Origin of the sequence: Streptomyces sp. A012304, assembly GCF_026008495.1 — a bacterium.
GTDB lineage: Bacteria > Actinomycetota > Actinomycetes > Streptomycetales > Streptomycetaceae > Streptomyces.
Genome location: NZ_BQUN01000012.1, coordinates 57,672 through 115,342 on the forward strand (window position 1 = coordinate 57,672; position 57,671 = coordinate 115,342).

46 protein-coding genes, 1 other RNA gene, 1 pseudogene and 1 riboswitch (2 of these 49 cut by a window edge) are annotated in these 57,671 nt (G+C 72.4%); of the genes and pseudogenes, 28 read left to right on the plus strand and 20 right to left on the minus strand.

All coding sequences use genetic code 11. From position 1 onward, the window contains the following. The 5 genes from ALMP_RS03370 to ALMP_RS03390 all read left to right on the plus strand — a co-directional run. Positions 1 to 477 carry the 3' end of a DUF3696 domain-containing protein gene (locus ALMP_RS03370; protein ID WP_264924522.1) on the plus strand. It extends 651 nt beyond the left edge of the window, so only the last 477 of its 1,128 coding nucleotides appear in the window; its start codon lies off the left edge, out of view; it ends in the stop codon at positions 475 to 477. A 144-nt stretch (positions 478 to 621) separates the two neighbouring features. Continuing rightward, positions 622 to 1,476, plus strand: coding sequence for a hypothetical protein (locus ALMP_RS03375; protein WP_264924524.1), 855 nt, complete (start codon positions 622 to 624; stop codon positions 1,474 to 1,476). A gap of 45 nt (positions 1,477 to 1,521) precedes the next feature. Further along, positions 1,522 to 2,934, plus strand: coding sequence for a CBS domain-containing protein (locus tag ALMP_RS03380; protein ID WP_264924525.1), 1,413 nt, complete (start codon positions 1,522 to 1,524; stop codon positions 2,932 to 2,934). 115 nt (positions 2,935 to 3,049) lie between these two features. Continuing rightward, positions 3,050 to 3,562 carry an ATP-binding protein gene (locus ALMP_RS03385; protein ID WP_375803421.1) on the plus strand — a complete coding sequence of 171 codons (513 nt, stop codon included), beginning with the start codon at positions 3,050 to 3,052 and terminating at the stop codon, positions 3,560 to 3,562. An 18-nt stretch (positions 3,563 to 3,580) separates the two neighbouring features. After that, complete coding sequence (locus ALMP_RS03390; protein WP_264924527.1) at positions 3,581 to 5,035, plus strand: hypothetical protein; 1,455 nt, start codon at positions 3,581 to 3,583, stop codon at positions 5,033 to 5,035. A gap of 67 nt (positions 5,036 to 5,102) precedes the next feature. On the opposite strand, the gene ALMP_RS03395 is transcribed toward ALMP_RS03390, so the two are convergent. Further along, complete coding sequence (locus ALMP_RS03395; protein WP_264924529.1) at positions 5,103 to 6,143, minus strand: beta family protein; 1,041 nt, start codon at positions 6,141 to 6,143, stop codon at positions 5,103 to 5,105. A 270-nt stretch (positions 6,144 to 6,413) separates the two neighbouring features. Between ALMP_RS03395 and ALMP_RS03400 the strand changes: the two genes are divergently transcribed. Both ALMP_RS03400 and ALMP_RS03405 read left to right on the plus strand, forming a co-directional pair. Next, entirely contained in the window at positions 6,414 to 13,466 is a 7,053-nt protein-coding gene (locus ALMP_RS03400; RefSeq protein ID WP_264924530.1) for a DEAD/DEAH box helicase, read from the plus strand. Then, positions 13,463 to 15,724 (plus strand): UvrD-helicase domain-containing protein, encoded by a 2,262-nt coding sequence (locus tag ALMP_RS03405; protein WP_264924531.1) that lies wholly within the window; start codon positions 13,463 to 13,465, stop codon positions 15,722 to 15,724. The genes ALMP_RS03400 and ALMP_RS03405 overlap by 4 nt, the downstream gene beginning before the upstream one ends. 234 nt (positions 15,725 to 15,958) lie before the next feature. Here the strand turns inward: ALMP_RS03405 and rnpB are convergent. Beyond that, positions 15,959 to 16,360: RNase P RNA component class A (gene rnpB, locus ALMP_RS03410), an RNA gene on the minus strand. 299 nt (positions 16,361 to 16,659) lie between these two features. On the opposite strand from rnpB, the gene ALMP_RS03415 reads away from it, so the two are divergent. The 4 genes and pseudogenes from ALMP_RS03415 (at position 16,660) to eda (ending at position 19,573) form a co-directional block, all read left to right on the plus strand. Then, positions 16,660 to 17,415, plus strand: a complete 756-nt coding sequence (locus ALMP_RS03415) for a MerR family transcriptional regulator (protein ID WP_264924532.1) — start codon at positions 16,660 to 16,662, stop codon at positions 17,413 to 17,415. Then, positions 17,412 to 18,035 carry a hypothetical protein gene (locus tag ALMP_RS03420; RefSeq protein WP_264924533.1) on the plus strand — a complete coding sequence of 208 codons (624 nt, stop codon included), beginning with the start codon at positions 17,412 to 17,414 and terminating at the stop codon, positions 18,033 to 18,035. Before ALMP_RS03415 ends, ALMP_RS03420 begins: the two co-directional genes overlap by 4 nt. Positions 18,036 to 18,048: 13 nt before the next feature. Beyond that, on the plus strand, positions 18,049 to 18,831 hold the full coding sequence (gene yaaA / locus ALMP_RS03425) for a peroxide stress protein YaaA (protein ID WP_264924534.1): 783 nt from the start codon (positions 18,049 to 18,051) through the stop codon (positions 18,829 to 18,831). A 95-nt stretch (positions 18,832 to 18,926) separates the two neighbouring features. After that, a pseudogene (eda, locus tag ALMP_RS03430) lies at positions 18,927 to 19,573 on the plus strand (bifunctional 4-hydroxy-2-oxoglutarate aldolase/2-dehydro-3-deoxy-phosphogluconate aldolase). On the opposite strand, the gene ALMP_RS03435 reads toward eda, so the two are convergent. Genes ALMP_RS03435 through ALMP_RS03445 form a run of 3 tightly spaced genes read right to left on the minus strand, consistent with a single transcriptional unit; the run spans position 19,545 to position 22,538 of the window. Next, the gene (locus ALMP_RS03435; protein ID WP_264924535.1) at positions 19,545 to 20,945 is read right to left on the minus strand and encodes a bifunctional RNase H/acid phosphatase; all 1,401 of its coding nucleotides are present in this window, start codon (positions 20,943 to 20,945) and stop codon (positions 19,545 to 19,547) included. The pseudogene eda and the gene ALMP_RS03435 overlap by 29 nt on opposite strands. A 13-nt stretch (positions 20,946 to 20,958) precedes the next feature. Continuing rightward, positions 20,959 to 21,702 carry a zinc ribbon domain-containing protein gene (locus ALMP_RS03440; RefSeq protein ID WP_264924671.1) on the minus strand — a complete coding sequence of 248 codons (744 nt, stop codon included), beginning with the start codon at positions 21,700 to 21,702 and terminating at the stop codon, positions 20,959 to 20,961. After that, positions 21,699 to 22,538, minus strand: coding sequence for a Nif3-like dinuclear metal center hexameric protein (locus tag ALMP_RS03445; protein WP_264924536.1), 840 nt, complete (start codon positions 22,536 to 22,538; stop codon positions 21,699 to 21,701). Before ALMP_RS03445 ends, ALMP_RS03440 begins: the two co-directional genes overlap by 4 nt. Positions 22,539 to 22,762: 224 nt before the next feature. Here ALMP_RS03445 and ALMP_RS03450 point away from each other — a divergent pair, with 224 nt between their 5' ends. The 3 genes from ALMP_RS03450 to ALMP_RS03460 all read left to right on the plus strand — a co-directional run bounded on the left by ALMP_RS03450 (position 22,763) and on the right by ALMP_RS03460 (position 24,830). Continuing rightward, the gene (locus tag ALMP_RS03450; RefSeq protein WP_264924537.1) at positions 22,763 to 23,965 is read left to right on the plus strand and encodes a hypothetical protein; all 1,203 of its coding nucleotides are present in this window, start codon (positions 22,763 to 22,765) and stop codon (positions 23,963 to 23,965) included. Positions 23,966 to 24,061: 96 nt separating this feature from the next. Continuing rightward, positions 24,062 to 24,220, plus strand: coding sequence for a hypothetical protein (locus ALMP_RS03455; RefSeq protein WP_264924538.1), 159 nt, complete (start codon positions 24,062 to 24,064; stop codon positions 24,218 to 24,220). A gap of 109 nt (positions 24,221 to 24,329) precedes the next feature. Then, positions 24,330 to 24,830 carry a GNAT family N-acetyltransferase gene (locus ALMP_RS03460; protein ID WP_264924539.1) on the plus strand — a complete coding sequence of 167 codons (501 nt, stop codon included), beginning with the start codon at positions 24,330 to 24,332 and terminating at the stop codon, positions 24,828 to 24,830. A gap of 238 nt (positions 24,831 to 25,068) precedes the next feature. Here the strand turns inward: ALMP_RS03460 and ALMP_RS03465 are convergent, their stop codons facing one another. From ALMP_RS03465 to ALMP_RS03475, 3 genes are read right to left on the minus strand one after another with little or no spacing between them, the layout of a single operon-like run. Then, the gene (locus tag ALMP_RS03465) at positions 25,069 to 26,007 is read right to left on the minus strand and encodes a 3-oxoacyl-ACP reductase (protein WP_264924540.1); all 939 of its coding nucleotides are present in this window, start codon (positions 26,005 to 26,007) and stop codon (positions 25,069 to 25,071) included. Positions 26,008 to 26,016: 9 nt separating this feature from the next. Continuing rightward, positions 26,017 to 27,093 carry a Zn-dependent alcohol dehydrogenase gene (locus tag ALMP_RS03470; RefSeq protein WP_264924541.1) on the minus strand — a complete coding sequence of 359 codons (1,077 nt, stop codon included), beginning with the start codon at positions 27,091 to 27,093 and terminating at the stop codon, positions 26,017 to 26,019. Positions 27,094 to 27,126: 33 nt separating this feature from the next. Next, complete coding sequence (locus tag ALMP_RS03475; RefSeq protein WP_264924542.1) at positions 27,127 to 27,984, minus strand: MaoC/PaaZ C-terminal domain-containing protein; 858 nt, start codon at positions 27,982 to 27,984, stop codon at positions 27,127 to 27,129. 321 nt (positions 27,985 to 28,305) lie between these two features. On the opposite strand from ALMP_RS03475, the gene ALMP_RS03480 reads away from it, so the two are divergent. After that, positions 28,306 to 29,922, plus strand: a complete 1,617-nt coding sequence (locus tag ALMP_RS03480) for a sensor histidine kinase (RefSeq protein WP_264924543.1) — start codon at positions 28,306 to 28,308, stop codon at positions 29,920 to 29,922. Between the two features lie 5 nt (positions 29,923 to 29,927). Continuing rightward, positions 29,928 to 30,560, plus strand: coding sequence for a response regulator transcription factor (locus ALMP_RS03485; protein ID WP_264924672.1), 633 nt, complete (start codon positions 29,928 to 29,930; stop codon positions 30,558 to 30,560). 230 nt (positions 30,561 to 30,790) lie between these two features. Here the strand turns inward: ALMP_RS03485 and ALMP_RS03490 are convergent, their stop codons facing one another. Together ALMP_RS03490 and ALMP_RS03495 are read right to left on the minus strand one after the other, a co-directional pair. After that, positions 30,791 to 31,441: a class I SAM-dependent methyltransferase gene (locus ALMP_RS03490; RefSeq protein ID WP_264924544.1), complete on the minus strand. Its 651-nt coding sequence runs from the start codon at positions 31,439 to 31,441 to the stop codon at positions 30,791 to 30,793. A 93-nt stretch (positions 31,442 to 31,534) separates the two neighbouring features. Further along, a complete protein-coding gene (locus tag ALMP_RS03495; RefSeq protein ID WP_264924545.1) occupies positions 31,535 to 33,274 on the minus strand; it encodes an MFS transporter in 1,740 nt (579 codons plus the stop codon). 185 nt (positions 33,275 to 33,459) lie between these two features. On the opposite strand from ALMP_RS03495, the gene ALMP_RS03500 reads away from it, so the two are divergent. The 4 genes from ALMP_RS03500 to ALMP_RS03515 all read left to right on the plus strand — a co-directional run bounded on the left by ALMP_RS03500 (position 33,460) and on the right by ALMP_RS03515 (position 38,106). Continuing rightward, a complete protein-coding gene (locus ALMP_RS03500) occupies positions 33,460 to 34,944 on the plus strand; it encodes an MFS transporter (protein WP_264924546.1) in 1,485 nt (494 codons plus the stop codon). Positions 34,945 to 35,055: 111 nt separating this feature from the next. Next, the gene (locus ALMP_RS03505; protein ID WP_264924547.1) at positions 35,056 to 36,006 is read left to right on the plus strand and encodes an N-acetylmuramoyl-L-alanine amidase; all 951 of its coding nucleotides are present in this window, start codon (positions 35,056 to 35,058) and stop codon (positions 36,004 to 36,006) included. 167 nt (positions 36,007 to 36,173) lie between these two features. Then, positions 36,174 to 36,992 carry a DUF5336 domain-containing protein gene (locus tag ALMP_RS03510; protein ID WP_264924549.1) on the plus strand — a complete coding sequence of 273 codons (819 nt, stop codon included), beginning with the start codon at positions 36,174 to 36,176 and terminating at the stop codon, positions 36,990 to 36,992. 103 nt (positions 36,993 to 37,095) lie between these two features. Continuing rightward, positions 37,096 to 38,106, plus strand: a complete 1,011-nt coding sequence (locus ALMP_RS03515; protein ID WP_264924550.1) for an LLM class F420-dependent oxidoreductase — start codon at positions 37,096 to 37,098, stop codon at positions 38,104 to 38,106. A gap of 4 nt (positions 38,107 to 38,110) precedes the next feature. Here the strand turns inward: ALMP_RS03515 and ALMP_RS03520 are convergent, their stop codons facing one another. The 6 genes from ALMP_RS03520 to ALMP_RS03545 all read right to left on the minus strand — a co-directional run bounded on the left by ALMP_RS03520 (position 38,111) and on the right by ALMP_RS03545 (position 45,068). After that, on the minus strand, positions 38,111 to 38,881 hold the full coding sequence (locus tag ALMP_RS03520; protein WP_264924551.1) for a hypothetical protein: 771 nt from the start codon (positions 38,879 to 38,881) through the stop codon (positions 38,111 to 38,113). Further along, complete coding sequence (locus ALMP_RS03525) at positions 38,868 to 40,442, minus strand: VWA domain-containing protein (protein ID WP_264924553.1); 1,575 nt, start codon at positions 40,440 to 40,442, stop codon at positions 38,868 to 38,870. Before ALMP_RS03525 ends, ALMP_RS03520 begins: the two co-directional genes overlap by 14 nt. Next, positions 40,439 to 41,725 carry a hypothetical protein gene (locus tag ALMP_RS03530; protein ID WP_264924555.1) on the minus strand — a complete coding sequence of 429 codons (1,287 nt, stop codon included), beginning with the start codon at positions 41,723 to 41,725 and terminating at the stop codon, positions 40,439 to 40,441. The genes ALMP_RS03525 and ALMP_RS03530 overlap by 4 nt, the downstream gene beginning before the upstream one ends. A 114-nt stretch (positions 41,726 to 41,839) precedes the next feature. Further along, positions 41,840 to 42,910 carry a prenyltransferase/squalene oxidase repeat-containing protein gene (locus tag ALMP_RS03535; RefSeq protein ID WP_264924556.1) on the minus strand — a complete coding sequence of 357 codons (1,071 nt, stop codon included), beginning with the start codon at positions 42,908 to 42,910 and terminating at the stop codon, positions 41,840 to 41,842. Next, positions 42,907 to 43,659 (minus strand): class I SAM-dependent methyltransferase, encoded by a 753-nt coding sequence (locus ALMP_RS03540; RefSeq protein WP_264924557.1) that lies wholly within the window; start codon positions 43,657 to 43,659, stop codon positions 42,907 to 42,909. Before ALMP_RS03540 ends, ALMP_RS03535 begins: the two co-directional genes overlap by 4 nt. Beyond that, positions 43,653 to 45,068, minus strand: coding sequence for a glycosyltransferase family 4 protein (locus tag ALMP_RS03545; RefSeq protein ID WP_264924558.1), 1,416 nt, complete (start codon positions 45,066 to 45,068; stop codon positions 43,653 to 43,655). Before ALMP_RS03545 ends, ALMP_RS03540 begins: the two co-directional genes overlap by 7 nt. Positions 45,069 to 45,277: 209 nt before the next feature. On the opposite strand from ALMP_RS03545, the gene ALMP_RS03550 reads away from it, so the two are divergent. After that, a complete protein-coding gene (locus ALMP_RS03550; RefSeq protein WP_264924560.1) occupies positions 45,278 to 45,910 on the plus strand; it encodes a TetR family transcriptional regulator in 633 nt (210 codons plus the stop codon). 319 nt (positions 45,911 to 46,229) lie between these two features. Here the strand turns inward: ALMP_RS03550 and ALMP_RS03555 are convergent, their stop codons facing one another. Both ALMP_RS03555 and ALMP_RS03560 read right to left on the minus strand, forming a co-directional pair. Then, positions 46,230 to 46,463 (minus strand): ferredoxin, encoded by a 234-nt coding sequence (locus ALMP_RS03555; RefSeq protein WP_264924561.1) that lies wholly within the window; start codon positions 46,461 to 46,463, stop codon positions 46,230 to 46,232. A gap of 8 nt (positions 46,464 to 46,471) precedes the next feature. Beyond that, positions 46,472 to 47,929, minus strand: a complete 1,458-nt coding sequence (locus ALMP_RS03560) for an aldehyde dehydrogenase (RefSeq protein ID WP_264924562.1) — start codon at positions 47,927 to 47,929, stop codon at positions 46,472 to 46,474. A 131-nt stretch (positions 47,930 to 48,060) separates the two neighbouring features. On the opposite strand from ALMP_RS03560, the gene ALMP_RS03565 reads away from it, so the two are divergent. Further along, on the plus strand, positions 48,061 to 49,107 hold the full coding sequence (locus tag ALMP_RS03565; protein ID WP_264924563.1) for an MBL fold metallo-hydrolase: 1,047 nt from the start codon (positions 48,061 to 48,063) through the stop codon (positions 49,105 to 49,107). Positions 49,108 to 49,192: 85 nt separating this feature from the next. Here the strand turns inward: ALMP_RS03565 and ALMP_RS03575 are convergent, their stop codons facing one another. Next, positions 49,193 to 49,942, minus strand: coding sequence for a phosphotransferase (locus ALMP_RS03575; RefSeq protein WP_264924564.1), 750 nt, complete (start codon positions 49,940 to 49,942; stop codon positions 49,193 to 49,195). 87 nt (positions 49,943 to 50,029) lie between these two features. Next, positions 50,030 to 50,097: riboswitch (cobalamin riboswitch) on the plus strand. Positions 50,098 to 50,228: 131 nt separating this feature from the next. Between ALMP_RS03575 and ALMP_RS03580 the strand changes: the two genes are divergently transcribed. The 6 genes from ALMP_RS03580 to ALMP_RS03605 all read left to right on the plus strand — a co-directional run bounded on the left by ALMP_RS03580 (position 50,229) and on the right by ALMP_RS03605 (position 56,532). Continuing rightward, positions 50,229 to 51,467, plus strand: coding sequence for a prenyltransferase/squalene oxidase repeat-containing protein (locus ALMP_RS03580; RefSeq protein ID WP_264924565.1), 1,239 nt, complete (start codon positions 50,229 to 50,231; stop codon positions 51,465 to 51,467). Further along, positions 51,464 to 52,102, plus strand: coding sequence for an SCO2322 family protein (locus tag ALMP_RS03585; protein WP_264924566.1), 639 nt, complete (start codon positions 51,464 to 51,466; stop codon positions 52,100 to 52,102). Before ALMP_RS03580 ends, ALMP_RS03585 begins: the two co-directional genes overlap by 4 nt. A 106-nt stretch (positions 52,103 to 52,208) precedes the next feature. Beyond that, positions 52,209 to 53,303 carry an energy-coupling factor transporter transmembrane protein EcfT gene (locus ALMP_RS03590; RefSeq protein WP_264924567.1) on the plus strand — a complete coding sequence of 365 codons (1,095 nt, stop codon included), beginning with the start codon at positions 52,209 to 52,211 and terminating at the stop codon, positions 53,301 to 53,303. Further along, positions 53,300 to 54,985: an ABC transporter ATP-binding protein gene (locus ALMP_RS03595; protein WP_264924568.1), complete on the plus strand. Its 1,686-nt coding sequence runs from the start codon at positions 53,300 to 53,302 to the stop codon at positions 54,983 to 54,985. The genes ALMP_RS03590 and ALMP_RS03595 overlap by 4 nt, the downstream gene beginning before the upstream one ends. Continuing rightward, positions 54,982 to 55,797 carry an ECF transporter S component gene (locus tag ALMP_RS03600; protein ID WP_264924569.1) on the plus strand — a complete coding sequence of 272 codons (816 nt, stop codon included), beginning with the start codon at positions 54,982 to 54,984 and terminating at the stop codon, positions 55,795 to 55,797. The genes ALMP_RS03595 and ALMP_RS03600 overlap by 4 nt, the downstream gene beginning before the upstream one ends. A 312-nt stretch (positions 55,798 to 56,109) precedes the next feature. Then, a complete protein-coding gene (locus tag ALMP_RS03605) occupies positions 56,110 to 56,532 on the plus strand; it encodes a transglycosylase SLT domain-containing protein (protein WP_264924571.1) in 423 nt (140 codons plus the stop codon). A 219-nt stretch (positions 56,533 to 56,751) separates the two neighbouring features. Here ALMP_RS03605 and ALMP_RS03610 read toward each other — a convergent pair whose 3' ends face one another. Continuing rightward, positions 56,752 to 57,671: the 3' portion of a cytochrome P450 gene (locus tag ALMP_RS03610; RefSeq protein WP_264924572.1), read on the minus strand. Its footprint extends 316 nt past the window's final position; only the last 920 of its 1,236 coding nucleotides appear in the window; its start codon lies beyond the right edge, outside the window; its stop codon occupies positions 56,752 to 56,754.

A 57,671-nucleotide genomic window follows, 5' to 3' on the forward strand; every position in this document is an offset into this window, starting at 1 on the left:
GAGGCGGCCGGCATCGACGGCACGGACACAGTGAGGCTCAGCTACCGCTTCGGCTCGGGCGTCTCCCAGTCCAACCGCTATCGCCCCACGAATGTCGGCTTCGGACTCACGTACGTCCTGCCGATCGTCGTGGCCTGCCTGTCGGCCAAGCCTGGGACGCTGATCCTGCTGGAGAACCCGGAGGCGCACCTGCATCCGCAGGGCCAGACCTGGATGGCGTACCTGGCGAGCGCGGCGGCGGCGAGCGGGGCGCAGATCGTGATGGAGACGCACAGCGACCACGTACTCAACGGCCTGCGGCTACGGGTCAAGCAGGAGCTGCTGAGCGCCGACGCGACCGCCGTGCACTACTTCCGTCGCAAGGATCAGACCTCGGAGGTCGTCAGCCCGGTCATCGGGCCGGACGGGCGGCTCTCCGAGTGGCCCGAGGGCTTCTTCGACGAGTGGGAGAACTCCCTCGACCAACTGCTCGACTGAGCTGCAGCACGAAGTCATTGAAGCGCCCCGGGGGGTCGGGGTGATCGGTGCAGAGCGAGAATGGGGTGGGGCGTGCCGCTGCACGTGTTTCTCAACGAACAGTCCTGTGCGTCCGATTGCGGAGCGGACGAAGTCTCGGAGGGCATGCGCACCTTCGTGGGCGTGCTGAGGCGGTTACAGCGTCTGCGCGGCATCAGCCTCGCTACGCAGAATCCGTTCGACGAGACGGAACTCGCACGAGGTTATTACTACGCGCAGTGGCGCAATGACGTCCGCAACAAGGAAGAAGCTCTCTACTTCCAGCGAATGCGCGACCGCTGTGTCACCTTCACAGCGGCTCTGCACGCGGCGGCAATGGAGGAGCGAGACGACATATGGCACCGCTTCAAGGGAGTCGACGTCCATGGACTTCGCGCGGCCTTGATGGCGGACGGACTCGCCCTCAGCCTCCCGCTGGCCCCGGAGTGGGACACCGCCTGGCTGGATCTGGACATCGAAGAGCTGTCTGAGGGCCCCGAGCCCGGAGACGTCGTCGCCGACGAGTACACGGACCAGGTCCGGCACACCTCCCGGAAGGCACACCTCGCCGAACACGAGGAGTGGATCCTGAGGCAAGGACTGGACCGCGTCTCCAGTGGAGCCGAACTCTGGGCGGGACGAGCGGACTTCTTCCCCCACCTCCAATTCCTCGACCGGGTGAAGGACGATCTGGAGAACCTCGACCCACGGTGGTTCAAGGGAGCCCGCCAGTTGCTGCGACAGCTTGAGGCCACCGCGGCCCAGTGGGACCCGACTTCTCCCACCGGGCCGCACTGGGAGGCCCCGAACATCAGAGGCGAGCACGAGAACGCCCGCAAGGACCGGATGTGGGAGGACAACGGCAAGGACGAGTGTTTCCAGTTGCACGGAAACCTCAACCGAGGCGCTGGCCGCATCTACTTCCGGCTCGTTCACGACGAGAAGGCCATCCGCATCGCCCACATCGGGCGCCACCTCTGAAACAGACACTCCCGCCTCTCCCAAACCGACAAAGGCGCAGGTGCCATGACTGATTCCACCGCCGGCCCCGCAGAGACGCAGTCCCGCGCCCGCTATCTCCTGGACGGACGACGGGTGACACTCACCGACCTCCTCAGCGCCGGGCTGCTCACAGAAGGCGAGCACCTGAAGTTCGTACGGCCCCGGATGGGCGAGTCGCACGACGCCACGGTCACGCCCCGTGGATGGATCCGGCTGGCGGACGGGGAGGAGTTCCGCTCGCCCTCCAAGGCCGCCACGGTCGCTGTCGGGTACGGGACGTTCGACGGATGGGAGGCATGGCAGGTGGACGACGGCAGATTCCTGACGCAGTTGCGCCAGGAGCTGCTGGACCGGGCCGCCGAGGAAACCGAGCCCACGGAACCGGAGGAGGAGCGACAGACGTCGCTGTCGCCCAGCGAACGCCATGCCCGACTGAAGAAGGCACGTGAGTCGGCCGAGGCAGGCAGCCCGTTCACCCTCACCGTGCAGGAGCTGCTGGGCTGGTGGGGTGCGACCGGCCGGGGACTGGTCAATGAACAGATCGAGGCCGACCTCGCCAACCACAGCCTCATCACCTCGCCCGAGTTCGACAAGGTCCCCCTGACCGCCACGGTCCAGCTGGTCAAGGCTGCGGAAGAGGACGTCGAGGACATTCCTCTCGCCGGGTCTTCACCGCCCCTCACAGCGCCGGCCGGCACGTCCGAAGAACAGGAGTCACGCGAGACCGGGCTCACCGTAGGCACCCTGCCCTCCGCCCTCGGCGGTGTCGTCAGCGTCAAGCCGACCGCCACCTTCGAGGAGGTCATCACGCTGATGGTGCTCCACGACTTCTCGCAGCTGCCCGTCCTCGCCGGTCCGCACAACCTGCGGGGATCCGTCTCGTGGAAGTCGATAGCGCGTGCCCGGCACGCCGACCCCGGCGCCCATCTCTCCCAGGCCATCGTGGACGCCCGGGACGTGCGCTACGACCACGACCTGATCGATGTCCTTCCCACCCTGGCCGAACACGACTTCGTCCTCGTCCGTGACCAGCGGAACGCCATCGCCGGCATCGTCACCGCCGCCGACGTGGCCCAGGCCTACGGCGAACTGGCCGGACACTTCCTCCTGATCGGGGAGATGGACCGCAGGCTGCGGCAGGTCATCGCGGGCGCCTTCACCCTGCCCGAGGTCACAAAACTCTGCGACCCGAAGGAAGAACGCATCACCGCCTTCGGCGACATGAGCGTCGGCGACTACAAACGCGTACTGGAGAACCCCGACCTGTGGCAGCAACTGGGATGGCCACTCGACCGCAAGGTGTTCATCGACCGGCTTGAGGAGATCCGCAGGATCCGCAACAACGTCATGCACTTCAACAGCAGCGATCCCCTACCGAAGGACGACGTGGACAAGATCCGCAACCTCAACAAGCTGCTGCGGGAGTACGGGGAGTAGATCCAGGGACCTGCCGCACACCGCCGCCTACACGCCACACACCGTCGCCTACGGCGGCTCTCTGTGTGCGCGTCGGCCCTGGGCACATCCGTGTGCGCCCGGCAGCGTAGGCGCCATGAACAGTAAGCACTCACCCACCTCCATGACGGCGGCCGCAACACGTGACGCGGCAGAAGTGGGCGCCACGACCGCCGAGTTCACGATGCGCTTCAGTTCCACTCCGCGCGGCGCCCGCCTCGCCCGCCGCCTGGTCGCGGACCGGCTCGACGCATGGGGCCACCCCTACACGTCCACAGTGAACGAGACGCTGACCCTCATCACAGCCGAGCTGACCGCCAACGCCGTACGCCACGGGCACGTACAGGGACGCGACTTCGAGGTGCGACTCGTCGCTACCGGCGAGACGCTGAGCGTGGAGGTCTCCGACACGCGTGCGGAGCGCGTGCCGCCGCTCTCCCCGCGGGAGGCTCCCGGTGACGCCGAGGCCGGTCGTGGGCTGATGCTCGTAGCCGCTCTGGCCGACCGGTGGGGCATCGAGCCCCGGGCGATGGGCCCCGGGAAGACCGTGTGGGCGGAGACGGGCTGTCCCCTCACCGGCCGCTCGCCCGCCCTCGGGATGCCGCGATGACTCGCGTACTCTCCGTGCATGGTTTACGTCATAGCGCTCAGTGAGAAGGAACTTGACCGTATTGACATGGACTTACGGCTGAAGCAGTCCTTCACCAAGACTGTCGCCGCCGAGTCCTTGCCGAGTGGTTCCGAGCCGCAGATCACTCTGCTCGTCAAACGGTCGTCCGCGGCCGGGCAGGCCCCGCTGGTTTGGCTGGGGGTCGTACGACAGCCACGCGGAGAGAAGGTGGCCGCAGTCGACTCCCGGGTCAACGTGGAACTGCTACGAGAGTGCCCCGTCTCTGTCTCGTTACAGGCCATCGAAAAGAAATTGCCCCCTGATGTCCGCAACGTGATCGTTGCCGCTTCGGACAGGGAATTCACCATCCTCGACGCCGTTGCGTCCGAAGCTCTCCTTTCGGCCCTCGCCCAGCACCATGAGAAGCTGCGCCAACTGCTCGACTTTCTGGGTGAGGCCGCCGAGCCAGAACGCCTCGATCCGCTGAGTCGGGCCGAGGACGCCTCTTGGCAGGAGCAACTCGAAGCTGCCCGGCTGGCTATGGCAACCGTGGGGATTCCGCCTGCTCGGCTTGCCGCGTGGCGCCGTCCGGCCGATCGCCACGCGCCGGCTCTGGCTGGTCTAATCGCCGAACCCTATGAACCGTCGCTACTCGACTACGACATGCATCACTTCTTCGACGGAGACGACGTCTTCCAGTCCATGGGGCCTCCGTATGTCGGCGGCTCTCTCGGCTCCGCCTTTCGATGCGACATCCAAGTCTTCGAACACCTCGGCCGCCGAATCGAAATCGCGAACGTCAACGCATCACCGGTCGAAACTCGCCTCGGCACCGACCTGATTTTCTACCACGAGCCGACGCAAAGCTTCGTGCTGGTGCAGTACAAGCGCCTGCCGCACGAAGCCGGAAACCGCTGGATTCGCGTTGACAAGAAACTGCTGAGTCAGCTGGACCGACTGGAGCGCGTGGCCGCCCTCAGCCGCCCAGCGGGCCTTCCCCACGAATGGCGGCTCGGCCCTGATCCATGCTTTGTGAAGCTCTCCTACTGGCCCCTGACGGAAACCATCGACCCAGGCCCCTCGCCCGGCATGTATCTGCCCGTACCGTACGTGCGGCTACTGCTGGAAGACGACGTCACACGGGGCCCCAATGGCGGACGGCTGCTCGGGTACCCCCAGATCGACCGGTATCTGACGAACACCGAGTTCACCACGCTCATCAAGAACGGATTGGTGGGCACCGTCGGCACAACGATCGAGGAACTCGCGGCAATCGGTGCGCAACGGGCCGAGGAGGACAGGATGTCCGTAGTCGTCGCCGTCGAGAGGGCCACGGGTCCACTGCGCGAGACGGTCAAGGAGCGGCACAAGCGCAACCACGCTCAGGGATACGACAAGGCGCTCGCCAACCGCTTGCGCAGGCAGCGTCGTCACGCACCCATGCCCGGTCAGCAGACGTTCCCTGAGGCTTAGGGCTTGGCAGTCTCGGGCCGGTCCGGCTCGGCTCGACTCGGCTCGGCTCGGCTCGGCTCGGGAACGCTCACAGGCCAAGGCTCCGCACCACGAACTTCATGTGCTGGATGTTGCCCACCTTGTTCCACGTCGAGTGGTTACCGGTGCTGACTGAGCCTTCGGTCCGGTCGCGCAACCACCTCTCTCCTGTTCCCGCCTCCGCGCCCCGGAAGTCCGCGAGCCTGGTGAGACAGCGCGCGGCCTCCCGGTTGGCGTCGTCGTACTGCCTGCCGTGCGGCACCTTGGACAGGTGGTAGGAGCGGGCGGTGGTGTAGCGGAGGATGCCCCACGGCGGGCCTCCGCCGCGCGCGGGCGGGGTCTGGGTGACGTACGTGGCGGGGTGGATTCCGTAGTCGCCATAGCGGAGTCGGGGGAGGTACGGGCGTTCACCGTGCTGGATCTCGTGCCAGGTTTCCCAGTCCGTGCGCGGGGCCTCGTACGGGACGCCTTCCCGGAAGTCGGCCGGCGGTTCGGGGAAGCCGCCCGCCACCACGGTCACGGTGTGCCACGAGGTGAGCGGGATCAGGGAGTCCAGGGCGCGCAGCGCCTCCTTGGCGGCTTCGGGGCGGTCGGGCAGGACCGTGCAGAGGTCGAGGAAGAGGGCGGCCGGGTGGTTCGCGGGAAGCCGGTCCAGCAACGCGCGGACGTCCCAGGCCGTGCCGTCGTTCCACTCGCCGGGGAGACGCACGCGGATACCGAGTACGTCCTCGCGTCGCCGAGCCACGGCGAGGGCGAGTGACTGCTGCGCGACGGGGCGTCCGGGTCCGGTTACGGGCCGCAGGTTGCGGTGGTCCCACCAGTCGAGGGTGAGAGCCTCGGTCAGGACCGCGGCTTCGTTGGCGTCGGCGAACGGCGCGTCCAGCCAAGCGGATCCGTGGCGCTGTGCGGCGGTGACGCCGTCGGCGTCCTTGCCGATCCGTTCGGCCAGCGGCTTCGGCAGCGTGCCGGGGCGGGGAGGCAGTGTCCACAGGGGAGCGATCCGGCACTGTACGTCCGGCGTCAGCTCACGGTAGGCGGCCGTGGCGTGCGGCCGGGTCGGCAGGACGGGAACGTACAGCGGTACGGACATGACGTCCCCCTCGGCGCTGCCCGTGCACGGTGTTTTCCTTGTTTTCCTTCAGGGTGAAACCATTGGCCGGGGCCGGAAAGGGCGCCAATCAGCCATCGGTTCGCGGCTGGGACGTCCGATGCGGCAGCGGGCCGGCGCCGGATCACCCGGACCGCGGGTGTACCCGTCCCCTCACACACTGTCCGACCTGCGCTATACGGTTGATCCGCACCACACGAGGCGACCGTTGCCACGCGCACGTCTCGGGATCCACGGACGAAGGGGAGCGTCGTGAAGCCCACTCTGGCCGCCGCGCAGCTGCGGGGCAGTCTGACGCAATACCTCACGACGACCTACGCGCTGGCCGACGACGACACCCGGCGGGCCCTGGAGCGGTTTCTGGGGGACCCGGAGTCGGGGATCTTCCGGGGGCCGTATCTGCGGATCAGGACGCCGTTCCACAAGGCGGACGACGGGTGGGAACGGCATCTGGAGTGGCGGCCCGGATTCACACCGTGGCGGCACCAGGCCAAGGCATGGCAGCGGCTCAGCACGCTGGGCGGCAGGGAGGCCGAGCCGACGCTCGTGACGACCGGCACGGGTTCCGGCAAGACGGAGTCGTTCCTGGTGCCGGTGCTCGACCATTGCCGACGGCAGAAGGCTCTCGGGCGGCGCGGTGTGAAGGCCGTACTCCTGTATCCGATGAACGCGCTGGCCACCGACCAGGCGGGCCGCATCAGCGACTACCTGACCGCGCCCGACCTCGCCCAGGTGACCGCGGGTCTGTACATCGGCGACCGGCCGGACACCGGCTTCCGGCGGGTCCTGACCCGGCGCGAGGAGATGCGTGTCTCCGCGCCGGACGTGCTGATCACCAACTACAAGATGCTGGACCTGCTCCTGCAGCGCGGTGAGGACCGGGCCCTGTGGGAAGGCGCGGAGGTCGCGTACGTGGTGCTGGACGAGTTCCACACCTACGACGGCGCGCAGGGCACCGACGTGGCCATGCTGCTGCGTCGGCTGGCGACGGCGGTCGGCGCGACGCGGCCGGACCGTCCGCTGGGGCGGATCTGCCCCGTGGCGACCTCCGCGACGCTCGGCGCGGGGCGAGCGGGCACGTCGGCCGGGGGCATCCTGGACGTGGCGGCGCAGGTGTTCGGCATGCCGTTCACGGCGGACGCGGTCATCGGCGAGGAGCGGATGACCGCCGAGGAGTTCACCGGCGAGGTCGACTACGCGCTTCCCGAGCCGCCCACTCCGCAGGAGGTCATCGCGGTGTCGGGCGGCGTCGGCGTGGAGGCGAAGCCGGACCTGCTGGACCTGGACGGGCTCGCCGCCCGCATGCTGGGGCGGCAGGGCCTCGACGCGTTCCGTATCGGCCGTCTGCTGAAGCGGCACGACTTCACGCAGGGCGTGCTCGCGCTGCTCGACGGCGAACCGCTGGACGAGTGGGGTCTGCGGGACCGTCTCGCGCGCTTCGGATACGCCTGGGGGCGCACCGCCCGGGAGAATCCGCAGCTGGTGCTGCAAGCCCTGTCCCGTTTCGTGGCCCTGCTGTCCGCCGCCCGGGACCCCGACTCCGACGAACGGCGTCCGCGTCCGCTGCTGCACGTGGAGGCCCATCTCTGGGTGCGGCCGGTGACGCGTGTGCTGCGCGGGGTAGGCCGGACACCGGAGTTCCGCTGGTACGAGGACGACCGCGCGCAGGCGCGGCGCGCTGCCCTGGCTGCGGCTCCCCCCTCGGACGAGGAAGACGGAGCCTCCTCGGGCAACGGGTTCTCGGGCGGGGCGAACCGGCCGCAGCCCCTGGCAGGCACGGATACGGCGGTGCGGCCCGCGCAGGTGCATCTGCCCGCCGTCTACTGTCGCGCGTGCGGGCGATCCGGCTGGGCCGTGCTGTCCCCGGAGTCCGATCCGCAGCAGCTCGTCATGGCGCAGGACCGGATCTGGCGGGCCGGCGTAGGCCGTGACAAGCGCCGCATCCGCTACTTCATCTCAGCGACCGAGCCGGAGCGGCGCCAGGCACTCGACGCGCTGGCCGGGCGACTGCCCGCGGGCAGCGGCGTCGATCCGCTTTCCGTGGTGGTACTCGACGGGGCGCAGGGCACCTACCGGCTACCGACGGCCGGAGACGACGGGGACCTGATGGACGCCTGGTTCGCGCTCGCGCTGCTCGACAAGAAGACCGCCGACAAGGCGGCAAGGGACGACCGCTGTCCGGCGTGCAACACCGACAACAGCATCCGGTTCCTCGGTACGGCGCAGGCGGCGCTCGCCTCGGCCACGGTCACCCAGCTCTTCACGGGCGGGGACATCGCGCTGGTACCGGAGGAACGCAAGACGCTGCTGTTCAACGACTCGACGCAGGACGCCGCGCACCGCGCCGGGTACGTCGCCAACGCCTCGTACAAGTTCTCGCTGAGGTCGCTGCTCGCGCACAACCTCGACGACTCGGGCGCGGCGACCGCGCTCAACGACCTGATCGGCAACGTACTCGACTCGGTGGACGACCCCGAGGCGCTGGCCGCCGTCGTACCGCCGGATCTGCACGACGAGCCGGGTGTCGACCGGGTGTTGTCGGGGCGCGGTACCGGAGACGCCCGTACCTGGCGGCTGATCGGTGAACGGCTGGCGTTCGCCACGGTCATGGAGTTCGGGCTGCGGTCACGGCTCGGTCGCACCCTGGAGCTCACGCGGACGGCGGCCGCCGAGGTCGTCGTCGAGAACCCTGAGCGGGTCACCGACCTCGCCCGTGATCTGCACCTCGCGCTGCCGGGCCAGATGGTGATGACGGGCGGACTCCCGACACCTGAGCGGTATCTCGCCTATGTGCGTGGCCTTCTGGAACGGCTGCGTCTGCGCGGCGCGGTCCGGCACCGGTGGCTGGAGCAGTGGATGCGGGAGGCCGGTGCCGACCGGTTCCTCATCAGTGGGCGGCGACCGGACGGCATGCCCGCGTTCCCGGAAGGGGTCGCCCCGCCGAGATTTCTGCTGGACGGCCAGAGGGACAGGACAGAGTTCGACGTGGTCACCGGTCGGCAGGCCTGGTTCCAGGACTGGACCCGCCGCTGTCTGGGGCTGGACGCCGTCGGGGCCACCGAGTACCTCCGCCGACTGCTGCCCGCCCTGGCCGACGAGCACGTGCTCAGCGTGCGGACGGCGAAGGACCGCACCACACGCGTCTACGGTCTCCAGCCCGGCCACATCCAGGTACGGCTGCTGGACGACTCGATCGTCAACAAGGCGTTCGTGGCGTGCGAGGACTGCGGCTGGCAGCAGGTCGTGCCCCCGGAGCGGCGTACTCGCTGGTACGGCCATCCGTGCCCGCGCTACCGGTGCAAGGGGTACCTGACGCCGCCGCAACCGGGGATGCACCTCTCGGCACCGTCCGAACCACCCGTCGGCAGCGGGGGCGTGACCAGTACGGGCTTCGGTGTTCTCCAGGAACGCGACTACACGAACGACTACTACCGGCGGCTGTACCTGACCGGTGGCACCTTCCGTGTCGTGACGGCCGAGCACACCGGCATGCTGACCCGTGCTCAGCGCGAGCAGGTCGAGCGGACCTTCCGCGCCGGCACGCACTACACCGACCCGAACGTTCTGTCCTGCACGCCCACGCTGGAACTCGGCATCGACATCGGCGACCTGTCGGCCGTCCTGATCGGCTCGCTGCCGAAGGGGCCCGCGAACTATGTGCAGCAGTCGGGCCGCGCGGGACGTAAGACGGGCAACGCGCTGGTCGTCGCCTTCGGCGGACGCCGGGCCCGGGACCTGTACTACCTGGACCAGCCGCGAGAGATGATCGCGGGCGACATCGTGCCGCCGGGCTGCTATCTGTCGGCGGTGGAGATCCTGCGCCGCCAGTACACGGCGTGGCTCCTGGACCTCGCCGCGCGGGGCGGGCTGAGGACCGCGGACGGCGAGCAGTTGCAGCCGGTACCCCGGCTGGCGTCCGCTCTCTTCGGAACGACGGGTTGGTGCCAGGACCTCGCGGATGCCGCACAGACGTATGGGGGGACACTCGTCGAGCAGTTCCTGGCCCTGTTCCCCGAGGGTGGGTCCCCCGTGCAAGGCCCAGGTGACTCTCCGGCGCGGGACGGTGACGACGCCGGGGTGTCCGCGCACGCCGCCGACGCACTCCGGGAGTACGCGAACGGCGGCATCGTGCGCGCGCTCCAGGAGGCGGAGGAGGACTGGACGGGACGGCGAGAGGAGCTGCGGCGCAGGATCGCCGCGATCGACGAGGCGGTCGACGCGCTTGCCCGCACGGACGAGGTCCAGGAGCGCGAACGGCGGGAGCTGCTCGCCGAGCGCCGCAGCACCGGCGATCTGTTGCGGGACCTGAGCCGGACCAGCGCGCACGGCACGCTCGTCGAGCTGGGCCTCCTGCCGAACTACAGCCTGGCCGACACCACGACCCAGCTGGAGGCCACGCTGTACTGGTCCGAGGTCCCCTCGGACACCGACGAAACCGCCCAGACGCCCGGCGGGACCGACGCGCCGAAGGAACACCGCACCCCCGCCGGTACACCTCGCGTCTACCGCAGCGAGACCCGCGACTACGAGCGCTCCCGCAAGATCGCCCTCACCGAACTCGCCCCGGGCAACAGCTTCTACGTCAACGGCTACAAGCACGTGGTACGCGCCCTCGACATCGGCAGCCCGGAACGCCGGGCCTGGTCGGTGTGGCGGCTGTGCCCGGCCTGCGGGTACGTGCGCACACGCGACGCCCAGACCGACACCTCGCCCTGTCCGCGCTGTGACGGACGTGAGATCGCGGACGCGGGGTGTGTCCAGTACGTGCTCCAGCCGCGTCGGGTCGTGGCGCGCGACAAGCGGGACGACGCACGGGTGCGCGACGACCGCGACGAGCGCGCCCGCCGGCAGTACGCGGTCCTCACCACCGTGGACATCGACCCCGCGCACCTGGCAACCGGTTCCTGGCGGCACGACACGGCGACCTTCGGCGTGGACTTCTCCCGCCGAGCCGTCATCAGAACGCTGAACCTGGGACTCGACCGGCAGGACGGCAGCTCCACGGTTCCGCTGGCGGGTGAGGACGTCCGGATCAACCCGTTCTACGTCTGCACGAGTTGCGGCGGCGCGACGGCAGACGGCCAGCCGGTCGTCGACCAGTCGCAGCACGCACTGACCGAATCGGGGGCCGCCGCCACGAAGGGGAGCGCCCACCATCTGCTGTGGTGCCCCCGGCGACGCACTCAGGGCTCCGGGTACGGCGAGAGGCGAGGGACGGGTCAGGACGTACCGCTGCTGCTGGCCCACGAGTTGACCACGGAAGCCGTACGCATTCTGCTGCCCGCCTCCGTGACACGGGCACGGGAGCGACTCGCCTCGTTCACCGCGGCGCTGTTCGCCGGGATCGCGGCGCGCTACGGCGGTGACCCCGACCACATCGAGATCGCCGCGGCCTCGATGCCGGACAGTCCGGAACAGCTCGGCTCCGACTTCCCGCGGCGCTTCCTGGTCGTCTACGACCGGCTGCCCGGCGGCACCGGCTATCTGCACCGGCTGGCATCCGCGGCCGGGTTCCGCGAGGTGCTGCTGAAGGCGCGCGAGGTCATCGAGAACTGCCCGTGCCAGCAGAAGGAGTTGGACGGCTGCCACCAGTGCCTCCTGCGCAGGGTGCCCCCGTCGGACTACGACCGGGTCTCCCGCCGCGAAGTGCAGTCCATGCTGGACGAACTGCTGGGAGCCGATGGCGAACGCTGGCGGACCTCACCGGTCTCGACGACCCGCCAGATCCCGCTGGAACAGCAGGCGGAGAGCGACCTGGAGGTCATGTTCGTCGACACGCTGGAGGAGTGGGCCAAGCAGCCGGAGTCCCGTGCGGCGGCGGACACGTACACCACCCCGGCGGGCACCCGGGCGCTGGATCTGCGGCTGACGACCGGCGACGGAGCCACCGTGAGCTGGCGAGTCTCGCAGCAGCGCGTCCTGGACGGCACCCGACCCGACGTGCTCTTCGAGCGGCTCGACGCTCCCGGACCACGGCTCGCCGTCTATCTGGACGGATACCGGTATCACGCGAGCCCTGAGCACAACCGTCTCACGGACGACGCGACGAAACGGGCCCGGCTGCGGGCCGACGGGCTGAGGGTGTTCCAACTGACGTACTACGACGTCAAGGAGTGGCGACTCCGCGTCCGCGACACCGGCTATGCCGGAGTCGCCCCCGTCGATCCGGTGTGGATGCCGTACGACCGGACGGCGCAGGACCGGGCGCGCTCCTACTACGCCCAGACCCGGGGTGGGCTGCCCGGAGAGCTGTCGGAAACCGTCTGGGTCAACCCGGCCGAACTGCTGCTCGCCTACCTTCGTGACCCTGACGCGCGACGGTGGCACCATCGCGCCGAAGCCACCGTGGCCGGCCTCATCGGTGCACCCGGCCTGCGGGACGCACCGGTCGGGGCGGAAGCGGTCGGCCGAGCCGTCGAGGCAGCATTGCGCGACGAGGTCGTGGACGAGCCGAAGGGGCCTGTGCGTGTCCTCGCGGCGACGGACAGGTCCGGATGCCGCCTCGTCCTGGTCGCAGACGTGCGGCACCGGCCCCCGACCTGGACGGGGCTGACACTCCTGGACGACAGCGCCCAAGCCGTCACGGAGGAAAGGACCCACAAAAGGCGTTGGCAGGCCTGGCTGTACTGGAGCAACGTGCTGCAGTTCCTGGAGCACGGCGGGGGCGACAGCGCCCAGCTCACCACCACGCTGCTCGACGGCTTCACCGCCGACGTGCTGACCGTGACCGGCGGCCAGGGATGGCTGTCCTCGACGCGAGTCACGCCAGTCGTCAACGGCGAGCCTCAGCGGGCATCGGACAGCCTGCCACCGGTTGCCGTGACCGCCGGACTTCCCGCGGTACCGGCGAGAACGACCGAGGAACCGCCGTCCGACACCCGGCCCCGGCGGGACGGCGCCTGGGACGCGGTACTGGAGTACGTGGACCCCGACGAAGTCGGCCTGGCCGAACTGGCTCAGGCGCTCGCCGAACTGGGCGTTCCCGCGCCTGAAGACGGCTTCGAACTCGACGAACACGGATGGCAGGCCGAACTGGCCTGGCCGGACGCCCGGCTCGGCGTGGTGCTGGCGCCGCAAGGGACGCCCGAGGAGCCGGATCACGAGGCACAGGACCGTGACCGTGCCTTCGCCGCCGCCCATTGGGACGTACGTCCGGCGGGCGAATGGACCGCGGAGGAGATCGCCGGACGCCTCGGCGACGCTGCCGCGCGGACAAGCGACGGCAGTCCTACGGGAGCGGGGCGGCCGGAAGCCGGCACGACCAGGAACGACAAGAACGAGAACGAACACGGGGAGTTGGCATGACGAGGACCGGGGGCGTGACGCTGCGCCTGCTCGACAAGGCGGACAAGGAGATCCTCCGGCTCCCGCGCACGGTCAAGGGCGCGCTGTTCGACTTCCAGCACAAGTTCAAGGAGAACCCGCGGACCCCGGGGCTCAAGCTGAAGCAGCTCAAGGGCGACAGCCGCATCTGGTCCGCTCGGATCAACGACGAGTACCGCGCCCTCCTGCTCAGACTGGCCGAGGACGACTGGCTCATCGTCTCGGTCAAGCACCGCAAGGAGGTCTACGATCGGCTGGCGTACGGAATCAACACCGTCACCGGTGGTATCGAGTACGTCGACCTCCAGGTGGTGGAGGACAGCGTGCTGCGGCGCATCCCTCCGCAGGAGCCACCGACCACCGCCCCGGCCGTTCCAGCCCCATCCGCCGAAGCCCAACCCCTCACTCCCGAGCCACTGTTCGCCGCCTGGACCGACGGGCAGCTGATCGAACTGGGCGTGGCCGAGCCCCTGGTTCCGGTCATCCGCTCACTCACCACCGATGAACAGCTTCTCGGTCTGATCGAGTACGCGCCGCAGCTCACCGGCGAAGTCCTGCTCGCGCTCTACGACGGAAAGCCCTTCGAAGAGGTACGGGACGAGGTCACCGCCCCCGTCGCCGCTCCGGAGCCTGTCGACACCGAGGACTTCCAGACGGCAGCCGAACGGCCGGCCACCGTTGTCACCACGTCCGACGACGCACTGCGCGAGGCACTGGAGGCAGGGGACTTCGGCCGTTGGAAGGTCTTCCTCCACCCTGCTCAGTCCAAGCTGGTCGAGCGCCGCTACTCCGGTCCCGCACGGGTCGGTGGCGGCCCAGGCACCGGGAAGACCATCGTCGCCCTGCACCGCGTCCGCCACCTCGTGTCCCAGCTGCCGTCCGGTCACAGCAAGCCGGTGCTGCTGACCACCTACAACAAGAATCTCGCCGCCGACCTGCGCTCCCGCCTCCTGGAACTGGGCGGTGAGCAGTTGCTGTCGCGGGTGGAGGTGAGCCACGTCGACCAGCTCGCGCTACGCGTCGTGAGGGAAGCCGAGCCCGGCAGCCGCAAGCAGACCATCGACGACAGCCAGGCCGTACGGGAATGGCGTGCGATGCTCGACGAACTCGGCGAGAGCGGCTGGGACGCGGAGTTCCTGCACGACGAGTGGACGCAGGTGATCCTCGGACAGGCCGTCGGTACCCGCACCGACTACTTCCGGGCCCGCCGGGCAGGACGCGGTAAGAACATCGGCCGGGCGGAAAGGGCCGCCATCTGGCAGCTCGCCGAACGCTTCACCCAGCGTCTGGACCGGCTCGGGCGTCAGACGTGGGACCAGGTCGCCGAACGGGCCGCCCGTCTGGAGATAGGGCGCGAGCAGCGCATCCGCGCCATCGAACGGCAGCGGGAGGAAGCGGGCGGCCTGGACAACATCCACCTCCAGGACGGCTCGGGCGGATGGCTCCGCTACCGGTACCGGCACATCGTGGTCGACGAGGCCCAGGACCTGCGCCCCGCTCACTGGAAGATGCTGCGCGCCATGACAGCCCGCGACTCGGATGACCTGTTTCTGGTGGGTGACACCCACCAGCGCATCTACAAGAACCAGGTGACGCTGGGCAGCCTCGGTATCAATATCCGGGGCCGGTCCGCGAAGCTCAGCCTCAGCTATCGCACAACACGGCAGATCCTGCGCTCCGCGCTGGAGGTGCTGGGCGAGGAGACGTACGACGACCTCGACGGGAACTCGGAGACCCTCGCCGGATACCGTTCCGTGCTCAGCGGCAGCGCACCCGGCATGCACCCGTGCACGGACTGGCAGACAGAACGTGAATCGATCGCCGCACACATCCTGGCCTGGGACGCCCACCCGGACGAGCGGATCGCACACGAGCAGATCGCCATCTGCGTTCCCACCAATGTGATGGCGAGTGAGCTGGGAAACACACTCGGGGAACACGGCATCCGGGCCCTGGAGATCGGCGCCGACGGCGCCCGGGGCGAGCCCGGAGTCCACATCGGGACCATGTTCCGGTTCAAAGGGTTGGAGTACCAGCGCATGATCATCGCCGGGGTCAGCGACGGCCTGGTCCCCCGCGAGCAGGTCAACCGATTGCGTCAGCTGGACCCAGCCCGCTACCGGAGGGAACTCCAGCGGGCTCGATCCCTGTTGTTCGTGGCGGTGACCCGGGCACGCGACAGCCTCGACATCTTCTGGCACGGCACCCCGAGCCCGTTCCTGCGTCGTCTGCCATCCTGAGCGGCGAGCAGCAGCGGAAAATCTCAAGGATTTGACACTTGGCCGGGCTACAAGGCGCGGAGAATCACCGCAACCCAGTGATCAGGACGAGTGCCCGCAATGGCTACCTTCGTGGCTACGCTCGTAGCCGTGAGGTCCGGTTTGAACCGGTACGGACCGGGGTTCGACCAAGCTCGCGACTCGGCAAGAAAGGACACCTGACCAGTATGTTCCCTGGTCATGGGCCCTTAGCGGCAGACGAGCCGAGCTATACGCCGGGTTCTGTTCCGGGGGGTCCTCGCGGGCCCCTCGGCGACGGCCATCCATCTAGGGCCGGCGTTGCCGCCGGCCTCGTGCGGTCTACCCGCGGACTCGGGCGGGCAGCCCTCGAACGTCCGCGCAGAAACACCGGGGTGTTTCCTTTTGACCTTGCTCCGGGTGGGGTTTACCTAGCTGCCCAGGTCACCCTGGGCACTGGTGGTCTCTTACACCACCGTTTCACCCTTACCGAGGACCGAGGTCCCCGGCGGTCTGTTTTCTGTGGCACTGTCCCGCGGGTCACCCCGGGTGGCCGTTAGCCACCACCCTGCCCTGTGGAGCCCGGACGTTCCTCGGGAAGCCCCCTGAGGGACTCCACGCGGCCGCCCGCCCGGCTCGTCTGCCGTGTCGACCATGGTACCGGGCTCGGGCCCCTCTCCGGCCGCCGGCCGGCCCCGGGGCCGTCCTCGGGGGCGCTTCCGTGCCCGGGGCCCGGGATCTGCCTGCGCCGCCCCGGCCCGCGGGTCCGTTCCCTGGCCGGGTTCGCGGACCAGAGCCAGTCCACCGGCTGGTTCGTCCGGAGTCACGGCGTCACGCCGGGGCATTTTCCAGCGGGCGGCCGGGCCGTGGTCGTGACCGGACTGGGCAGCGCCCGGCTCGCTTGACCCTTCCCCTGCGTCAACGTCTCTACTGGTCGCATGCGGATCGGAGAACTCGCCGAGGCGGTCGGTGTGACCACGCGGGCCGTGCGGCACTACCACCATCTGGGGCTGTTGCCGGAGCCGGAGCGGCTGGGGAACGGATACCGGGACTACACGCTCCGGCACGCGGTCGTGCTGGCGCGGATCCGGCGGCTGACGGAGTTGGGGCTGGGACTGGCGGAGGTGCGGGACGTGCTCGCCCAGGACGCGGGCAAGGATCTGGTCGAGGTGCTGACCGAGCTGGACGAGGACCTGGCGCGGCAGGAGGCGGCGATCCGGGAGCGGCGGGGGCGGCTGCGGGCGCTGCTGGACGCGGGGGAGCTGCCCGCCGAGGGGCCGGTCTCGCCGGAGCTGGCCGCGCTGTTCGCGGAGACGGCCCATCTGTCCGATTCGCCGATGGCGGTCAAGGACCGTGAGGTGCTCGCGCTGCTGGACGCGGTCGCGCCCCCGGAGGTGCGGGAGCGGCTGCTGGCCTCGATGGGCGGCACGGTCGCCACGCGAGAGGGACTGGCGCGGGCGGAGGAGGCGTACGCGCTGATGGACGGGCTCGTCGACGCCGATCCGGGCGATCCGGGGGTGGCGGAGGCCGCCCGTGCCCTCGCCGCCTGCATCCCGCCCGAGCTGCTCGCCGACGCGGCCGTGGATCACGACAGCGGCTTCCTGCGCGCCCTGTACGCCGATTTCGCGCCCGCCCAGGCGGAGGCCGTCCGGCGGGCGCTGCGGATCCTGACCGGAGAGGAAGGGGCCCGGTGAGGGTCGTCTCCGTTCTCGTCCGGCACGAGGCGCGGCTGCTCGTGAGCCTGCTGATGTGGGTGGCTCGGCGGCGGCACGGGGTCGGGGACGGGCGGGCGTTCGGGTACGCGCGGGGGCAGGGGGCCGTGATGGCGGGGTTCGCGTTCGTGTGCCTGGTGGAGACGTTCACGATGTCCGTGCTGCTGCGGGACTGGCCGACCGCGCACGCCGTGGTCCTCGTCCTGGACGGCTACACGGTCGTCTTCGTCGTGGGCCTGTACGCGGCCTGGAAGGTCCGCCCGCATGTCCTGTACGGCGACTGCCTGCATGTCCGCCACGCCGCCCACGTCGATCTGCGCGTCCCGCTGGAGCGGATCGCGGCCGTACGGCACGAGTCGCGCGGTACGCACGAGCGCGTCGAGGGCGAGCTGGACCTTCCGGTGGGCTCGCGGACCACGGTCACCCTCGAACTCACCGAGCCGGTCACCCACGTCACCTTCCTGGGGCGCCGGCGGGAGGTCGGTGTGGTGCGCCTGCACGCCGACGAGGCGCGGGACCTGGTCCGGGCCGTCGCGCGGGCGGCGGACACGGCGCGGGGGCGGGCCGACGGCACCCCGTACGCTGGCGCGGAGCCCCACTGAAGGAGAGACGCTCGTGCTGGTCCTGTTGCCCCCGTCCGAAGGAAAGGCCACCTCCGGCCGTGGCGCCCCGCTGAAGCCGGAGTCGCTGTCGCTGCCGGGGCTCGGCGCCGCCCGTGCGGCCGTGCTGACCGAACTCGTCGAGCTCTGCGCGAGTGACGAGGTCAAGGCGCGTGAGGTCCTCGGGCTGAGCGAGGGGCTGCGCGGGGAGGTCGCGAAGAACGCGGAGCTGCGCACGGCGGGCGCCCGGCCGGCCGGGGAGATCTACACCGGGGTCCTGTACGACGCCCTCGGCCTGGCCTCGCTGGATGCGGCGGCGAAGCGGCGGGCGGCCCGTTCGCTGCTGGTGTTCTCCGGGTTGTGGGGTGCCGTCCGGGTCACGGACCGCATCCCCTCGTACCGCTGCTCGATGGGGGTGAAACTGCCGGCTCTCGGGGCGCTGGGCGCGTACTGGCGGGCGCCGATGGCGGAGGTGATGCCCGAGGTCGCCGGGGAGGGGCTGGTGCTGGATCTGCGGTCGGCGGCGTACACGGCGGCGTGGAAGCCGAAGGGCGAGGTCGCCGGGCGGACGGCGAGCGTGCGGGTGCTGCACGCGCCGACCCGGAAGGTGGTCAGCCACTTCAACAAGGCGACGAAGGGGCGGATCGTGCGCGCGCTGCTGGCGGCGGGGATCGCGCCCGCGGGCCCGGCCCAGCTGGTGGAGGCGCTGCGGGACCTCGGGCATGTGGTGGAGGCGCAGGCGCCGGCTCGGGCGGGGACGCCGTGGACGCTGGATGTGCTGGTGACGGACGTGCACTGAGACACCGGCGTCGATCCTTCCCGTTGCGCACCTTCTCGTTGCGTTCTCCGCAACGGTCTTTGCGCAGAGTGCATCCGCTGGGCAGGATGAGGTCCATGACCTCGTCCGTGTCCTCCCCGTCGGCTGCCTCCGTCCTGGATCTCGCGCCCGTCGTGCCCGTGGTGGTCGTGGCGGACGCCGGTGACGCCGTGCCGCTGGCGCGGGCGCTGGTGGCGGGCGGACTGCCGGCGGTCGAGGTCACGTTGCGCACGCCCGCCGCGCGGTCGCGCGCGCGGTGCCGGAGGCGGTGGTCTGGGCGGGGACCGTGATCACGCCGGAGCAGGTGACGGCGTGCCGCGCGGCCGGGGCGCGGTTCCTCATCAGTCCCGGCTGGACGGACACGCTGCTCACGGCGATGCGGGAGTCCGGGCTGCCGTTCCTGCCGGGGGTGTCAACGCCCTCGGAGGTGGTGGCGCTGCTGGAGCGCGGGGTGCGGGAGATGAAGTTCTTCCCGGCGCGGGCGGCGGGCGGTACGGCGTATCTGCGGTCGCTCGCCGGACCGTTGCCGCAGGCCCGGTTCTGCCCGACCGGCGGGATCGGCCCGGACGACGCGCCGGAGTACCTGGCGTTGCCCGACGTCGGCTGTGTGGGCGGGGGTTGGATGGTGCCCGCGGACGCGGTGGCGGCGCGGGACTGGGCTCGGGTGGAGGCGCTGGCGCGGACGGCCGCGGGTCTTACGGGCGCAGGTGCGACGTGTCGTTGAGGAGGCGGACGCTGGCGTTGCCGTCGGCGTAGTACGCCACCACCGACAGGGAGGCCGCCGACAGTTCCATGCGGAAGAGGGACTCGGGCGGCGCGCCGAGGGCGAGCCGGACCAGGGTCTTGATCGGGGTGACGTGGGTGACCAGCAGGACCGTGCGGCCCGCGTACGCCGCGACCAGCTTGTCGCGGGTGGCGGCGATCCGGGTGGCGGTCGCCGCGAAGCTCTCGCCGCCGCCGGTCGGTTCCGCCTCGGGGTCGGCGAGCCAGGCGTCGAGGTCCTCGGGGTGGCGCTCGCGGACCTCGCCGAAGGTGAGTCCCTCCCACGCGCCGAAGTCGGTCTCGCGCAGCCCGTCGTCGACGGTGACCTCCAGGCCCAGGCGGGCCGCGACCGCGCCCGCGGTCTCCCGGGTGCGGGCGAGCGGGGAGGCGACGATGTGCTGGATCGTGCCGCGCCGGGCGAGTGCCGCGGCGACCCGTTCGGCCTGCTCCCGGCCGACGGCGGAGAGGGAGGGGTCGGTGCCGCCACTGCCGGAGAAGCGCTTCTCGGGGGTGAGCGGGGTCTCGCCGTGCCGGAGCAGGACGAAGGTGGCCGGGGCGCCGAGATCGGGAGCGGAGGACCAGCCGACGGACGGCTGCTCGGCCGGCGGGGTGGCGACGGTACGGGCGGCGCGCTGGTCGTCGTCGGCCTTCGCGCCGGGGGATGCCGGGGATGCGAGGGATGCCGGGGATGCGGGGGATGCGTGGTCGGTGGCCGAGGCGCGGCGCCGGCCCAGCGCCTCCCGGGCCTTCGCCGCCCCGGCGACGGCGTCACCGGGCGGACCCGACGGCTCGGGGACGGCCGACGCCGCACGCCCCGACGGCTCCGCAGCCGCCGACGCCGCACGCCCCGGCCGCTCAGGGGCCGCCGCCACCCCGGACGACGCCTCCAGCGCCGCCCGCGACGCGCCCGCGTCCCACTGCTCGCCCCGCTTGCCCGCGTCCATCGCCTCGTTCGCCAGGCGGTCGGCGTGCTTGTTCTGCTCGCGCGGGATCCACTCGTAGCTGACCTGTCCGGGCGGGAAGACGCGGGCCGCCTCCGCCGCCAGCGGCTTCATCGCGGGGTGCTTGATCTTCCAGCGGCCCGTCATCTGCTCGACGACGAGCTTGGAGTCCATCCGGACCCGCACCGCGGCGGACGGGTCCAGTTCGTGGGCGGCGCGCAGACCGGCCAGCAGGCCCCGGTACTCGGCCACGTTGTTGGTGGCGACGCCGATGTACTCGGCGCGCTCGACGAGGGTCTCCCCCGTCGCCGCGTCGATCACCACGCTGCCGTAGCCCGCGGGCCCCGGGTTACCCCGGGAACCGCCGTCCGCCTCGACGATGAACTCCCGCACGCCCCAGGCCCCCCTACAGTCCGGACTCGGAGGTCCGCACCAGGATGCGGCGGCAGTTCTCGCACCGTACGACCGTGTCGGGCGCGGCGGAGCGGATCTCGTTCAGTTCGGTGATGGCGAGCTCCTGGCGGCAGCCCTGGCAGGTGCGCTGGTAGAGCTTGGCGGCGCCGATGCCGCCCTGCTGCTCGCGCAGCTTGTCGTAGAGCTTGAGCAGGTCGGCGGGGACGGAGGCGGAGACGACCTCGCGCTCCTTGGTGACGGAGGCCGCCTCGCCGTCGATCTCCTCGAAGGCGGCGTCCCGGCGGCCGGTCGCGTCGTCGATCTTCGCCTGGACGGAGCCGACGCGCTCGGTCAGCTCGGCGACCCGCTCCTGGGCGCTCTCGCGGCGCTCCATGACCTCCAGGACGATGTCCTCCAGGTCGCCCTGGCGCTTGGCGAGGGAGACGATCTCCTTCTGGAGGTTCTCCAGGTCCTTCGGGGAGGTGACCGCGCCGGAGTCGAGCCGCTGCTGGTCGCGGGCGGCACGCTGACGGACCTGGTCGACGTCCTGCTCGGCCTTGGTCTGCTCGCGGGCGCAGTCGCTCTCCTCGGTCTGCGCGGCCACGAGCAGGTCGCGCAGCTGCGTGAGGTCCTTGGTCAGCGAGTCGATCTCGGCGTGCTCGGGCAGCGACCTCCGCTTGTGGGCGAGCTGCTGGAGGCGGACGTCGAGGGCCTGGACGTCGAGGAGTCGGATCTGGTCGGCGGGCGCGGCGTTCAGTTGGGGGCTCCAAGGGACGGGGAGTGGCTGGTCCAGGGGTCGGTGACCGTCTTCGAGACGTGGACCCTCAGGTCCCAGCCGTTCCGGTCGGAAATCTCGTCGAGCTGGGCGGCGGCCAGCTCGCACCAGGGCCATTCGGTGGCCCAGTGCGCCGCGTCGAGCAGCGCGAGAGGACTGTGCGCGCGGGCCTCGGAGGCCGGGTGGTGGCGCAGGTCCGCGGTGAGGAAGGCGTCGACGCCGGCGGCGCGGACGTGGTCGAAGAGGCTGTCGCCGGAGCCGCCGCTGACGGCGACCGTGCGGACGGGTGCCTCGGGGTCGCCCGCCACCCGGATGCCCTGCGCGGTGGCCGGCAGCCGCTCGGCGGCGCGCGCGGCGAACTCGCGGACGGTGAGCGGGTGGTCGAGCTCGCAGATCCGCCCGAGGCCGCGGCGGCCGGAAGGGTCGGCGGGGTCGGGCACGAGGGGCCGTACGACCCGCAGGTCCAGGGCCCCGGCGAGCGCGTCGCTGACGCCTGGGTCCGCGGTGTCGGCGTTGGTGTGGGCGACGTGCAGCGCGATGTCGTTCTTGATGAGGGTGTGCACGACGCGGCCCTTGAAGGTGGAGGCCGCGACGGTCGTCGTACCGCGCAGATAGAGCGGATGGTGGGTGACGAGCAGGTCGGCGTCCAGCTTCACCGCCTCGTCGACGATCTCCTGGACGGGGTCGACGGCGAACAGGACCCGTACGACGTCCTGGTCCGGGTCTCCCACGACGGTACCGACCGCGTCCCAGGACTCGGCCCGCTCGGCGGGCCACAGGTTCTCCAGCGCGGCGATGACTTCAGACAGACGGGGCACGGGAAAAGGCTACCTGTCCGTTGACCTGGGGTGCACCGCTGTCGCCCGCCGGCCGGCGGCACGCCCCTGACCTGGCCGGTTCAGGGCCGGGGCGGGCACAGCACACCCTCCTCACCACCCTCAGGCGAATCGCTTCTGCGCCACTCGTACGAGGGAAGCCCCCGCCCGCCGATCCCACGCCCGCGCGTGCGAAAACTAGCTTCGTCGCCGGAGGTGACCGAACGATGACGGCCTGTGCGATCGAACCGACCGCCGCGGACGGGAACGGGAACGACGACCGGACGCCGCACGCGGACTGCGTGATCACGGCGGACGGCGCCTACGCCGCACGTCTCGCCCTCGCCGGCGAGTCCTGGTTCCCGGAGCGCTGGACGCTGGACGGCCCCGAGCCGTACGCCGTGCCGCTGCCCGGCCATCAGCCGGAGGAGCCCGGCACGGAGGTACAGCCGCTGGCCGACGGGCGGGTCCTCATCCGGCGGGTGGTCCAAGGGCGGCACACCTTCTCGCTCCTCTACCCGACCGGCCCCGGCACGGGCGAGCTGCCGCTGGGCGCGGTCGAGTGCCCGGACCGGGAGGCCCGGCTGCGGCTGCTGCCGCCGGCGCCGTGCGGTGAGCGGGCGTACGCCCTCGCCGTGGGCCGGGACTCGACGGCGCTGTGGCTGGTGGCGGGCGGCGCCTTCGGGCCCGAGCAGGTCGCGGAGGTCCCGGGCCGCTGCTCGGGCGGGGTCTGGCTGGACCGGACGGGACGCCTGCTGGCGCTGGACCGTGAGGCGGGCGGGCGCACCAAGGCGATCGTGGTGGACCTGGAGCGCGGGGGTGAGGCGTCGCCGCTGTTGCAGATCGCCGCCGACAGCGACGACCGTCTGCTGCTGGCCGCCCCCGACAGCGGTCTGCTGCTCATCCGCTCGGACGCCCCCTCCCCCGGTGCGGCCCGGCTGGGCTGGGGGGTGCTGGGCAGCACGTTCCCGGTGCGGTTCCCGGAGTCGCTGCGGCTGCCCGACTGCACCGTGACGCCGTTCGCGATCCAGCCGGGGCAGGTGCTGCTGCCGGAGGCGTGCGCGGTGGCGCTGCGCATCGACGGGCCGCTCGGCAGCTGGCTGGGGATCTGGCGACCCGTGGAACGGCGGCTGCGGCAACTCGCCGCGCCCCAGGGGTGGCTGGCGGGCTCGGGGGTGTGGACACCGGACGGTGTGTTGCGGCTGCCGTACGCGACGCGGGCGGAGCCGTGCGGGGTGGCGCGGGTGGCCGTACCGGCTTTGGACCCGCCCGCGGAGGCGCCGGCGGCCGGCGCCGAGCCCTCGGGCTCCGCGGAGTCCTCGGACCCCGCGGAGCCCGCGGAGCTGCCGGAACCCTCGGGGCTGGGGGAGCCCGCCGCCCGTCCGGTCCCCCTGCAACAGGCCCCGCTCAGCCGTCTTGTAACGAAGTAGCAGCGGTTGGCGTGGCCGCCTGGCTTCGCACCGTGGTCTGCCGGATAAACTCGCCCGGCTGTAAGAAAGATCATGTTGACGGGGTGAACACTTCCGATGAGCGACGCAAGCACCACGCAGCCGCTGTCCGCCGGCACCCAGGAGACCGCCGGTCGCGGCCGGCACCGGGGCCCGGTCTCGTCCCACGACACCGAGTCCGCTCCGCGCGGCCGGCACCGCAAGCCGGCCGAGGAGAAGGCCGAGGCGGCTGCCTGAGCGGCAGACGAGAGGCCCCGTCCGACGGACGGGGCCTTTCCCGTGTGTACTCGCCCGCCGGCCGCAAGGCCGTGACCTCGACAACCCGTTGGCTTCGAGAGGGAACGACATGCCCGAGCTGCGCCAGGCCCGCGTCGGCGACCACGGCACGATCGTCAGATGTGTACAGCAGTGGTGGGGCGACTCGCGTACCCCCGCGCAGGCCCGCGAGCTTTCGCTGCTGCTCCCCAAGCTGTTCCTGCAGTTCTTCTCCAGCACGAGCCTGATCCTGGAGGACGAAGCCGGCATCAGGGCGTTCCTCGTCGGTTTCCATGCCGCCGACAACGACGAGGAGGCGTACATCCACTTCGTGGGAGTGGACCCGGAGCTTCGTGGGCAGGGAGCAGGCCGCCGTCTGTACACGGCCTTCTTCCAGCGTGCGGCCGAGGCGGGCCGCACCGAAGTGCGGGCGATCACCTCACCGGCGAACACCGGGTCCATCGCCTTTCACCGCGCCATGGGGTTCACCCTCGAGAGCGGGGACCGGATGGTCGATGGCCTGCCCCTGCACAGCGACTACGACGGTCCCGGTCAGGACCGGGTGTGCTTCTACAAGAGGATCGCCCGCTGACCCGCGGTCACACCTCGCCGACCGGAACATCGCCGACCGCACAGCCTTGCCGCTAGGCCCTGTCGTTTGGATCATCCCGGCGTCGCGGGGCCTGGCACGCACATCTGCGGCGTTGTCGTCACTCGCCGACGCTCCGCGTCGACTCCCTCCTCCGCCTTGCATCTGCACGCACCAGGCCCCGCTCGGGTCGGTCGAGAGGCACCGCACCTCACAGCCGGCCTGATCCAAACGACAGGGCCTAGTCCTTCCGCAGGCCCAGCACCTCCGTCGCCGCGAAGGTCTCGCCGGCCGGGCGGTCCGCGTAGTGCGGGGTGAGCACCGCGTCCAGCTCCTCGTAGGTGAAGGTGTCCTCCTTGCTGTCGAACTTCGCCTGGACGCGGGGCCGTTCGACGACGGCGACCATTCCGCCGTGCACGACGAGCAGCTGTCCGTTGACCCGTGCGGCGGCCGGTGAGGCCAGGTAGCCGACGAGCGGGGCGACGTGCTCGGGGGCGAGCGGGTCCGGCCCCTCGGCGGGGGGTTCGAGGCCCGCGAAGACGTCCTCGGTCATCCGGGTGCGGGCGCGCGGGCAGATGACGTTGGCGGTGACGCCGTACTTGGCGAGCGCGAGGGCGGTGGACGTCGTCAGCCCGACGATGCCGCCCTTGGCCGCCGCGTAGTTGGGCTGTCCGGCGGAGCCCGCCAGGAACGCCTCGGAGGAGGTGTTCACGATCCGCCCGTACACCGGTCCGCCGGCCGCTTTGGACCGCTCGCGCCAGTGCGCGGCGGCGAAGCGGGTGGTGTTGAAGTGGCCCTTGAGGTGGACCCGGATCACCGCGTCCCACTCGTCCTCGGTCATGGAGAAGACCATGCGGTCGCGCAGGATGCCCGCGTTGTTGACGAGGACGTCCAGCTTGCCGAACGCGTCGATCGCCGACTCGACCAGCTCACGGGCCTGCCGGAAGTCGGAGACGTCCCCGGTGTGGGCGAGGGCGCGGCCCCCGGCCGAACGGATCTCGCGGGCCACCTCCTCGGCGGGGCCCGCCGAGGCCGCGCCCGAGCCGTCGCGGCCGGGCCGCCCGTGGTCGTTGACGACGACGGCCGCGCCGAGGCGTGCCAGCTCCAGCGCCTCGGCCCGGCCGAGGCCGCGTCCGGCACCGGTGACGATCGCCGACAGGCCGTCCAGCGGCAGCGACATGACCGGCCCTCAGATCTCTATGCAGGTGCGCAGGGCGGCCCCCGTGCGCATCTGGTCGAGGGCCTCGTCGATCTCCGCCAGCGGTACGCGGTGCGTGATCAGGCCGGTGAGGTCGATCCGGCCGGCCCGCCACAGCGCGATGGTCCGCTCGTAGGAGCGCAGCACGTCGCCGCCGCCGTACATCGACGGCAGGATGCGCTTCTCGTCGAAGAACAGCTCGAACATGTTGAGCTGGAGGAAGTCGTCCATGGCGCCGGCGCCGACGACGACGAGGGTGCCGCCGCGCCGGGTGGTGTCGTAGGCGGTGCGGGCGGTGGCGGAGCGGCCGACGACCTCGAAGACGTAGTCGAAGCCCTCGCCGCCGGTGATCTGCTGCTTGGCGTCCGCCAGTTCCTCCGGGGAGACGGCCTTCGTGGCGCCGAACCGGAGCGCTGCCTCACGGCGGGAGGCGACCGGGTCGACGGCGACGATCTCGGCGGCGCCCTTGAGCCGGGCGCCCTGGATCGCGGACACGCCCACTCCCCCGCAGCCGATGACGGCGACGGACGAACCGGCCGCCACGTCGGCGGTGTTGAGGGCGGCGCCCAGGCCGGTGGTCACCCCGCAGCCGATGAGGGCGGCGATGTCGAAGGGCACGTCGTCGGGGATCGGGACGGCGCAGCCCGCGTCGACCACGACCTCCTCGGCGAAGGTGCCGGTGCCGGCGAAGCCGAAGACGTCGCCGCCGGGCCGCTTGAAGTTGGGCGTGCCCGCGTTCATGAACCCGGCCAGGCACAGCTCGGTCTGTCCGCGCCGGCAGGCGGGGCACGCGCCGCAGGCCGGCAGCCAGCACACCACCACCCGGTCGCCGGGCTTGACCCGGGTGACGCCCTCGCCCACCTCCAGGACCTCGCCGGCCCCCTCGTGGCCCGGCACGAAGGGCGCGGGCTGCGGCAGCACCCCGCCCATCGCGGACAGGTCCGAGTGGCACAGCCCCGTGGCGCGCACCCGGATCCTGACCCTTCCGGGGCCGAAGCCCACCGCCTCGACGTCGTCGAGGACCTCCAGCTTGTCCTGGCCGATCTCGTGCAGTACGGCTGCGCGCATGGTGCGGCTCCCCTCGGGTCCCCTTCGGTCGGTTCAGGAGTGTTCGACGATCGTGTCGGCGAGGACGGGCGCGTCGTCCCGCTCTCCGGCGCTCACGGCCACCCGCACGCCGCCGTCTCCGGGCCACATGCGGATGCGCAGGGTCTCCCCCGGGTACACGACGCCGGCGAAGCGGGTGGCGTACCGGTGGACCCGGCTCACGTCACCGCCGAGCAGCGTGTCGACGACCGCCTTCAGCGTGATGCCGTAGGTGCACAGGCCGTGCAGGATGGGCCGCTCGAAGCCGGCGCGCTTGGCGAAGTCGGGGTCGGCGTGCAGCGGGTTCCAGTCGCCGGAGAGGCGGTAGAGCAGGGCCTGGTCCTCGCGGACGTGCCGTTCGACGGTCGTGGCGGGGGCGCCGGCGGGTGGGTCGAGGCGGGTCGACGGGCCCCGGTCGCCGCCCCAGCCGCCCTCCCCTCGGACGAAGATCTGGGCGTCGTTGGTCCACAACGGGCCCTCGGTGTCGGTGACTTCGGTGCGCATGACGAGGACGGCGGCCTTGCCCTTGTCGTACACGGCGGCGATGCGGCCGGTGGCGGTGGCGGTGCCCTCGGCGGGCAGCGGCCGGTGCAGGGTCAGGGACTGGCCGCCGTGCAGGACGTGGGCGAGGTCGACGTCCACGCCGGGCATGGACAGTCCGCTGATCACTCCGGGGGAGCCGGCGCCCGCGACGGTGGCGAAGCTCGGCAGGACGTGCAGCCGGGATTCCAGGGTGTAGCGCAGTTCGTCGGGGTCGGTGGCGGGGCGGCCCGCGCCGACGCCGAGGTGGTAGAGCAGGACGTCCTTGCGGTCCCAGGTGATCTCGCCGGTCCGGGGTTCGGCGGCGAGGGCCTTGGCTGCGTCGATGGGCATGGGGCTCCTGACGGTGGCGGTGCACGGCGGAAGACCTCGGCACGGTCGTCCGCACCGTCGGCCGCACCGAGGTCGTCACGGGGCCGCGGAACCCGCCCGGGGTAGAACGCGTTCCAGTGCGGCGACCCCCTGTATAGCCCAGGCCCCCCTAGTTGTGAATACTCCTGACGGCATGTCAGATGTGGCTGTCGGCCTCGCCTCCCGGGACATTTGTCCCGCCCGGATCCGTACACGCGGCCCTGCCGGAGAGCGGCCCCGCGGCCGTAGCGTCGAGGACGGCCGAGGAACGGCGGACCGACGCACGGGAACGGGGGCGGCGACATGGTGAGGTCACGCGGGGGACCGCGGCGCGCGCTGGCGTGCCACTGGCGGCAGTGGCGGGCGGGGGTGCGTCAGGCGCGCGAGTACCAGCGGGCCTACCAGGCGAACAAGGAACGCTTCAAGGAGGAGTACCGGGCCGCCCAGGCGGCGGGGCGGCTCCCCGAGCACATGGGCCCGCCGCCCACCGGTTTCTCCCTGCTGCCGTGGCTGCTGCTGGGGATGGGCGCGTTCTCCGACCTCTTCGGCGGCCGGGCGCCGGACCCCTGGATCGGGGCGCTGGGCCTGCTGACGTTCAACAGCCTCTACATCTACGTGGCCTTCCACTCCTTCTCCAAGCGGCACCGCGAGGCCTCCCCCACCCGGGTGGCGCTGGGCCTGATGGCCCTGGTGACCTGCGGTCTCGCCGGGGCGTACGGCGGGAACTGGGTGCTGTTCTTCCCGCTGCTGGGCCTGGCGACGGGTGCCGCCCTGCGCGGCCGGCATCTGCGTGTCGCCGGCGCGGCGGTGGCGGTCCTGGCGGGCACGGTCTCCTACGTCCACGAGGGCTGGAGCGGCCTGGACACCGCGTACGCGACCTGGATCTCGACGATGGTGACGGCCGCGATCCTGTCCCTCTCCGAGGCGGTACGGGATCTGCGCGCCGCCCGCGAGGAACTGGCCCGCCAGGCCGTCGAGAAGGAACGCCTGCGCTTCTCGCGGGACCTGCACGACCTGCTGGGGCACACGCTGTCGGTGATCGTGGTGAAGGCGGAGGCGGCCCGGCGGCTGGCGCCGCGCGACATGGACGCGGCCCTCGCGCAGATCACGGACGTCGAGTCGGTGGGCCGACAGGCGCTGACCGAGATCCGCGAGGCCGTCACCGGCTACCGCGAGGGCAGCCTCGACACCGAGCTGGGCCGGGCCCGCTCGGCCCTCACCGCGGCGGGCGTCGAGCCGGTCGTCGGCCGGTCGGGACCGCCCCTCGAACCGCAGACGGCGGCCCTGCTGGGGTGGGTGGTCCGGGAGGCGGTCACCAATGTCGTCCGCCACAGCGACGCGACCCACTGCGAGATCACCGTGTCGAACGCGGCGGAACGGGTCCGGCTGACGATCAAGGACAACGGCACGAGCGCCTCGGCCGGCGGGGCGGAGGAGGGCCTTCCGACCGGCGGGGCCCAGCGGACACGGCCGGCGGGCGCGGGCGTCTCGGCCGGTGGGGCCGAGGGGGGTCTGTCAGCCGGCGGGGTGGAGGGGGCACGGCCGACGGGCGCGGGCGTCTCGATCGGTGGGGCGGGCTGCGGTACAGGCCTCACCGGGCTGCGTGAACGTCTCGCCGCGGTGGGCGGCTCTCTGACGGCGGGCCCCGACCCCCGGGGCGGCTTCTCGGTGACGGCGGAACTCCCGACGGAGGCGACGGGAACGCCGCACGACGGGGTGCCCCCGGCGAGTGCGCCACGCCCATCGCAGGACCTGCCGGTCCCGCGCGACAGCATCACGGCGCCGGCCGAGGCCCCGGCGGACCCGGCAGGCGGGTCGGCGTCGGCGGACGTACCCCCGTCCCCGGCGACCGGCGACGCCCCCGCCTCCGCGGCCGTCTCAGGCGTTTCCGGCGGTCGTGGTTCTACGCTGGGGCCGTGAATGAGATGTCCGGGGAGGACCCTTCCGTCGAGATGGTCAGGGTGTTGCTCGCGGAGGATCAGGGGATGCTGCGCGGGGCTTTGGCGCTGTTGTTGGGGATGGAGGCGGACATGGAGGTCGTGGCACAGGTGGGCGCCGGGGACCTGATCGTGGACGCGGCCCTCGCCCACCGGCCGGACGTGGCGCTGCTCGACATCGAACTGCCGGGCATGAGCGGCCTGGACGCCGCCGCCGAGCTGCGCGAGCGCGTGCCCGACTGCCGGGTGCTGATCCTGACGACCTTCGGCCGGCCGGGCTATCTGCGGCGGGCGATGGAGGCCGGGGCCGCCGGGTTCCTGGTCAAGGACGGGCCCGTGGAGGAGCTGGCGGCGGCGATCCGCAAGGTGCTGGCCGGGGAGACCGTCGTCGACCCGGCGCTGGCCGCCGCCGCCCTGGGCGCCGGCCCGAATCCGCTGACGGCGCGCGAGCGCGACGTACTGAAGGCGTCCGTGGACGGCGCGACCGTCGCGGACATCGCCGCCCGGCTGCATCTGTCGGAGTCGACGGTCCGCAACTACCTCTCCTCCGCCATCGGCAAGACCGGCACCCGCAACCGGATGGAGGCGGTGCGGGAGGCCCGTCGACAGGGCTGGCTCTGACGGCCGCTCGGCCCGCCGGCACACTGCCCGCATGTCCTCGTGGATCCGGTTCGGCTCCCGCACGGCCGCGCTCGCGGCGGCTCCGGCCGCCGTCCTCGTCACGGCCGTGGCGCCCGCCCCGGCCGGGGACCCGGGCGAGGGCGAGGGCGCGTTACGGCCGGAGGCCGGCCCCGGCCGACTTCCTCACGGAGAACGCCGACAAGGGCGCCGGGCCGCGAACGGGGAGCGTCTTAGATCCCGGCGCCCGTGCGCCGCAGTACCCGCAGTGAGCCGGTGGCCGAGATCTCCGTGAAGGCGCCGGAGGCCAGGGCGCGCAGGTGGACGCGGTAGGGGGCCTGGCCGGTGAACTCGTCGGCCGGGTCGGGGAAAACGTCGTGGATGACGAGCAGGCCGCCCTCGGCGACATGCGGGGCCCAGCCCTCGTAGTCGGCGTTCGCGTGCTCGTCGGTGTGGCCGCCGTCGACGAAGACCAGGCCGAGGGGCGTGTTCCACAGGGCGGCGATCTGCGGCGACCGCCCGACCAGCGCCACCACGTGCTCCTCCAGGCCGGCCCGGTGCAGGGTGCGGCGGAAGGTGGGCAGGGTGTCCATCAGGCCGAGTTCGGGGTCGACGGTGGCCGGGTCGTGGTAGTCCCAGCCCGGCTGCTGCTCCTCGCTGCCGCGGTGGTGGTCGACGGTGAGCGCGGTGACCCCGCACTGGCGGGCCGCGTCCGCGAGCAGGATCGTGGAGCGCCCGCAGTAGGTGCCGACCTCCAGCAGCGGAAGCCCGAGCCGCCCGGCCTCCGCGGCCGCCGCGTACAGCGCCAGTCCCTCGTCGGCGGGCATGAACCCCTTCGCGGCGTCGAACGCGGCCAGGATCTCGGGCTTGGGTGCCGCGGCCATGGGGGCCTGCCTTTCCGAGGAGGGGTGGGTGGGTCGTCGGGGTGCCCCATGGTGCCGCACCCCCCGTCGGCCGTGCGACGGGGGGTGCGGGCACTACGCGGTGACCGCCTCGCCCGGCAGGGACAGGTCCAGGTCGACGGCCCGCGGGTCGCCCGCGTGGGTCGCCGAGGAGGCGAGCGGGGCGTGGCCGGCGGCCTTCGCGGCGAGGACGTAGGTGCCCCCGGCGGGAACGGTGAGGGCGTAGCTGCCGTCCGTCGCGGACACGGTGGCGCCGGCCTGGCGGCCCCGGTGGTCGATGAGGGTGACCTTGGCGCGGGCGACCGGGGCGCCGTCGGCGTCCAGGACCCGGCCGCGGAAGCCCCGCAGGGCCGCCTCGGCGCGCTCCGGGCCGGCGTCCTCCTCGCTGGAGGCCCGCGGTCGCGGGCCGTCGGCCGGGGTGCGGCCGGGCAGGAAGAGGGCGAGGAGCAGGCCCACGGCGACGGCGGCGGTGGCGATCAGGAAGGAGAGACGGAAGCCGTGCATGGTCGGGATCTCCACGCCGCCCACCGTGTGCGAGGTGTTCGCCAGCACCATGCCGATGACGGCGCTGGAGACCGAGGTGCCGATGGAGCGCATCAGGGTGTTGAGGCCGTTGGCCGCGCCGGTCTCCGAGGCGGGGACGGCACCGACGATCAGCGCGGGCAGGGAGGAGTAGGCGAGGCCGATGCCGGCGCCGAGGACGACCGAGGTGACGACGGTCTGCCAGGCGGCGTCCATCAGGCCGAGGCCGCCTCCGTAGCCGAGGGCGATGACCAGCAGACCGATGATGAGGGTGGTCTTGGGGCCGTAGCGGGCCGACAGGCGGGCGTAGACGGGCGTCGTGAACATCATCGTCAGGCCCAGCGGGGCCACGCACAGGCCTGCGACGACCATCGACCGGCCGAGGCCGTAGCCGGTGCTCTCCGGCAGCTGGAGCAGCTGCGGCAGGACGAGGGAGACGACGTAGAAGCTGACGCCGACCATGATCGAGGCGAGGTTGGTGAAGAGCACGGCGGGGCGGGCCGTGGTGCGCAGGTCGACCAGCGGGGCCGTGAGGCGCAGCTCCATGACGCCCCACAGGACGAGGACGACGGCCGCGGCGCCGAACAGGCCGAGGGTGGTGCCGGAGGTCCAGCCCCAGTCGCTGCCCTTGGTGATCGGCAGCAGGAAGAGCACGAGACCGGCGGACAGCCCCAGCGCGCCGGGCAGGTCGAAGGAGCCCTCGGCCCGTGCCGGGGACTCGGGGACGACGAGCAGGGTGAGGAGGATCGAGAGGGCGCCGAGGCCGGCGGCGCCGTAGAAGAGGGTGTGCCAGTCGGTGTGCTGGGCGACGAGGGCCGCGGCGGGCAGGGCGAGGCCGCCGCCGACGCCGATCGAGGAGCTCATCAGGGCCATCGCCGAGCCGAGCCGTTCGCGGGGCAGCATGTCGCGCATCAGGCCGATGCCGAGCGGGATCGCGCCCATCGCGAAGCCCTGGAGGGTGCGTCCGGCGATCATCGTGAGCAGGTCGCTGGTGACCGCGCTGACCAGCGCGCCGACGACCATCACGGCCAGGCTGGCGATCAGCATGCGCCGTTTGCCGAACAGGTCGCCGAGGCGGCCCATGATCGGCGTGGCGACGGCGCCGGACAGGAGCGTGGAGGTCAGTACCCAGGTGGCGTCGCTGGGGGTGGTGTCCAGCAGCTGCGGCAGGTCCTTGATGACCGGGACGAGCAGGGTCTGCATCACCGCGACCACGATGCCCGCGAAGGCGAGCACCGGGACGACGGCGCCGCTCGCCGAGCGTGGGGGCTGGTCGGTCGGCGTGTGCGTCATGGAGCGGGGCCTCCGGGCCGGGGGTGTGGGGCGGGATACGTGCAGACCGAACGACGTATGCAAGAGCAACTATTCCGGTGTTCTGGCACTCTGACGAATTCTTCACCTTCCCTCGGGTACGGACCGCGGACCTAAGCCGAAATCCCGATGCCGGGGGCACCGATTGGTTGGGAACATGACGAACCATGACGTCCAAGCCCGCCTCAGACCGCGCCGCCCGCCGCTCCCCCTCCCCCGCCTGGCTCGTCGTCGCCCTCGCGTGCGCCGGGCAGTTCCTCGTCGTCCTCGACGTGTCCGTCGTCAACGTGGCGCTGCCGTCGATGCGGGCGGAGCTGGGGATGAGCGCGTCCGGCCTTCAGTGGGTGGTGAACGCGTACGCCATCGCCTTCGCCGGGTTCATGCTGCTCGGCGGACGCGCCGGCGACCTCTACGGGCGCAAGCGGATGTTCCTCGTCGGGCTCACCCTGTTCACGCTGGCCTCGCTGGCCGGCGGACTGGCGCGGGACGACTGGCAGTTGCTGCTCGCGCGCGCCGCGCAGGGGCTGGGCGCGGCGGTCCTGGCGCCCTCGACGCTGACGATCGTCACCGCCGCCGTCCCGGAGGGCGCCGCGCGCGCCCGGGCGATCGCGACGTGGACGGCGGTCGGTGCGGGCGGCGGGGCCGCGGGCGGCCTGGTGGGCGGGGTCCTGGTCGATCTGCTCGACTGGCGCTGGGTGCTGCTGATCAACGTGCCGGTCGGCGCGGTCGTCCTGGCGGGCGCGCTCACTCTGCTGTCCGAGAGCCGGGCCGGGGACGGCCGCCGGCTGGACCTGCCGGGCGCCCTGCTGGTCACGGCCGGTCTCGCCACCCTGGCGTACGGCATCTCGCGCACGGAGGCCGAGGGATGGACCGCGCCGGCGGCGCTGCTGCCGCTGGCCGCCGGACTGGCGCTGGTCGGGCTGTTCCTCGCCGTGGAGGCGCGGACGGCGGCCCCGCTGATGCCGCTCGGGCTGCTGCGGCTGCGGTCGGTGTCCTCGGCGAACGTGGCGATGTTCCTGTGCGGCTCGTCGATGTTCTCCATGTGGTTCTTCATGACGCTGTACGCGCAGAACGTGCTCCACTACAGCCCGCTGGAGGCGGGTCTGGCGCTGGTGCCGAGCTCGCTGGCCGTCGTCCTCGGCTCGAAAGTCGCGCCGCGTCTCATGCGGGCGGCCGGGGCGCGCACCGTGGCGGCGCTGGGCGCGCTGGTGGCGGCGGCCGGGTTCGGCTGGCAGTCCACGATGAGCGCGGACGGCGCCTACGTCACCCAGATCATGCTCCCGGGCGTGCTGATGATGCTGGGCGCGGGCCTGACGGCGACCCCGCTCGCCTCGCTCGCCACCTCCGGCGCCGCGCCGGGCGAGGCCGGGCTGGTGTCCGGGCTGGTCAACACCTCCCGCACGATGGGCGGATCGCTGGGCCTGGCGGTGCTGTCGACGCTCGCCGCGGCCCGCACCGACGGACGCGACACGCCCCAGGCCCTGACCGAGGGGTACGCGCTGGCCTTCCGCACGGGCACCGGGGTGCTGCTGGTCGGGGCGGCGCTGATGCTGCTGTGGCTGCCCAGGCACACGGCCCCGGCGGTCTCCGGCGCCCCCGCGAGCGCCCAGCACCCGGCCGGCCGGACGGATTCCGGCGTCTCCACGAGGTGAGGCGACGATCCGGCCGGTGCCGGTGCCGGTGCGCGGGAAGCGGGCGGGGGCGCGGCGCGTCCGGGCGCCGTCAACCGGTGGCCCGCGCGGGTCACCGCTAGGGTGGCAGGCGTGTCGTACGCAGGCCCGGAATCCGATCCCCCGCTCCCCCGCCGCTCCCGGCTGCGCCGCCCGCTGGCCGTGGCGCTCGCCGCGCTGGTGCCCGGCGCGCTGCTCGGCTGGCTGGCCTACGAGGCGCTGGGCGGGTCGGGGGACGGCGGGCCCGGACAGCCGGCGGGGGCGGCGTCGGGCGGTCGGGCGTCCTCGTCGGCCGGCGCGGGCCGGGACGAGAAGCCAGGGGCCGACGGCTCCCCGGCGCCCTCCGCCTCCGCACCGGCGGGCTCCGGTCCGCTCGCGGGCAAGGTCGTCGTCATCGACCCGGGGCACAACCCCACCAACTACCGGCACACCGCGGAGATCAACCGCAAGGTCGACATCGGTACCAACCTCAAGGAGTGCGACACCACCGGCACGTCCACCAACGACGGTTACACCGAGGCGGCGTTCACGCTGGACGTCGCGCACCGGCTGCGCGCGCTGCTGCAACGGCAGGGCGCCACGGTGCGGCTGACGCAGGACGCGGACCGGCCGTTCGGGCCCTGTGTCGACGAGCGCGCCCGGATCGGGAACGCCGCGCACGCCGACGCCGTCGTCTCCGTCCACGCCGACGGCGCGGGCGCCGGGCAGCGCGGCTTTCATGTGATCCTGCCGGGCGAGGTGCGGGCGGGAGCCGCCGACACCCGTGCCATCGTGGGCCCTTCGCGCGAGCTCGGGGAGCGGATCGCGACGGACTTCGCCCGCGTCACCGGCAGCGCGCCCTCCGACTACGTCGGCGACGGCAGCGGTCTCGTCACGCGTGAGGACCTGGGCGGTCTCAATCTGTCAACAGTTCCCAAGGTGTTCGTCGAGTGCGGCAACATGCGCGATAGCAAGGACGCGGCACTGCTGACCAGCGGCGCCTGGCGGCAGAAGGCGGCGCAAGGGATGTCTGAGGGAATCGTGAGTTTCCTGCGCGGGTCGTGATCAGCGGGCTGATCCCGGCGGACAGCTCGATCGTGCGGACGATAGTGTCGTCCCCACGATGAGGGGCCACCCCCGCGCTTCACACCCGGGCCTGACGGCGACCTGGTGACAGCGACGCCTCTACCGATGCGTGGACCGATGACGAGACGACTGACGAAGGACCTGAAGTGAATATCCGCTCCCTCACTCGAGGCGACGGCGTGGTGATCGGAGCAGCGGTATTGCTGTTCATCGCGTCGTTCCTGGACACGTTCGAAGGCTCCGGCGACGACGTCCCCAACGCCTGGGACAATCTCGGCCTGGTGATGAGCATGTACGTCGGCGGGATCATCGGGGCGGCCCTGATCGTCATCGGCCGCGCGCTCCCGCAGCAGCGCAAGATCGCCGGGATCGACCTCGGTCAGTTCGGCGTGGCGCTGTCCGTCTTCGCGGCGTGGACGGCGTTCTGGACGATCATCGACCCGCTGGGCGCGTTCAGTGACACCCTCGGGAGCTCGAATGTGGAGACGGGCTCGGGTCTCATCCTCGGCCTGATCGCCGCCCTGCTGCTGGCCGCGGGCGCCGTGGCCACCCCGCTGGTGCCGGCGCTGCGCGGTGCGCTGATCCCGGCGCCGCGGCCCTCGGCTCCGCAGCCCTACGGCGCCCAGCCGCCCGCCGGTTACGGCTACCCGGGTGGCCCGCAGCCGCCGTTCGGCGGTCAGCCGCAGCAGGGGCAGCCGGGACAGCCCGGGCCGCAGCAGCCGTTCGGCGGCGGTCAGCCGGCTCCGGCGCAGCAGCCGCCGGCCGCGGACTTCTCGCCGTTCTGGTTCGCGGTGCCGGTGCCGCGTCCGCTGTACGCGGAGGACGGCGCGCCGATGCCGATCGCCGAACTGGCGCCGGGCACCTGGTACCTGGCGGTGGAGCAGGGCGCCCAGGGTCTGGTCGCGCAGACCCAGGACGGCCGTCGTGGTGTGCTGCGGGACACCTCGGGGATCCAGCGCGGCTGAGCCGAGCGCCGGTCGCGGACTCACGGCCCCTCGCCCTTCCGGGCGGGGGGCCGTTGTCGTACAGTCACCTCCCCGGTATCTGACGTACCGTCAGGAGGCAGTGATGCGGCTCGGTCTGGCGCTCGGCTACTGGGGGCGCGGCCCCTCGGCGGGCCACGTGGAGCTGGCGCGGGAGGCGGAGCGGCTCGGCTACGCGTCGGTGTGGACGGCCGAGTCCTGGGGGTCGGACGCCTTCACCCCGCTCACCTGGATCGCGGCGCGGACGTCGAGGATCGCACTGGGCACGGCGGTCGCGCAGATGGCGGCCCGCTCACCGACCACGACCGCGATGCACGCGCTGACCCTGGACCACCTCTCCGGCGGGCGGATGCTGCTCGGGCTCGGCCTGTCCGGGCCGCAGGTCGTCGAGGGCTGGTACGGCCGCCCGTTCCCGGCGTCGCCGCTGACGGCGACCCGGGAGTACGTGGACGTCGTACGGCAGGTGCTGCGGCGGGCGGGCCCGGTGGAGCTGGACGGACGGTTCCACGCGCACCCCTACCGGGGGCCGGACGGCACCGGGCTCGGCAAGCCGCTGAAGCCGATCACCCACCCCCTGCGGGCCGATCTGCCCGTGCTGCTGGGCGCGGAGGGGCCGCGCAACGTGGCGCAGACGACGCGGATCGCCGACGGCTGGCTGCCGCTGTACTGGTCACCGAGCCGTCCCGACGCGTACGGGCCGGCGGTGGCCGAACTGCCGGAGGGCTTCCGGGTCGCGCCCATGGCGCAGGTACGCGTCTGCGACGACGTCACGGAGGGCCTCCTCCCCGTCAAGGCCATGCTCGGCTTCTACATCGGCGGCATGGGCCACGCCCGCCGCAACTTCCACGCCGACCTGATGGCCCGCATGGGCTACGAGGAGGAGGCCCGGCGCATCCAGGCCCTGTTCCTCGCCGGGCAGCGCGAGCAGGCCGTCCTCGCCGTGCCCGACGCCTTCGCCGACGAGATCTCCCTGGTCGGTCCCCGCGCACGCGTAGCCGAACGTCTGGAGGCCTGGCGCGAGGGCCCGGTGACAGACCTCCTGGCCGTGTCCCCGGACCCGCACACCCTGCGGGTCCTGGCCGAGTTGAACTCCTGAGACGTCAGCGGAAGATGGCGACCGGGTCCAGCGTCAGTTCACCCGTGTCGCGGTCCCAGGTGCGTACCTTGCCCAGGCAGCGGGCCTGGAACTCGCCGGTGTAGTAGGCCTCGTCGCGGAACTCGCCCCGGCCCTCGGCCTCGGCGCAGGTGATCTTCACATGGGCGGCCGGCTCGCCGGTGCCGTAGCGGGCGCGCAGCTCCACGTCCCCGCTGTCCGTGCGGCGGGCGGTGAAGCGGCCGGTGACGGAGACCCACTCGGTCATCACGGCGCTGAGCGGCACATGCCCGTCGTGGGGCCCGTCGCGCAGGGTGTCGGCGAGGGAGCGGTTGAGGACCAGGCGGCCGGTGGTGAGGTCGGCGTGCACCACGACGTCCTCCCTGCGCATCGTGTCCATGAGCACGCCGATCACGTTCATGGGCGTGCTCTCGCGCAGATACGTGGTGACGCGTTCCTTGGTGACGCCCCGGTCGGCCTTGGCCTGCCAGAACAGCAGCCTGCCCCAGAGGCCGAAGTTGCTGGTGACGTTGATGCGGTCGGCGACCTCCTGGTCGAGGGACTCGGTGAAGCGACCGGCCTCGTAGATGTCCATCACCCGCTGTTTGTGCAGGTAGAAGCACATGCCGAGGACGGTGCGCCCGCCTCGCGGGCGTCGGCGCCGGCCCGGCCGGACCAGCGCGTACCGCAGCAGGACGGCGACGCAGACCGCCGTCACCGCCCAGACGGCCAGCCACGGCCACCACAGGCTCCACCACTGACTGTCAATGACACCCACGGATCTCCTTGAACGCCTCGGAGAGCGAGGAGAGGCCGGCGTCGACCATACGGCCGCCGGTCGCCGCGGCCGCCCGCTCCAGGGCGCCCGCGTCGGCCTCTCCGAACTGGACGGGGAAGGTGGGCACCGCGGCGCCCGCGCTGCCGAGCGCGCGGTGCCGGCGCAGGAACTCCTCGTACGACAGGCCGGCGTTGTTCTCGCCGTCCGTCATCAGCACGATGGCGACGGGCCGTTCGGGCGCGGCCCGCACCGCGTCGGCGGCGATGCGGTAGCCGCGGTCGAGGGCCGACCAGACGGCGGTGGCGTTGTCGAGGCCGCCACCCGCGACGATCCGGTCGAGGGTCTTCAGATCGGCGTCGGAACGCACGGTCACCGTGTGCTCCTGGAGCACCCGCCCGCCGAAGCGGACGACGGTCAGCCGCTCGCCCCGGTAGAAGCGGGCGAACTTGCCGGTGGACGACCGGTCGGCGCCGCTCAGCCCCGCGAACGCGGCACGCAGCTCGGTGATCCGCCGGCCGCGCATCGACGTGGAGAAGTCCAGCACGAACACCACCTGGTCGCCGGTGGCGTGCACGGGATCGCCGTAGTTCTCGACGAGCCGCTCGACGATGGACAGCCGGTCGGGGAAGGACAGGGCGTTGCCGACCGGTGTCCTCAGCTGCGGGGAGGGCTCGACGTCCTGGTTGACGGGCCGCCGGAAGGTGCTCCGCATCAGCTCGCGCTGCACGTCCGCGCTCAGCAGCCAGTCGACGACCTTGCCGTAGGCCGCCCGTTCGCCCGGGTCGAGGAGGAGCAGCGGGAAGTCGGAGAGGATCATGCCGTCGTCGGGGTGGACGATCTCCAGGGGCCGGCCGATGGCGCCGCCGGCGTTGAGGGAGAGCAGTTCGGACTCGTGGGCGATCAGCGCGTCGGCGGCGTCCGGCTGCCGCGCGTAGGAGGCGAGGAGTTCACGGGAGCTGGCGCCGGTGAGGGTCTGGCCGGAGCGGAAGCCGCGCAGCCGGTCGCAGGAGACGTCCTCCTCGCGCAGCGCGCTGCCGGTGCCGGCGGCCGCGGTGGCCACGCCGACGAGCGCGGCGCGCCCGGTGTCGCTGCGCCGCGGGTCGGCCATGCCGAAGCGCACGGCGCCGTCGGCGGCCGCGTCGGCGAGGTCGGCCCAGGAGATCCGGCCGCCGGGTGCGCGCCGGCGCAGCTCGCCGGCGGCGTCGGGGGTGAGGCCGACGACGACGGGCGAGCGCATGATCGCGGTGGACTCGGGGCGGGTGAGGCCTCCGCCGGAGTCCTGCACGCGCAGCAGGAAGGACCGGTCGGAGGCGAGCCAGGCCAGGTCGTAGGAGGACGTCCCGGCGACGGGCGGCTGGTCGGCGGTCGCCTTGTACTCCATCTCCAGCTCGACCCCGGTGTCCTCCTCCAGCTCGTCGAGGAGCGGCTGTACGTCGGCCAGTTCGGGGCTGGCGAGGACGCGGAGGGTGACGTGGTCGGCGTCGCGGGTGCAGGCGGAGGTGAGGGTGGTCAGCAGGGCCAGGGCCAGGGTCGCCGTCAGGGCGGGTCGCAGGCGTCTCACGGGGTGTCCTGGACGGGAGGCGGGCAGGTGCCGACGTGGTCGATGATCCGCTCCAGGACGTCCAGGTCGGGTTCGTAGGACTTGGTCTGGTCGGCGTTGGGGACGGGCACCTGGATGCCGTGCGCCCGCAGGTGGTCGTTGAGGCGTTCGCTGGTGCCGTCCTCGCCGGAGAAGCGGACGCGGAAGCCGAGTTCGATGGCCCGGTCGCGCAGTTCCTCGTCCTTCTCCAGTATGCGCACGAGGCGGTCGCCCTGGTCGGTGAGCGAGATCAGCTGGGGTTCGGTGAGGGCGTAGGGCGTGGGGTAGAGCAGGACGCGGCTGGTGTCCTGCTTGCCGTGCCTGTCGTGGTGGGCCAGCTGGTGGGCCAGGTACTGGTGTTCGTAGATGAGGGAGATGGGGGCGATGCTCTCGCCGAGGTCGGAGAAGTAGCTGTCGGCCTGTTCGTCGGCCCACATGCCCTGGAGGCTGATCAGCGGTTTGATGCGGGCGGCGAGGCCGGTGACGGCGTCCTGGGCGAGCCGGGGGTCGTCGACGTTCTGGGTGCCGGGGGTGCTGTTGCGGTTGGCGACGAAGGCGAGCAGGCTCAGATAGGCGCCGGCGGCGTTGGACTCGCAGACGTTGGAGGTGCGCACCAGCACACGGCCGCTGTTGCTGTGGGCGCCGGCGTTGTCGTAGCCGATGCCGTTCCAGGTGTCCGCGCCCTCGGGCCTGCCGTCGCGGTCCTGGTCGGTGGTGTCCGCGCGGCCGTCGAGCAGGCCCATGAAGGTGGGCATGTCGAGGTCGTAGTAGAGGGTCGGACCGCCGTCGGTGGCGGGCTGCGGGGTGGCGACGCCGGCCTTCACCAGGGTGTCGGCGTAGGCGCGGAAGGTGCCGAGGACCAGCGGGGTGACGAAGGGGCGGACCGAGTGGACGGAGCGCTGCTGCCGGGCGAGGACGAGTTTCGCGGCGGGCTGGCCGGAGGGGAAGACGACGTCCATGCCCTGGAGGGACTGGGTGGCGATGCCCCGGGAGCCCAGGCGGTGGATGTCGACGCGTATGCCGTGCCGCAGTAACAGCCGCTGGACCTCGGGGTCCTTGAAGAAGTCGGACTTGGAGGCCATCCGCGCCTGAAGCGTGGTGATCTGTTCGAAGGGCCGGAGCGCGTTGCCCGACAGGAGCAGGGAGAGCAGCCCGGCCACGGCGAGCGGCAGCGCGGCCAGGACGTGCCGGGGGACACGGCGGCGTCGGACCTGGCGGGTGGTGAGTCTCGGTTCCTCGAACCTGGGTCTTCCGGCGTCTGACAACGGCCCTCCTGCCACTCAAGGGGGCAGGATCATCAAGGACCCCGTCGAACATCGTCCCCCGGAAGGGGCAACTCCACGCCAACTCCGGGAAAACGCGAGCGAAGTGGCGAGGCGTCAGACGCAGCAGTCGGGGTCCAGGCCGGCCGGCAGGCGGTCGCCGCCGAAGACCGCGCAGGTGGCCTCGTGGCCGCCGAGCGCGGCGACCGCGAGCAGCAGCGACCCGGCCGTCCAGGTGGTCAGCTCCCGCGGCCAGACCGCCTCGTCCTCGAAGACGTACCCCGTCCAGTACAGGCCGGACTCGGTGTCGCGCAGGTGCTGGATGGACTGGAGTATCTCCAGCGCCCGGTCGGACTCGCCCATCGCCCACAGCGCCAGGGCGAGTTCGGCCGACTCGCCGCCGGTCACCCACGGGTTGGGCACGACGCAGCGGACGCCGAGCCCGGGCACGACGAAGCGCTCCCAGTCGCCCTCGATCCGGGACTTGGCCTCGGCGCCGGTCAGCGCCCCGCCCAGCACCGGGTAGTACCAGTCCATGGAGTAGCGGTCCTTGTCGAGGAACCGCTCGGGGTGCCGGCGGATGGCGTGCCGCAGCGCGCCCACCGCCAGCTCCCAGTCGGGCTGTGCCTCCTCGCGCTGCTCGGCGATCGCGAGCGCGCAGCGCAGTGCCTGGTGGATGGAGGAGGAGCCGGTGAGCAGGGCGTCGGCGGTGGCGGTGCCGTCGTCGTCGCGGCGCCAGCCGATCTGCCCGCCCGGCTGCTGGAGCCGCAGCACGTACTCGATCGCCGCGTAGACGGTGGGCCACATGCGGTCCAGGAACGTGTCGTCCCCGGTGGACAGGTAGTGGTGCCACACGCCGACGGCGACGTAGGCGACGAAGTTCGTCTCGCGGCCCCGGTCGGTGACGTCGTCGAAGGCGCCGTCGGCGTAGGCCGCGTACCAGGAGCCGTCCTCGTTCTGGTGGCGGGCGAGCCACGTGTACGCCCGCTCGGCGGCCTCGTGCTCGCCGGCCGCGTCCAGCGCCATCGCGGCCTCGGTGTGGTCCCAGGGGTCGAGGTGGTGGCCCCGGAACCAGGGGATCGCGCCGTCCTCCCGCTGTACGGCGAGGATGCCGCGGACGGTCGCGGCGGCCTGCTCGGCGGTGAGGACCCCGGGCAGGACGAGGTGTTCTGTCCGGGGGGTGGTCACGTGGCGTCCACCTCGGCGGACTCGGACAGACGCGGCAGGTGCGGCTTGGTCGCGTAGGCCACGAAGCTCTTGCCGATCAGCGGGTTCAGCGCCTGCTCGGCGACCCGCGTGGCGAGCGGCTTCTTCATGATGTCCCAGACCAGCAGCTTGTGGTACGCCCGCACCGGCAGCGCCTTGTCGTTGTCGACGCCGAACGCGCACTTCAGCCACCAGTACGGGGAGTGCAGCGCGTGGGCGTGATGGGTGCCGTACGGCTTCAGTCCGGCCTCGCGGATCTTGGCGAGCAGTTCGTCCGCCCTGTAGATGCGGATGTGGCCGCCCTCGACCTCGTGGTAGGCGTCGGACAGGGTCCAGCAGATCTTCTCGGGGCCGTAGCGCGGGACGGTGATCGCGATCCGGCCGCCCGGCTTGAGGACGCGGACCATCTCGGCGAGGACGCCCTTGTCGTCCGGGATGTGCTCCATGACCTCGGAGATGATGACCACGTCGAAGGACTCGTCGGGGAAGGGCAGCGCGAGGGCGTCGCCCTCCATGGCGGTCGCGGTGGCGCCCTCGGGGGCCTCGCCGGCCTCCTTCATCGCCGCGAACCACTTCGCGACCTCGCGGATCTCCTCGCCGTTCTGGTCGAGGGCCACGACCTGCGCGCCGCGCCGGTAGCACTCGAAGGCGTGCCGACCGGCCCCGCAGCCGAGATCCAGGACACGGTCGCCCGGGGCGAGCGGGAACCGGGAGAAGTCGACGGTCAGCACGTGGCCCTGCTTTCGCGATCGGATACAACGTCAACAACGGGGGAGCCGACAGGGCGCCGGGGGGCCGGTACCCGGGCCGGGTGTGCCCGCCCGCCGCCGGCGCGTTCGATGGCCTCCCGGTAGCGGGCCACGGTGCCCTCGGCGGCCCGTGCCCAGGTGAACCGCTCCAGCACGCGCTCACGGCCGGCCGCGCCGAGGCGTGCCCGCAGCTCGGGGTCGCCCAACAGCCGGCTCAGCGCGGCGGCCAGCGCCCCCGCGTCGCCCGGCGGGACGGCCAGGCAGGTCTCCCCGTCGCGCCCGGCGACCTCGGGTATGGCGCCGCCGGTGGTCGCGACGAGCGGGGTGCCGGTCGCCATGGCCTCGGCGGCCGGCAGCGAGAAGCCCTCGTACAGCGACGGCACGCAGGCGGCCTCCGCCGAGCGGACCAGGTCGACGAGTTCGGCGTCGGAGATGCCCTTGACGAACTCGACGGCGCCTTCGAGGCCGTAGCGCTCGATCGCCTGCGCGACGGGGCCCTCCTGGGGGCGCTTGCCGACGACGACGAGGTGGGCGTGCGGGTGCTCGGTGCGGACCTTGGCGAGCGCCTCGACGAGGAAGACCAGGCCCTTGAGCGGCACGTCCGCGCTGGACGTCGTCACGATCCGGCCCGGCACGACCGGCACCGAGGGGTCGGGGGCGAACAGGTCGGTGTCGGCGCCGATGTGGACGACGTGGATACAGTCCTCGCGCACGCCGAGGTGGTCGACGATCTCCTGGCGGGAGGTGCCGGAGACGGTGAGCACGGACGGCAGGCGGCGGGCGACGCGCTTCTGCATACGGGTGAAGGCGTACCAGCGGCGCACGGACCAGCGGCGCTGCCGGCCCTCGGCGGCGTCCAGCTCCAACTGCCGGTCCACGGTGATGGGGTGGTGGACGGTGGTGACGAGCGGCGCGCCGACGTCCCCCAACAGGCCGTATCCAAGGGTCTGGTTGTCGTGCACGACGTCGAACTCGCCGCGCCGGGCGCGCAGATGGCGGCGGGCGCGCAGGGAGAAGGTCAGCGGCTCGGGGAAACCGCCGGTCCACATGGTGGCCACTTCGAGCGCGTCGATCCAGTCGCGGTACTCGTCGCGCCCGGGGGTGCGGAAGGGGTCCGGCTGGCGGTAGAGGTCGAGGCTGGGCAGCTCGGTGAGGGAGAGCCGGCCGGTGTGGCCGTCGCCGAGGACGTCGAGGACGGGATAGGGCTGGGAGCCGATCACCTCGACCCGGTGGCCGAGCCGGACCAGCTCGCGCGAGAGGTGCCGTACGTAGACGCCCTGGCCGCCGCAGAACGGGTTTCCCTTGTAGGTGAGGAGCGCGATGTCGAGCGGTCGCCCGCCGTCCGCGGCGAGGTCCTGCGAGGACCCCGCCTGACTGGCCTCAGCGGTCACTCCGGGCCCCCTTCTGCCTGCACTGTCCCGCGAGACTACGACGGGACGCTAATCTAGAACAAGTTTCAGACTTGATCGTTCGGGAGGCTCTGAATCTACCGGCAGGTAAGGGCGCTGTGACCCGTGGATCAGGTGATTCACGCCACGACCGGACGCCTCGTTCTGCTCAGTGATCGCACGCCCTCACCGACTGTCACGGAACGGGACCCATGCCTGCGGAAGCCAGCCCTCAGCGCCCCTCCTCCCCGCCTCTGACCGAGCGGCAGGAGGCCCGTCGCCGTCGCATCCTGCACGCGAGCGCGCAGCTGGCCAGCCGGGGCGGGTTCGACGCGGTGCAGATGCGGGAGGTCGCCGAGAGCTCCCAGGTCGCCCTGGGCACCCTCTACCGCTACTTCCCCTCCAAGGTGCACCTGCTGGTCGCCACGATGCAGGACCAGTTGGAGCGCATGCACGGGACGCTGCGCAAGAAGCCCCCGGCGGGCGACACCCCGGCCGAGCGGGTGGCGGAGACCCTGATGCGGGCCTTCCGCGCGCTCCAGCGCGAACCCCATCTGGCGGACGCGATGGTCCGGGCGCTGACCTTCGCCGACCGCAGTGTGTCCCCCGAGGTCGACCAGGTCTCCCGTCAGACGACGGCGATCATCCTGGACGCGATGGGCCTGGCCGACCCCACGCCCGAGCAGCTCTCCGCGGTCCGCGTCATCGAGCACACCTGGCACTCGGCGCTGATCACCTGGCTGTCGGGCCGTGCCTCCATCGCCCAGGTGCGGATCGACATCGAGACGGTGTGCCGGCTGATCGACGTGACGGATCCGCGGGGGCGGCCGCCGGCGGCACGGTAGGCGCCACGGCGTCCGGGGGCACGGAACGGCCCGGGCGCGCAATGCGGCCCGGGCACGTGAAGGACCTACGAGACGGGTTCCCTTCGCCGGTATTACCCGGATCAGGTATTGGGGGTCGCCTTCCGGCCCGACTACTGCCTTCCGGCCTCTCAGCCCGACCGTCGACGTCGGCTACCGGCGGATGCCGTGGCTTGCGCCTCGGCGTCTCGCCGAAGTCGGCTACTCCGGTCGAACTCCCTCACTCGCCCCGTAGGCCAATACCAGAATAGAACGTCCTAATCCGGACGTAACCCCCCTGGCTCAATTAATTCATGATTTTTTACTCCTCCGGCGGGAACACCGCCTCCCCGCTGCCCACCAGCGTGATCGTGATGGCCTCCACCGGGCAGCTCTCGGCCGCCGCCAGCACCCGCTCGTTCGCGTCGGCGTCGGGGTCCACCGGGCGGGACTGGCGGGCGGTGTCCAGCCGGAAGCCGTCCGGTGCGTGGTGGAGGCACTGGGCGGAGCCGATGCACAGGGAGCGGTCGACCTCGACGTGCCAGCGATCCCCCATGACGGCCCTCAGCCCTCCCAGCCGGCGGGCAGGTGGATCATCTTGTGCTCCAGGTACTCCCCGTACCCCTCGGGCCCGAACTCCCGGCCCAGCCCGGAGTTCTTGTAGCCGCCGAACGGGCCGAGCATGTCCAGGCTGAAGGTGTTCACCGAGTAGGTGCCGGTACGGACCCGGCGCGCGACCTCGATGCCGTGCTCGACGTCCGCCGTCCACACGCTGCCGCTCAGCCCGTAGTCGGAGTCGTTGGCGATCTTCAGGGCCTCGGACTCGTCGCCGTAGGGCAGCAGGCAGATCACCGGGCCGAAGATCTCCTCGCGGGCGACGCGCATGGAGTTGTCGACGTCTCCGAAGAGGGTCGGTTCGACGTACCAGCCGCGCTCCAGGCCGGCCGGGCGGCCGCCACCGGTGAGGATCTTGGCGCCCTCCTCCTGGCCGATGCGGATGTAGTCGAGGTTGCGCCGCTGCTGGCGCCGGGCCACGAGCGGGCCGACCTGGGTCGCCGGGTCCAGCGGGTCGCCGACGACCAGCGCGCTCGCGGCGGCCGCGAAGGCGTCGGCGAACTCGTCGTAGCGGGAGCGGGGCAGCAGGATGCGGGTCTGGGCGACGCAGGCCTGCCCGTTGTTCATCCAGGCGGCCGGGACGATCCCGGCGACGGCCGTCTCCACGTCCGCGTCCGGCAGGACGACCGCCGCCGACTTGCCGCCGAGTTCGAGGGTGACCCGGGTCAGGTTGCGGGCGGCGACCTCCATCACGCGCTTGCCCGCCGCCACCGATCCGGTGAAGGAGACCTTGTCGACGCCGGGGTGCCCGACCAGGTACTCGCTCACCTCACGGTCGGCCGGGAGGATGGACAGCACACCCTCCGGGAGGCCCGCCTCCCGGGCGATCTCCGCCAGCAGATAGGCGTCCAGCGGCGATTCGGGCGACGGCTTGAGGACGACCGTGCAGCCGGCGAGCAGCGCGGGGGCGAGCTTGGCTGCGGCGACGAACTGCGGGACGTTCCAGGGGGCGACGGCCGCGACCACCCCGGCCGGCTCGCGCCGTACGAGGATCTTCCCGAGGACGCCGTCGCGCCGCTCCTCGTACGGGAAGCCACGGGCGACGGTGATCGCCGCGTCCCACACCATCATCGCCCCGAGGGCCTGCGCGAGGACGCTCCAGGAGTACGGGGAGCCGTTCTCGGAGGAGATGACGCGGGCGATCTCCTCGTGGCGGGCGGCGATGCCGTCCTTGATACGGCTGACGACGGCGATCCGCTCGTCGAGGGAGAGCCGCGGCCAGGGCCCCTCGTCGAAGGCCCGGCGGGCCGCCTCGACCGCGCGGTCCACATCGGCCGGCGAGGCGTGCGGGACGCGGCCGATGACCTCCTCGGTGTGCGGGGAGATCACCTCGATCACGTCCTTGCCGAGGGGGTCGGTCAGCTCCCCACCGATGAACAGCTGCCGGTGTTCCACGAGCTCGGTCATGGCGTCCGCCTCCCGGGAAGGGCCTGTGCTGCCTGTTGCCGCCGCCTGCTGTTTCGTTTCTGACGGTGTTTCAGGAACTGATACCAGTTCTAGTTATAGTGAGCAATGGCCGCGCGACGGAGGGGACTTCCATGACGCAGACCTACGACCACGGCGCGCCGACCCGGGACCACGGCGGCGGCGTCCGCTCCCTGCGGGTCCCCATCCCGGACAACCCCCTCGGACACACGCTGGTGTACGTCGTCGACACCGACCGCGGCCCGGTGCTGGTCGACACCGGCTGGGACGACCCGGCGTCCTGGGAGACGCTGACGGCGGGACTGACGGCCCTCGGCACCTCCGTCACCGAGCTGTACGGCGTCGTGATCACCCACCACCACCCCGACCACCACGGTCTGTCGGGCCGCGTCCGCGAGGCCTCCGGCGCCTGGGTCGCGATGCACGCGGCGGACGCCGCCATCGTGCGGCGGACCCGCCGGACCCGCCCCGAGCGCTGGTACACGTACATGACGGACAAGCTGGTGGCGGCCGGCGCGCCCGAGGAGCACGTGGCCCCGCTGCGCACCGGGCCCCGCCGCGCCCTCCCCGGCCTCTCCCCCGCCCTGCCCGACCGTGAGATCACCCCCGGCGAACTCCTCGACCTGCCGGGCCGCCGGCTGCGCGCCGTCTGGACCCCGGGCCACACACCGGGCCATGTCTGCCTCCACCTGGAGGAGGACCATCCCGCCCGGCTCCCGGGGCGGGGACGGCTGTTCTCCGGCGACCACCTGCTGCCCGGGATCACCCCGCACATCGGCCTGTACGAGGACCCCGACGACACCACCGTCACCGACCCCCTCGGCGACTACCTCGACTCACTGGAACGCGTCGGCCGCCTCGCCCCCGCCGAGGTCCTCCCCGCCCACCAGCACGTCTTCACCGACGCCCCGTCCCGGGTGCGGGAGCTGCTCACCCACCACGAGGCCCGCCTCACCGCCCTGCTCTCCCTCCTCGCCGAACCGCTCACCCCCTGGCAGCTCGCCGAGCGCATGGAGTGGAACCGCCCCTGGGCACAGATCCCGTACGGCTCCCGGAACATCGCGGTGTCCGAGGCGGAGGCCCACCTGCGCCGCCTGGTGAAACTGGGCCGCGCGGAGGCGGTGGCGGGGGACGAGCCGGTGCGCTACGTGGCGGTGTGAATCCCGATCGCGCCGGGACGGGGCCCTGATATCAAGATCGGCCACTACGAGGACACGTTCCGCCGCGCCCCCGACGGCGACTGGCTCATGGAGAGCCGCACCCTGTTCCTCCCGTTCGGCGGTCCGACCCCCACCGCCGCCCCACCGACGACCTGATCAACTCCTCGGCCGCCCCGAGGAGTCCGACCTCCTGGGGGCTCATCGTCGGGTTGGCCGCCCGCCGCCGGAGAGCCTCCGCCAAGCCCTCCTCCGTGAGGGAGGACGGGTCGGCGAGCAGGGCGGTGAGTGTCGCGCGGGCCGGGGCGGCGACCGCCTGGGCCGAGACGGCGACCTGGGCGAGGATCACCGCGGACGTCCCCCAGTCCAGACCCGGATCGCCCTCCTGCGCGTTGGCCCAGTCGATGACGCGGGGACCGTCGGGGGTGAGGATCACGTTGTCGGGGTGGAGGTCGAGGTGCAGAACGCACGCGTCCGGCGAGGAGAGCCCCGGGACGGCGTGCAGCTCACGCAGTAGCCGGGCCAGCACCTCGCCCGCCTCCTCGGAGTCCAGCGTGCCCGCCGCGAACGCCTGGACCATCGTCGGCCCGTGCAGCCGTTCCATCACCAGGTCGGCGCCCGGGCCCGCGGGCCGTACGGCGGGCGCGGGGTAACCGTGGGCACGGACGTGCGCCATGACCGCCCCCTCGGCCGCCGCGTCGCCGTACCCCTCGCGGTCGCGGCGCAGCACCCACGCCTCGTCGATCTCGTACACGTCGGCCGTACGGCCCGAACCGAGCAGCCGGCCCGGAGCCTTCCCCGTCGTCCCGGTCGTCCCCGTCGTCCCCGTCGTCGTCATGATGCCGAACCTAGCGGCGGGCGGACGCCCCTCCAAGGCCTTGTTTACGGGCGAGTAGAGTAGCGGGGTGTCATCACACCCGTACGGGGGGAAGCCGGTGCAATTCCGGCGCTGACCCGCAACCGTGAGCCACCCCGTGGCGAGCCGGACCACCCCGGACGGGACGTGACCGGCTCGCGTGCGCCGGCACCGGCCGCCGCACGGCACCGTCGAGGAACGCGGAGCCGAGCCGCCGGGGTGTCCCGTGCTGCCCGGCTCCCCGTACAGGGAGAGGCATCCGCCGATCATGAACGTCCGCCGCAGCGCCGCGGTCCTGGCCGCCACCGCAGTGATCGGCGCGGCCGCCGCGCCCGCCGTCGCCGCCGACCCCACCCCTTCCGCCTCGCCGTCCGTGGCGCTCCCGTCGGGCCTGTACGGCGGCACGGACCCGACGTACGACGGTGTCTGGCGGCAGTCGCTGGCCCTGCTCGCGCAGGACACCGTCGGGGTGCGTCCGTCGGCGAAGGCCGTGGACTGGCTGACCGGGCAGCAGTGCGCGAACGGCGCCTTCGCCGCGTTCCGCGCCGACCCGGCCAAGGCCTGCGACGCACAGCTCATGGTCGACACCAACAGCACGGCCGCAGCCGTCCAGGCCCTCGCCGCCCTCGGCGGCCACGACACCGCCATCGACAAGGCCGTCACCTGGCTGAAGTCCGCGCAGAACGCGGACGGCGGCTGGGGTTACGCCCCCGGCGGCGCCAGCGACACCAACTCGACGTCCCTGGTCATCGGCGCGCTGACCGCGGCCGGTGAGAAGTCGGGCGAGGCGCTCAAGGGCGGCCAGTCGCCCTACGACGCCCTGGTGAAGCTGTCCCTGCCCTGCACCGGCGCCGGCTCGGGTGCCTTCGCCTTCCAGCCCGACAAGGCGGGCAAGCTCGCCGCCAACGCCGACGCCACGGCGGCGGGCGTCCTCGGCGCGCTCGGCAAGGGTCTGGCGCCCAAGGCGGGCCGGCCGGCGGACGCCACCTGCGCGGACGCGGGCTACCCGACCCCGCAGCAGGCCGCGGCCAACGGCGCCGCGTACCTGGCGAAGGCGGTCGCGAAGGACGGATACCTGAAGTCGGTGCTCCCGGGCGCCGCGGACCAGCCGGACTACGGCAACACGGCCGACGCGGTCGTCGCGCTCGCCGCGCAGGGCGGCGCCGAGCGGGCGCGCACACCGCTCACCTGGCTCCAGCGCAACGCCGCCGCCTGGGCGAAGCAGAGCGGCCCCGCCGCCTACGCCCAGCTGGTCTTCGCGGCCCACGCGACGGGCACCGACCCGCGCTCCTTCGGCGGCACGGACCTGGTCGCGGCCCTGAACGCGACGGGTCCGGCACCGCAGGACAGCGAGAAGCCCACGCCCTCCCAGAAGCAGGACGACGAGGACTCCGACGGCAAGGACTCCGACGACGGCTACGGCACCTGGTGGACCGTCGGCGTCTTCCTCGTCGCCGGCATCGGCATCGGCTTCCTGATCAGCGGCCGCAGGAAGCGGCAGCCGTGATACGCCGCGGGACCGCCCTCGCCCTGGCCGTGCTGTTCCTGGTCCTGGCCGGCCCCGGTCACGCCGGGGCGGTCGGCTACCGGTACTGGTCGTTCTGGGAGCGCGACGGCGACCGCTGGATCTACGCCACCCAGGGCCCGTCCCTCGCCCGCCCCGCCGACGGCGATGTCCAGGGCTTCCGCTTCGCGGTGAGCGAGAACTCCCAGGACGCCGCTCAGCCGCGCGGCCCTGCCTCCTTCCCGGTGATCTGCGCGCGGACGCCCGCGAAGGAGGGCACCAAGCGGGTGGCCCTGGTCCTGGACTTCGGCATCCGCGAGGACGCCCCCGCCGGAGAGACCCCGCCCGCCGCCCGCTGGGCCTGCGCCCAGGTGCCCGAGGAGGCGACCACGGCGGAGGCCCTCGCCTCCGTGGCCGGTCCCCTGCGCTACGACACGCACGCCCTGCTGTGCGCGATCGCCGGATATCCGAAGGCGGGGTGCGGCGAGCCGGTCGCGGCGGGAGACGAACCGGCGCGCGAGAAACGGCCGGAGTCCACCGACGGCGGTCCGTCGATGGGCGTGTACACGGGCGGCGCCCTGATCGCCGTACTGGCCGCGGCGGCGGTGTGGCAGGCACGGCGGCGCGGGCGTGGATAGGCCCGGCACGGGCACGGACAGGCCCGGCTCGGCCGCGGACAGGCCCGCCTCGGGTGGGCGGAGGGCGACCGCCGGCGGCGATCGGTCCGCCGCGGTCGGGCGGTCGGTGCACCCCGCCGCCTGGTGGCTCTGGGCCCTGGGCCTCGGCACCGCCGCCACCCGCACCACCAACCCCCTCCTCCTCGCCGCCCTCCTCACCACCTCCGCGTACGTCGTCGTCACCTGCCGCCCGAACACCCCCTGGGCCCGCTCCTACTCCGCCTTCCTCCACCTGGCCCTCGCCGTCCTCCTCGTCCGTCTCGTCTTCGTCGTGCTCCTCGGCTCCCCCGTCCCCGGTACGCAGGTGATCGTCACCCTCCCCGAAGTGCCGCTCCCCGACTGGGCGCAGGGCATCCGCCTGGGCGGCAAGGTCACCGCCGAGGGCGTCCTCTTCGCGCTGTACGACGGTCTGCGCCTGGCCACCCTGCTGGTCTGCGTCGGCGCGGCGAACTCCCTCGCCAGCCCGTCCCGCCTGCTGAAGACGCTCCCCGGTGCCCTGTACGAGGCCGGTGTCGCGGTCGTCGTGGCCATGACCTTCGCCCCTCAGCTCATCGCCGACGTCCAGCGTCTGCGGGCCGCCCGCCGGCTGCGCGGCCGTCCCGACAAGGGCCTTCGGGGGCTGCTCCAGGTGGGGCTGCCCGTGCTGGAGGGCGCCCTCGAACGCTCCGTCGCGCTCGCCGCCGCGATGGACGCCCGCGGGTACGGCCGTACCGCCGATGTCCCCGCCGCCGTCCGGCGGACGACCGCCGCCCTCACCGTGGGCGGTCTGCTCGGCGTGTGCGCGGGAACGTACGGCCTGCTCACCGCGGCCGGCGGCGGCTACGGGCTGCCCCTCCTGCTCGCCGGGGTCGCCGCCGCCGTCGCCGGACTGCGGCTCGGCGGCCGCCGTTCGCCGCGCACCCGGTACCGCCCGGACCTGTGGACCCCGCGCGCCTGCCTGGTGGCGGCGTCCGGCGTCACGGTCGCCGCGCTCCTCACGCTCGCCTCGTCCGTCGACCCGGCCGCCCTCCACCCCGGCGTCGTCCCGCTGACCGCGCCCACGCTGCCGCTGTGGCCCGCGGCGGCGGTCGCCGTCGGCCTGCTTCCCGCCCTCCTCGCCCCCATGGGCCGTCCGGCCCCCGAAGACACCGAGTACCGCGAAGATATTGAGGAACCGTCGTGATCCGCTTCGAGAACGTCTCCGTGACGTACGACGGCGCCCCCGAACCGACCGTCCGGGGCGTGGACCTCACCGTCCCCGAGGGTGAACTCGTGCTGCTCGCCGGTCCGTCCGGCGTGGGCAAGTCGACGCTGCTCGGCACGGTCGGCGGGCTCGTCCCGCACTTCACCGGCGGCACCCTGCGCGGCCGGGTCACGGTCGCCGGCCGCGACACCCGCACCCACAAGCCGCGCGAACTCGCCGACGTCGTGGGGACGGTGGGTCAGGACCCGCTCTCCCACTTCGTCACCGACACCGTCGAGGAGGAACTCGCCTACGGCATGGAGTCGTTGGGCCTGGCGCCGGCCGTGATGCGCCGCCGCGTGGAGGAGACCCTCGACCTGCTCGGCCTGGCCGCCCTGCGCGACCGCCCCCTCGCCACGCTCTCCGGTGGCCAGCAGCAGCGCGTCGCGATCGGCTCGGTCCTCACCCCGCACCCGTCCGTCCTGGTCCTGGACGAGCCGACCTCCGCCCTCGACCCGGCCGCCGCCGAGGAGGTCCTCGCCGTCCTCCTCCGCCTCGTCCACGACCTCGGTACGACGGTGCTGCTCGCGGAACACCGGCTGGAACGCGTCCTCCAGTACGCCGACCGGGTCGCCCTGCTGCCCGCCCCCGGCGCCGCCCCGGTGCTGGGCACCCCGGCCGACATCATGGCCGTCTCGCCGGTGTACCCGCCGGTGGTGGGCCTGGGCCGGGTGGCGGGCTGGTCCCCGCTGCCGCTGACGGTCCGGGGCGCACGGCGACGGGCGGGGGAACTGCGGGCGCGCCTCACCGGGAAGGAACCGGACCACCGTCGGCCGGCGGCCGTCCTCCCTCCCACCCCGGCCCCGGCCTCCCGCCCGGCGTTCCCCCGTTGGCGCCGACGGCCGGCCGCGCCCGCCCCCACGGCCCCGGCACCTCCCGCCGAGGTCCGCGCCCTCGCCGTGCGCCGGGGCCCGGTCCAGGCGCTCCGCCGGGTCGACCTGACCGTCTCCCCCGGCGAGACCGTCGCGCTGATGGGCCGCAACGGCGCCGGCAAGTCCACGCTGCTCAACACCCTGGTGGGGCTGGTCGAACCGGCCACCGGGACGGTGCGCGTCGGCGGCGCGGTCCCGCACCGCACCCCGCCCCGTGACCTGGTCCGCCGGGTCGGCCTCGTCCCGCAGGAGCCCCGCGACCTGCTGTACGCGGACACCGTCGCCGCCGAGTGCGCGGCCGCCGACCGGGACGCGTCGGCCGCCCCCGGCACGTGCCGGGCGCTGGTCACCGACCTGCTGCCCGGCATCACCGACGACACCCACCCCCGTGACCTCTCCGAGGGCCAGCGCCTCACCCTCGCCCTGGCGATCGTCCTGACGGCCCGGCCGCCTCTGCTGCTCCTCGACGAGCCGACCCGGGGCCTGGACTACGCGGCGAAGGCCCGGCTGGTCGCCGTCCTGCGGGAGCTGGCCGCCGCCGGGCACGCGATCGTCCTCGCCACGCACGACGTGGAACTCGCCGCCGAGCTGGCGCACCGGGTGGTCCTGCTGGCCGAGGGCGAGGTGATCGCGGACGGCCCGACGGCGGAGGTGGTCGTCTCCTCCCCGTCCTTCGCCCCGCAGGTGACGAAGATCCTCGCCCCGCAGGAGTGGCTGACGGTGTCGCAGGTGAGGGAGGCGCTGCGGTGAAGGAGAAGCGTGCACGGGCCGTCCGTCTCGGCCCCCGCTCGGTCGTCGCCCTGGTGCTGGTCGGCGCGGTCGGTGTGACCGCCTTCACCTGGCCCTTTCTCGCCCCGCCCGGCTCCGCCCTGAACGCCCACGTCCAGGACGCCCCGTGGCTCTTCGCGGGCCTGCTCGTCCTGCTGGTCGCGGTCGTGGCGGCGACGATCTCGGAGTCGGGGCTCGGCGCGAAGGCGGTCGCGATGCTGGGCGTGCTGGCGGCGACCGGGGCGGCCCTGCGTCCCCTCGGGGCGGGGACGGCGGGTCTGGAGCCCATGTTCTTCCTGATGGTGTTGAGCGGCCGGGTCCTCGGCCCGGGCTTCGGCTTCGTCCTCGGCTCGGTCACGATGTTCGCGTCCGCCCTGCTCACGGGCGGGGTGGGTCCGTGGATGCCGTTCCAGATGCTGGCGATGGGCTGGTTCACGATGGGCGCGGGGCTGCTGCCGGGCGCCGACCGTCTGCGCGGCCGTACGGAACTGGCCCTGCTCGGCGTCTACGGCTTCCTGGCCGCCTTCGCCTACGGCACGGTGATGAACATGGCCGGGTGGCCGTTCATGGGCACCCTGGCCTCGGGTGTCTCCTTCGACCCGGACGCCGCCGTCGCCACCAACCTGGCCCGCTTCGTCGCGTACTGCCTGGCGACGTCCCTCGGCTGGGACCTGGGCCGGGCGGTCGTCACCGTCGTCCTCACCGTGACGCTCGGTCCGGCCGTGCTGAGGGCGCTACGCAGAGCCACCCGGCGGGCGGCGTTCGAGACCGCGGTCACATTCGAGGGCCGTTGACCGGTGAACCGCCCCACATGACCCACATCACCTACGACCACCCTTAGTGGCCCGAATCGGGTGTCATGCACACACAGAACGCCCGCCTGACCTGCACTTTGAGAGCCAGGTCACACGCACAACCTCAACCCCATATGCGGCCACAACTAGTAAAAAGGGTCATTGCGGACCCCTTTCGGGCCTGCTTCTCTGGATGACGTCGCACGGCGCCGACGAGCCCCACGGGCCTCGGCGCCGACGTATGTCCCCGCCGCTCACCCGTGGCTCCGGCACGCACCGCGACACCCCCGTCCCCGAAGAAAAAGGTTCTCCGTGTCCGTCTCCGTCATCCGCCGCATCGCTTCCCCGAAGAAGGCCCTCACCGCCGTCGCCGTGGCCGCCGCCAGCGCCGGCCTGGCCCTGACCGCGGCCCCCGCCCAGGCCGCGTCGGCGAAGACGGCCTCCGTAGCCGAGGCCAAGGCGATCGCGCACAAGATGATCCCGGACGCCGCGCAGTTCAACGCCTTCAGCCACATCGTCCAGCACGAGAGCAACTGGGACGTCGACGCCACCAACGCCTCCTCCGGCGCCTACGGCCTGGTCCAGGCCCTCCCCGGCTCCAAGATGGCCTCGGCGGGCTCCGACTGGAAGACCAACGCCGCCACCCAGATCGAGTGGGGCCTGGACTACATGAACTCCCGCTACGGCAGCCCCGTCGGCGCCTGGAACTTCTGGCAGGCGAACGGCTGGTACTGAGCCGCTGGTACTGAGCCGCGCCCAGGTGACGGAAGGCGGCGGTCCCGATCGATCCCCGGGACCGCCGCCTTCTCCCGTTCCCCGCCGCCCCACCCGCCCGCAGGGGCGCCGGGCGGCGGCGTCGTACCGAGGGACTGTCGGGGTGTACTGGGCGTGCGACGGCCACGACGAGGTGCCGCACGCCCTGCGGCTGGACGAGGACCGGACGACCGAGGCGGCTCACCCCGCGCTGACCCGCAGCTCCTTCACTCCGTTGATCCACGCGGAGCGCAGCCGCCGTGGATCGTCCACCAGCCGCAGGCCGGGCATGGCGTCGGCGACGGCGTTGAAGATGAGGTCGATCTCCATCACGGCGAGGGACTTCCCGAGGCAGAAGTGGGGCCCGCCCCCGCCGAACCCGAGGTGGGGGTTGGGGTCCCGGGTGATGTCGAACGCGTCGGGCCGGTCGAAGACCTCGGGGTCGTTGTTGGCGGAGGCGTAGAAGATCCCGACCCGGTCGCCCTTCCTGATCGTCTTCCCGCCCAGCTCGGTGTCCTGGGTGGCGGTCCGCTGGAAGGCGACGACGGGGGTGGCCCACCGCACGATCTCCTCGGCGGCGGTGGCGGGCCGCCGGGCCTTGTACAGCTCCCACTGCTCGGGATGGGTGAGGAAGGCGTGCATCCCATGGGTGATCGCGTTCCGGGTGGTCTCATTGCCCGCGACGGCGAGCATGAGCACGAAGAACCCGAACTCGTCGGAGTTGAGGTTGCCCTCGTCCTCGGCGGCCACGAGCGTGGAGACGATGTCGTGCGCCGGGCACCGCTTCCGTTCGGCGGCCATGTTCATGGCGTACGCGATCAGCTCGGCGGCGGACTGGGCGCCGATCTCCTCGGTGATGGCGTACTCCGGGTCGTCGTACGCGATCATCTTGTTGGACCACTCGAAGATCTTGGCCCGGTCGTCCTGGGGGATGCCGATCAGCTCCGCGATGGCCTGGAGCGGCAGCTCGCAGGCGACGGAGGTGACGAAGTCGAAGGGACCGCCGTGCGCGCGGGCGCCGGCGACGATGTCCATCGCCCGCTGCCTCAGCCGCTCCTCCAGCCCCCGGATGGCCCTGGGCGTGAACCCCCGCTGCACGATCTGCCGCACCCGGGTGTGCT

Bases quoted from the DNA above. Each gene is read 5' to 3' on its own strand.
- ALMP_RS03375 (WP_264924524.1), top strand. From the start codon at position 622: ATGCGCACCTTCGTGGGCGTGCTGAGGCGGTTACAGCGTCTGCGCGGC.
- ALMP_RS03485 (WP_264924672.1), top strand. From the start codon at position 29,928: ATGTCCGGGGAGGACCCTTCCGTCGAGATGGTCAGGGTGTTGCTCGCG.
- ALMP_RS03470 (WP_264924541.1), bottom strand. From the start codon at position 27,093: ATGCGCGCAGCCGTACTGCACGAGATCGGCCAGGACAAGCTGGAGGTC.
- ALMP_RS03575 (WP_264924564.1), bottom strand. From the start codon at position 49,942: ATGACGACGACGGGGACGACGGGGACGACCGGGACGACGGGGAAGGCT.
- ALMP_RS03395 (WP_264924529.1), bottom strand. From the start codon at position 6,143: ATGTCCGTACCGCTGTACGTTCCCGTCCTGCCGACCCGGCCGCACGCC.
- ALMP_RS03495 (WP_264924545.1), bottom strand. From the start codon at position 33,274: ATGACGCACACGCCGACCGACCAGCCCCCACGCTCGGCGAGCGGCGCC.
- ALMP_RS03555 (WP_264924561.1), bottom strand. From the start codon at position 46,463: ATGGGGGATCGCTGGCACGTCGAGGTCGACCGCTCCCTGTGCATCGGC.
- ALMP_RS03405 (WP_264924531.1), top strand. From the start codon at position 13,463: ATGACGAGGACCGGGGGCGTGACGCTGCGCCTGCTCGACAAGGCGGAC.
- ALMP_RS03565 (WP_264924563.1), top strand. From the start codon at position 48,061: ATGACGCAGACCTACGACCACGGCGCGCCGACCCGGGACCACGGCGGC.
- ALMP_RS03580 (WP_264924565.1), top strand. From the start codon at position 50,229: ATGAACGTCCGCCGCAGCGCCGCGGTCCTGGCCGCCACCGCAGTGATC.
- ALMP_RS03550 (WP_264924560.1), top strand. From the start codon at position 45,278: ATGCCTGCGGAAGCCAGCCCTCAGCGCCCCTCCTCCCCGCCTCTGACC.
- ALMP_RS03385 (WP_375803421.1), top strand. From the start codon at position 3,050: ATGAACAGTAAGCACTCACCCACCTCCATGACGGCGGCCGCAACACGT.
- ALMP_RS03455 (WP_264924538.1), top strand. From the start codon at position 24,062: ATGAGCGACGCAAGCACCACGCAGCCGCTGTCCGCCGGCACCCAGGAG.
- ALMP_RS03465 (WP_264924540.1), bottom strand. From the start codon at position 26,007: ATGTCGCTGCCGCTGGACGGCCTGTCGGCGATCGTCACCGGTGCCGGA.
- ALMP_RS03490 (WP_264924544.1), bottom strand. From the start codon at position 31,441: ATGGCCGCGGCACCCAAGCCCGAGATCCTGGCCGCGTTCGACGCCGCG.
- ALMP_RS03480 (WP_264924543.1), top strand. From the start codon at position 28,306: ATGGTGAGGTCACGCGGGGGACCGCGGCGCGCGCTGGCGTGCCACTGG.
- ALMP_RS03450 (WP_264924537.1), top strand. From the start codon at position 22,763: ATGACGGCCTGTGCGATCGAACCGACCGCCGCGGACGGGAACGGGAAC.
- ALMP_RS03390 (WP_264924527.1), top strand. From the start codon at position 3,581: ATGGTTTACGTCATAGCGCTCAGTGAGAAGGAACTTGACCGTATTGAC.
- ALMP_RS03515 (WP_264924550.1), top strand. From the start codon at position 37,096: ATGCGGCTCGGTCTGGCGCTCGGCTACTGGGGGCGCGGCCCCTCGGCG.
- ALMP_RS03380 (WP_264924525.1), top strand. From the start codon at position 1,522: ATGACTGATTCCACCGCCGGCCCCGCAGAGACGCAGTCCCGCGCCCGC.
- ALMP_RS03560 (WP_264924562.1), bottom strand. From the start codon at position 47,929: ATGACCGAGCTCGTGGAACACCGGCAGCTGTTCATCGGTGGGGAGCTG.
- ALMP_RS03500 (WP_264924546.1), top strand. From the start codon at position 33,460: ATGACGTCCAAGCCCGCCTCAGACCGCGCCGCCCGCCGCTCCCCCTCC.
- ALMP_RS03415 (WP_264924532.1), top strand. From the start codon at position 16,660: ATGCGGATCGGAGAACTCGCCGAGGCGGTCGGTGTGACCACGCGGGCC.
- ALMP_RS03475 (WP_264924542.1), bottom strand. From the start codon at position 27,984: ATGCCCATCGACGCAGCCAAGGCCCTCGCCGCCGAACCCCGGACCGGC.
- ALMP_RS03460 (WP_264924539.1), top strand. From the start codon at position 24,330: ATGCCCGAGCTGCGCCAGGCCCGCGTCGGCGACCACGGCACGATCGTC.